At 68.2% G+C, this 57031-nt stretch carries 56 protein-coding genes and 1 pseudogene (2 of these 57 only partly in view); 17 read left to right on the top strand and 40 right to left on the bottom strand.

Going from position 1 to position 57031, the window contains the following annotated elements; genetic code table 11:
* The 3 genes in view from GH2_RS03205 to GH2_RS03195 are tightly spaced (each overlapping or abutting the next) and all read left to right on the top strand, a layout consistent with a single transcriptional unit that may run on beyond the window.
* Positions 1–515, top strand: partial view of an ATP-binding protein gene (locus GH2_RS03205; RefSeq protein ID WP_066163010.1) — the 3' end only. It extends 604 nt beyond the left edge of the window; 515 of the gene's 1119 nt are visible here — the last part of the coding sequence; its start codon lies beyond the left edge, outside the window; its stop codon occupies positions 513–515.
* Positions 512–2872 carry a DUF5682 family protein gene (locus GH2_RS03200; protein ID WP_066163008.1) on the top strand — a complete coding sequence of 787 codons (2361 nt, stop codon included), beginning with the start codon at positions 512–514 and terminating at the stop codon, positions 2870–2872. Before GH2_RS03205 ends, GH2_RS03200 begins: the two co-directional genes overlap by 4 nt.
* Positions 2869–4017 (top strand): VWA domain-containing protein, encoded by a 1149-nt coding sequence (locus GH2_RS03195; RefSeq protein ID WP_066163005.1) that lies wholly within the window; start codon positions 2869–2871, stop codon positions 4015–4017. The genes GH2_RS03200 and GH2_RS03195 overlap by 4 nt, the downstream gene beginning before the upstream one ends.
* Here GH2_RS03195 and GH2_RS03190 read toward each other — a convergent pair whose 3' ends face one another.
* The 12 genes from GH2_RS03190 to hisD all read right to left on the bottom strand — a co-directional run bounded on the left by GH2_RS03190 (position 4018) and on the right by hisD (position 13624).
* A complete protein-coding gene (locus tag GH2_RS03190) occupies positions 4018–4716 on the bottom strand; it encodes a TIGR02234 family membrane protein (RefSeq protein WP_066163002.1) in 699 nt (232 codons plus the stop codon).
* Positions 4713–6305, bottom strand: coding sequence for an anthranilate synthase component I (locus GH2_RS03185; protein ID WP_066162998.1), 1593 nt, complete (start codon positions 6303–6305; stop codon positions 4713–4715). The genes GH2_RS03190 and GH2_RS03185 overlap by 4 nt, the downstream gene beginning before the upstream one ends.
* Complete coding sequence (locus GH2_RS03180) at positions 6302–6481, bottom strand: tautomerase family protein (protein WP_066162994.1); 180 nt, start codon at positions 6479–6481, stop codon at positions 6302–6304. The genes GH2_RS03185 and GH2_RS03180 overlap by 4 nt, the downstream gene beginning before the upstream one ends.
* Positions 6482–6485: 4 nt before the next feature.
* On the bottom strand, positions 6486–6872 hold the full coding sequence (hisI, locus tag GH2_RS03175) for a phosphoribosyl-AMP cyclohydrolase (RefSeq protein WP_066162992.1): 387 nt from the start codon (positions 6870–6872) through the stop codon (positions 6486–6488).
* Positions 6873–6905: 33 nt separating this feature from the next.
* The gene (gene hisF / locus GH2_RS03170) at positions 6906–7697 is read right to left on the bottom strand and encodes an imidazole glycerol phosphate synthase subunit HisF (RefSeq protein ID WP_066162987.1); all 792 of its coding nucleotides are present in this window, start codon (positions 7695–7697) and stop codon (positions 6906–6908) included.
* Positions 7698–7758: 61 nt separating this feature from the next.
* Positions 7759–8601: an inositol monophosphatase family protein gene (locus tag GH2_RS03165; RefSeq protein ID WP_066162985.1), complete on the bottom strand. Its 843-nt coding sequence runs from the start codon at positions 8599–8601 to the stop codon at positions 7759–7761.
* A 7-nt stretch (positions 8602–8608) separates the two neighbouring features.
* Complete coding sequence (gene priA / locus GH2_RS03160; protein WP_066162982.1) at positions 8609–9358, bottom strand: bifunctional 1-(5-phosphoribosyl)-5-((5-phosphoribosylamino)methylideneamino)imidazole-4-carboxamide isomerase/phosphoribosylanthranilate isomerase PriA; 750 nt, start codon at positions 9356–9358, stop codon at positions 8609–8611.
* Positions 9359–9437: 79 nt separating this feature from the next.
* Positions 9438–9725, bottom strand: coding sequence for a hypothetical protein (locus GH2_RS03155; RefSeq protein WP_066162980.1), 288 nt, complete (start codon positions 9723–9725; stop codon positions 9438–9440).
* 1 nt (position 9726) lies between these two features.
* Positions 9727–10359 carry an imidazole glycerol phosphate synthase subunit HisH gene (gene hisH, locus GH2_RS03150; protein WP_066162977.1) on the bottom strand — a complete coding sequence of 211 codons (633 nt, stop codon included), beginning with the start codon at positions 10357–10359 and terminating at the stop codon, positions 9727–9729.
* Between the two features lie 21 nt (positions 10360–10380).
* Positions 10381–11031, bottom strand: coding sequence for an imidazoleglycerol-phosphate dehydratase HisB (gene hisB, locus GH2_RS03145; protein WP_066162975.1), 651 nt, complete (start codon positions 11029–11031; stop codon positions 10381–10383).
* Between the two features lie 5 nt (positions 11032–11036).
* Positions 11037–12290, bottom strand: coding sequence for a histidinol-phosphate transaminase (locus tag GH2_RS03140; protein WP_084247257.1), 1254 nt, complete (start codon positions 12288–12290; stop codon positions 11037–11039).
* On the bottom strand, positions 12287–13624 hold the full coding sequence (gene hisD, locus GH2_RS03135) for a histidinol dehydrogenase (RefSeq protein ID WP_066162973.1): 1338 nt from the start codon (positions 13622–13624) through the stop codon (positions 12287–12289). Before hisD ends, GH2_RS03140 begins: the two co-directional genes overlap by 4 nt.
* 679 nt (positions 13625–14303) lie before the next feature.
* Between hisD and GH2_RS03130 the strand changes: the two are divergent.
* The 3 genes and pseudogenes from GH2_RS03130 to GH2_RS03120 all read left to right on the top strand — a co-directional run.
* A pseudogene (locus GH2_RS03130) lies at positions 14304–14678 on the top strand (MTB12 C-terminal domain-containing protein); the annotation flags it as partial.
* A complete protein-coding gene (locus GH2_RS03125; RefSeq protein WP_066162971.1) occupies positions 14675–15412 on the top strand; it encodes an ATP-binding cassette domain-containing protein in 738 nt (245 codons plus the stop codon). The pseudogene GH2_RS03130 and the gene GH2_RS03125, both read left to right, overlap by 4 nt.
* On the top strand, positions 15409–16209 hold the full coding sequence (locus GH2_RS03120) for an ABC transporter permease (protein WP_066162968.1): 801 nt from the start codon (positions 15409–15411) through the stop codon (positions 16207–16209). Before GH2_RS03125 ends, GH2_RS03120 begins: the two co-directional genes overlap by 4 nt.
* Before the next feature lie 60 nt (positions 16210–16269).
* Here GH2_RS03120 and GH2_RS03115 read toward each other — a convergent pair whose 3' ends face one another.
* On the bottom strand, positions 16270–16722 hold the full coding sequence (locus GH2_RS03115; RefSeq protein ID WP_066162965.1) for a GNAT family N-acetyltransferase: 453 nt from the start codon (positions 16720–16722) through the stop codon (positions 16270–16272).
* 83 nt (positions 16723–16805) lie between these two features.
* On the opposite strand from GH2_RS03115, the gene GH2_RS03110 reads away from it, so the two are divergent.
* The gene (locus GH2_RS03110; RefSeq protein ID WP_066162963.1) at positions 16806–17207 is read left to right on the top strand and encodes a DUF1801 domain-containing protein; all 402 of its coding nucleotides are present in this window, start codon (positions 16806–16808) and stop codon (positions 17205–17207) included.
* Here GH2_RS03110 and GH2_RS03105 read toward each other — a convergent pair.
* Complete coding sequence (locus GH2_RS03105; RefSeq protein WP_084247256.1) at positions 17195–18070, bottom strand: class I SAM-dependent methyltransferase; 876 nt, start codon at positions 18068–18070, stop codon at positions 17195–17197. The genes GH2_RS03110 and GH2_RS03105 overlap by 13 nt on opposite strands.
* Positions 18071–18200: 130 nt before the next feature.
* Between GH2_RS03105 and GH2_RS03100 the strand changes: the two genes are divergently transcribed.
* Positions 18201–18614 carry an ArsR/SmtB family transcription factor gene (locus GH2_RS03100; RefSeq protein ID WP_066162956.1) on the top strand — a complete coding sequence of 138 codons (414 nt, stop codon included), beginning with the start codon at positions 18201–18203 and terminating at the stop codon, positions 18612–18614.
* On the top strand, positions 18611–19141 hold the full coding sequence (locus GH2_RS03095) for an SRPBCC family protein (protein ID WP_066162953.1): 531 nt from the start codon (positions 18611–18613) through the stop codon (positions 19139–19141). The genes GH2_RS03100 and GH2_RS03095 overlap by 4 nt, the downstream gene beginning before the upstream one ends.
* Before the next feature lie 17 nt (positions 19142–19158).
* Here the strand turns inward: GH2_RS03095 and nadC are convergent, their stop codons facing one another.
* Positions 19159–20046 carry a carboxylating nicotinate-nucleotide diphosphorylase gene (gene nadC, locus GH2_RS03090; protein WP_066162950.1) on the bottom strand — a complete coding sequence of 296 codons (888 nt, stop codon included), beginning with the start codon at positions 20044–20046 and terminating at the stop codon, positions 19159–19161.
* A 6-nt stretch (positions 20047–20052) separates the two neighbouring features.
* The gene (gene nadA / locus GH2_RS03085; RefSeq protein ID WP_066163318.1) at positions 20053–21063 is read right to left on the bottom strand and encodes a quinolinate synthase NadA; all 1011 of its coding nucleotides are present in this window, start codon (positions 21061–21063) and stop codon (positions 20053–20055) included.
* A 227-nt stretch (positions 21064–21290) separates the two neighbouring features.
* Between nadA and GH2_RS03080 the strand changes: the two genes are divergently transcribed.
* The gene (locus GH2_RS03080) at positions 21291–21971 is read left to right on the top strand and encodes an NUDIX hydrolase (RefSeq protein WP_066163316.1); all 681 of its coding nucleotides are present in this window, start codon (positions 21291–21293) and stop codon (positions 21969–21971) included.
* Here the strand turns inward: GH2_RS03080 and GH2_RS03075 are convergent.
* The 6 genes from GH2_RS03075 to GH2_RS03050 form a co-directional block, all read right to left on the bottom strand.
* On the bottom strand, positions 21934–22587 hold the full coding sequence (locus tag GH2_RS03075; RefSeq protein WP_066162946.1) for a DUF2567 domain-containing protein: 654 nt from the start codon (positions 22585–22587) through the stop codon (positions 21934–21936). The two genes, GH2_RS03080 and GH2_RS03075, sit on opposite strands and share 38 nt — an antisense overlap.
* Positions 22584–22823, bottom strand: a complete 240-nt coding sequence (bsaP, locus tag GH2_RS03070; protein ID WP_066163314.1) for a biotin synthase auxiliary protein BsaP — start codon at positions 22821–22823, stop codon at positions 22584–22586. The genes GH2_RS03075 and bsaP overlap by 4 nt, the downstream gene beginning before the upstream one ends.
* A gap of 68 nt (positions 22824–22891) precedes the next feature.
* Positions 22892–23929, bottom strand: coding sequence for a biotin synthase BioB (gene bioB, locus GH2_RS03065; protein WP_066162944.1), 1038 nt, complete (start codon positions 23927–23929; stop codon positions 22892–22894).
* Between the two features lie 79 nt (positions 23930–24008).
* Positions 24009–24701: a dethiobiotin synthase gene (gene bioD / locus GH2_RS03060; RefSeq protein WP_066162936.1), complete on the bottom strand. Its 693-nt coding sequence runs from the start codon at positions 24699–24701 to the stop codon at positions 24009–24011.
* Positions 24698–25828 (bottom strand): 8-amino-7-oxononanoate synthase, encoded by a 1131-nt coding sequence (locus tag GH2_RS03055; RefSeq protein WP_066162933.1) that lies wholly within the window; start codon positions 25826–25828, stop codon positions 24698–24700. Before GH2_RS03055 ends, bioD begins: the two co-directional genes overlap by 4 nt.
* Positions 25825–27168: an adenosylmethionine--8-amino-7-oxononanoate transaminase gene (locus tag GH2_RS03050; protein ID WP_066162931.1), complete on the bottom strand. Its 1344-nt coding sequence runs from the start codon at positions 27166–27168 to the stop codon at positions 25825–25827. Before GH2_RS03050 ends, GH2_RS03055 begins: the two co-directional genes overlap by 4 nt.
* Before the next feature lie 150 nt (positions 27169–27318).
* Between GH2_RS03050 and GH2_RS03045 the strand changes: the two genes are divergently transcribed.
* The 4 genes from GH2_RS03045 (at position 27319) to GH2_RS03030 (ending at position 34574) form a co-directional block, all read left to right on the top strand.
* Entirely contained in the window at positions 27319–27885 is a 567-nt protein-coding gene (locus GH2_RS03045; protein WP_066162929.1) for a TetR/AcrR family transcriptional regulator, read from the top strand.
* Between the two features lie 58 nt (positions 27886–27943).
* Positions 27944–30103: an acyltransferase family protein gene (locus tag GH2_RS03040; protein ID WP_066162927.1), complete on the top strand. Its 2160-nt coding sequence runs from the start codon at positions 27944–27946 to the stop codon at positions 30101–30103.
* A gap of 28 nt (positions 30104–30131) precedes the next feature.
* Positions 30132–32462, top strand: a complete 2331-nt coding sequence (gene treY / locus GH2_RS03035; RefSeq protein ID WP_066162924.1) for a malto-oligosyltrehalose synthase — start codon at positions 30132–30134, stop codon at positions 32460–32462.
* Positions 32463–33221: 759 nt separating this feature from the next.
* The gene (locus tag GH2_RS03030) at positions 33222–34574 is read left to right on the top strand and encodes an HNH endonuclease signature motif containing protein (protein WP_066162922.1); all 1353 of its coding nucleotides are present in this window, start codon (positions 33222–33224) and stop codon (positions 34572–34574) included.
* A gap of 242 nt (positions 34575–34816) precedes the next feature.
* Here GH2_RS03030 and GH2_RS03025 read toward each other — a convergent pair whose 3' ends face one another.
* The 14 genes from GH2_RS03025 to lspA all read right to left on the bottom strand — a co-directional run bounded on the left by GH2_RS03025 (position 34817) and on the right by lspA (position 51179).
* Entirely contained in the window at positions 34817–35602 is a 786-nt protein-coding gene (locus tag GH2_RS03025) for a hypothetical protein (protein ID WP_066162919.1), read from the bottom strand.
* A 10-nt stretch (positions 35603–35612) separates the two neighbouring features.
* Positions 35613–36773 (bottom strand): MlaD family protein, encoded by a 1161-nt coding sequence (locus tag GH2_RS03020; RefSeq protein ID WP_066163312.1) that lies wholly within the window; start codon positions 36771–36773, stop codon positions 35613–35615.
* Positions 36770–37870, bottom strand: a complete 1101-nt coding sequence (locus tag GH2_RS03015; protein WP_066162916.1) for an MCE family protein — start codon at positions 37868–37870, stop codon at positions 36770–36772. The genes GH2_RS03020 and GH2_RS03015 overlap by 4 nt, the downstream gene beginning before the upstream one ends.
* Positions 37867–39006 (bottom strand): MCE family protein, encoded by a 1140-nt coding sequence (locus tag GH2_RS03010; RefSeq protein WP_084247255.1) that lies wholly within the window; start codon positions 39004–39006, stop codon positions 37867–37869. Before GH2_RS03010 ends, GH2_RS03015 begins: the two co-directional genes overlap by 4 nt.
* The gene (locus GH2_RS03005; RefSeq protein WP_066163306.1) at positions 39000–39992 is read right to left on the bottom strand and encodes an MCE family protein; all 993 of its coding nucleotides are present in this window, start codon (positions 39990–39992) and stop codon (positions 39000–39002) included. The genes GH2_RS03010 and GH2_RS03005 overlap by 7 nt, the downstream gene beginning before the upstream one ends.
* Positions 39989–41026 carry an MCE family protein gene (locus GH2_RS03000; protein WP_066162906.1) on the bottom strand — a complete coding sequence of 346 codons (1038 nt, stop codon included), beginning with the start codon at positions 41024–41026 and terminating at the stop codon, positions 39989–39991. Before GH2_RS03000 ends, GH2_RS03005 begins: the two co-directional genes overlap by 4 nt.
* Entirely contained in the window at positions 41023–42318 is a 1296-nt protein-coding gene (locus GH2_RS02995) for an MCE family protein (RefSeq protein WP_066162903.1), read from the bottom strand. The genes GH2_RS03000 and GH2_RS02995 overlap by 4 nt, the downstream gene beginning before the upstream one ends.
* Positions 42319–42322: 4 nt before the next feature.
* The gene (locus tag GH2_RS02990; RefSeq protein WP_066162900.1) at positions 42323–43189 is read right to left on the bottom strand and encodes an ABC transporter permease; all 867 of its coding nucleotides are present in this window, start codon (positions 43187–43189) and stop codon (positions 42323–42325) included.
* Between the two features lies 1 nt (position 43190).
* Positions 43191–44042 carry an MlaE family ABC transporter permease gene (locus GH2_RS02985; RefSeq protein ID WP_066162897.1) on the bottom strand — a complete coding sequence of 284 codons (852 nt, stop codon included), beginning with the start codon at positions 44040–44042 and terminating at the stop codon, positions 43191–43193.
* Between the two features lie 248 nt (positions 44043–44290).
* Positions 44291–45673 (bottom strand): threonine ammonia-lyase IlvA, encoded by a 1383-nt coding sequence (gene ilvA, locus GH2_RS02980; protein ID WP_066162892.1) that lies wholly within the window; start codon positions 45671–45673, stop codon positions 44291–44293.
* Positions 45630–45911: a hypothetical protein gene (locus GH2_RS02975; protein WP_066163305.1), complete on the bottom strand. Its 282-nt coding sequence runs from the start codon at positions 45909–45911 to the stop codon at positions 45630–45632. The genes ilvA and GH2_RS02975 overlap by 44 nt, the downstream gene beginning before the upstream one ends.
* An 80-nt stretch (positions 45912–45991) precedes the next feature.
* Positions 45992–49525 carry a DNA polymerase III subunit alpha gene (gene dnaE / locus GH2_RS02970; RefSeq protein WP_066162889.1) on the bottom strand — a complete coding sequence of 1178 codons (3534 nt, stop codon included), beginning with the start codon at positions 49523–49525 and terminating at the stop codon, positions 45992–45994.
* A gap of 144 nt (positions 49526–49669) precedes the next feature.
* Positions 49670–50596 carry an RluA family pseudouridine synthase gene (locus tag GH2_RS02965; RefSeq protein WP_066162886.1) on the bottom strand — a complete coding sequence of 309 codons (927 nt, stop codon included), beginning with the start codon at positions 50594–50596 and terminating at the stop codon, positions 49670–49672.
* Positions 50589–51179 (bottom strand): signal peptidase II, encoded by a 591-nt coding sequence (gene lspA / locus GH2_RS02960; protein ID WP_066162884.1) that lies wholly within the window; start codon positions 51177–51179, stop codon positions 50589–50591. Before lspA ends, GH2_RS02965 begins: the two co-directional genes overlap by 8 nt.
* 118 nt (positions 51180–51297) lie before the next feature.
* Between lspA and GH2_RS02955 the strand changes: the two genes are divergently transcribed.
* Positions 51298–52281 carry a hypothetical protein gene (locus tag GH2_RS02955; protein ID WP_066162881.1) on the top strand — a complete coding sequence of 328 codons (984 nt, stop codon included), beginning with the start codon at positions 51298–51300 and terminating at the stop codon, positions 52279–52281.
* A 53-nt stretch (positions 52282–52334) separates the two neighbouring features.
* On the opposite strand, the gene GH2_RS02950 is transcribed toward GH2_RS02955, so the two are convergent.
* Positions 52335–52910: a WKL family lipoprotein gene (locus tag GH2_RS02950; protein ID WP_066162879.1), complete on the bottom strand. Its 576-nt coding sequence runs from the start codon at positions 52908–52910 to the stop codon at positions 52335–52337.
* 191 nt (positions 52911–53101) lie between these two features.
* Between GH2_RS02950 and GH2_RS02945 the strand changes: the two genes are divergently transcribed.
* Positions 53102–54043, top strand: coding sequence for an asparaginase domain-containing protein (locus GH2_RS02945; RefSeq protein ID WP_066162875.1), 942 nt, complete (start codon positions 53102–53104; stop codon positions 54041–54043).
* 12 nt (positions 54044–54055) lie between these two features.
* On the opposite strand, the gene GH2_RS02940 is transcribed toward GH2_RS02945, so the two are convergent.
* Both GH2_RS02940 and GH2_RS02935 read right to left on the bottom strand, forming a co-directional pair.
* On the bottom strand, positions 54056–55402 hold the full coding sequence (locus tag GH2_RS02940; RefSeq protein ID WP_239588719.1) for a DNA polymerase IV: 1347 nt from the start codon (positions 55400–55402) through the stop codon (positions 54056–54058).
* Between the two features lie 43 nt (positions 55403–55445).
* Entirely contained in the window at positions 55446–55631 is a 186-nt protein-coding gene (locus GH2_RS02935) for a hypothetical protein (protein ID WP_066162866.1), read from the bottom strand.
* Between the two features lie 69 nt (positions 55632–55700).
* On the opposite strand from GH2_RS02935, the gene GH2_RS02930 reads away from it, so the two are divergent.
* Positions 55701–56465: an SGNH/GDSL hydrolase family protein gene (locus GH2_RS02930; RefSeq protein ID WP_066162864.1), complete on the top strand. Its 765-nt coding sequence runs from the start codon at positions 55701–55703 to the stop codon at positions 56463–56465.
* A gap of 12 nt (positions 56466–56477) precedes the next feature.
* Here GH2_RS02930 and ileS read toward each other — a convergent pair whose 3' ends face one another.
* Positions 56478–57031: the final stretch of an isoleucine--tRNA ligase gene (gene ileS / locus GH2_RS02925; protein ID WP_066162860.1), read on the bottom strand. The gene runs 2734 nt beyond the window's last position; only the last 554 of its 3288 coding nucleotides appear in the window; the start codon falls outside the window, past its right edge; its stop codon occupies positions 56478–56480.

Genomic DNA, 57031 nt, shown 5'->3' with positions numbered 1-57031 from the left:
TGATCGCCACCGCCAACGACCGGGACAAAGGCGTCAACGATCTCTCGTCCGCCTTGCGGCGCCGGTTCACGACCGTGGTGCTTCCGCTCCCCGATTCGCTCGACGACGAGGTCGCGATCGTCACCCAGCGGGTGACGAGCCTGGGTGCGTCGCTCGAACTGCCGTCGGACATGGAGTCGCTCAGCGAGATTCGCCGCGTCGTCACCGTGATGCGCGAACTGCGCGGCGGCGTGACCGCCGACGGTCGCACCACGCTCAAGTCGCCCTCATCGACGCTCTCGACCGCCGAGGCGATCTCCGTGGTCACCAGCGGACTCAGCCTGGCCGCGCACTTCGGGGACGGCGTCATCGGCGCCCACGACGTGGCGGCCGGTCTGCTCGGCGCCGTGGTGAAGGATCCCGTCCAGGATCCGGTGATCTGGGACGAGTATCTCGAGACCGTGGTGCGCGGCCGGCCGGACTGGGACGATCTGTACCGCGCCTGCCGCGATCTGGGCAGCGGCGCACCGCGATGACCGAGCCCGCGACCGTCTCGATCCTCGGCATCCGCCATCACGGACCGGGGTCGGCGCAGTCCGTCGCCGAGGCGCTCGACGAGATCGGCCCCGACTGCATCCTGGTCGAAGGTCCCGGCGAATTGACGCCGATCCTGCCGCTGCTCGCCGACCCCGACACCGTGCCGCCGATCGCCGGACTGGTCTACGACGCCGCGGTTCCGCGCCGGGCGTCGTTCTATCCCTTGGCCTCCTTCTCGCCCGAATGGGTGGCCACCCGCTGGGGGCTGGCGCACGACGTCCCCGTGGAATGGACCGATCTGCCTGCCGCCGCGTCGCTCGCGATCCGCGCTGCCGTCGACGAAGCCGGTGATCGGCGGCACAGCGCGGCGACGGCCGAGTCCGGCCACGATGAGCCCGGCCGCGATGAGCACGTCGTCGACCCCATCGGGGCACTGGCCGCGGCCGCGGGCTACGACGAACCCGAACGGTGGTGGGAGGACGCGGTGGAGCATCGCGGCGGCGACGCGACCGAGCGCCTCGACGGGGTGGGGCGGCCCGGCGTCGTGGACCGGTTCGACGCCGTGCGGGAGGCGATCGCCGAACTCCGTGCCGACGAACCTGTGCCCGTGCCCCTGGTCGACGACGAGAAGGTGCTCGACCTCGAGACCGCGTCGAATCAGTTGGGGTCGGCGATGACGGCCGTCCGCGAGGCCGCGATGCGCAAGTCCCTGCGTGCGGCGCTCAAGGCGGGTCGCCTGCGGATCGCGGTGGTGTGCGGCGCGTGGCATGCGCCCGCACTGGATCCTGCGCGGATGCCGTCGGCCGCCGCCGACAATCGGTTGCTGCGCGGTCTGCCGAAGACCAAGGTCGCCGCCGCATGGGTGCCGTGGACGGCGACGCGGCTGAGCCAGTGGTCCGGCTACGGCGCGGGCGTGGCCTCGCCCGGGTGGTACCGCCACCTCTTCGACGCCCGGCGCGACGGACAGGACACCGGGCAGGCTGCCGCCTCGTGGATGGTCCGGGTGGCGCGGGAGCTCCGCACACAGGGGCGGCCGGCGTCGCCCGCCGCCGTCGTCGACGCCGTTCGGCTCGCGGACTCGCTCGCGACGCTGCGCGGCCGACCGCATCCGGGGCTGGCCGAACTCGACGACGCCGCGTTGTCCGTCCTCGCGGACGGCGACCGACTGCCGCTCTCCCTCGTGAACGACGCGCTGGTGGTCGGCGCCGATGTCGGGGCCGTTCCCGAATCGGCGCCGCTGGTCCCCCTCGCCGCCGACCTGCAGCGACTCCAGCGCAGCTGCCGGCTCCGCCCGGCCGCCCAAGCCAAGAGCGTGATGCTGGACCTGCGGACCGACTCCGGTCGAGCCAAATCCGTCCTCCTGCATCGACTCCGCGCGCTCGGGATCACCTGGGGCCTGCCCGGTGAGACCGGCCCCACCACCGGAACCTTCAAAGAGGCGTGGGAACTCGAGTGGGATCCGACGATGGCCGTCGCCGTCGTCGAGGCCTCGGTGTACGGAACGACCGTGGAGTCGGCGGCCGCCGCGAAGATCGCCGCCGACGCCGCCGAGGCGACCGATCTCGCCGCGCTGTCGGAGCTGATCGACGGGTGTCTGCTGGCCGAGCTCCCGACCGGTCCGGTGGTCGCGGCGCTCGCCGATCGCGCCGCCGCGCACACCGATGTCCCCGACCTGCTCGCCGCGATCGAGCCGCTCGCCCGGGTGTGCCGCTACGGGAACGTGCGCCAGGTGACGACCGCAGATGTTCGCGAGGTGCTCGATCAGACCGCCGTCCGCGCATGTCTGGGCCTGCCGCCCGCGGTCGCCGGGCTCGGCAACGACGCCGCCGTCGTCCTGCGGACCGCGATCGAGTCGGCCCATCGAGGACTGATGCTGCTCGGCGCAGACGAGCTGACCGAATACTGGTTCGGAGCCCTGAACCGGGTCGCCGATCACGATCGGGCTCCGGGCACGCTCGTCGGGCGAGCGACCCGCATGCTGCTCGACGCCGACCGCGTGGACCGCGACGAGGTGGAGCGTCGGATGGGGCTGGCGCTCGCTCCCGCCGCGGACCCGATCGACGCCGCCGGATGGCTCGACGGGTTCCTGGCGGGTGATGCCCTGGTGTTGATGCACGACGCGGCACTCCTCGCCGTCGTCGACCGGTGGATGTCGGAGGCCCCGACGACCGTCTTCGACGATCTCCTGCCGCTGCTTCGCCGCACGTTCTCGGAGTTCACCCCGTCGGAACGTCGCATCATCGGCGCATCGCTCGCCCGCACCGAGCAGTCCGTCGACCACCATCGGTTCGACCTCGCCCAAGCCGCTCCGGCGATCGCGACGGTCGCCGCACTCATCGGAGGACAGTCGGCATGAATGACGATCGATTGACGCGGTGGCGGCTGGTGCTCGGCGGCGGTGAGGCCGATGGGATCGGCGGAGCGGCCGGCGACCTGCAGGGCGCGGACGCGGCCCGCGACCAGGTGCTGTCCCAGCTGTACGACGGTCCGCGGCGCGGCGGACTCGGCCGATCCCAGCCGCGCGTCGCGCGCTGGCTCGGCGACATCCGCACCTACTTCCCCTCATCGGTGGTTCAGGTGATGCAGGCCGACGCGATGGACCGGCTGGGCTTGAAGCAACTGCTGCTGGAGCCGGAGATGATGGCCGCCGTCCAACCCGACGTCGCGTTGGTGAGCACGTTGATCGGCCTCAATCAGGTGATGGACGAACACTCACGCGAGACCGCGCGGCACGTCGTCCGCCAGGTGACCGACCAGTTGGAGCAACGGCTGCGCAGCGCGACGGTCCAGGCGGTGACCGGGGCGCTCGACCGCTCGGCACGCACCAGCCGACCGCGCCCGGCCGACATCGATTGGAACCGCACCATCGCCGCGAACCTGAAGCACTACCAACCCGACTACACGACGGTGATTCCGGAGCGCCTCGTCGGCTATGCGCGGCGACAGTCGCAGGTGGAGCGCGACATCGTGCTGTGCATCGACCAGTCCGGGTCGATGGCCGAATCGGTGGTGTTCGCCAGTGTCTTCGGCGCAGTCCTCGCGTCGCTCCGCTCGGTGCGGACCCGTCTCGTCGTGTTCGACACCGAGGTGGTGGATCTGACCGAGGAGATGCACGACCCGGTCGATATCCTGTTCGGCGTGCAACTCGGCGGCGGCACCGACATCAACCGCGCCGTCGGGTACTGCCAGTCGCAGATCGAGCGTCCCGCGGAGACCGTGTTCGTGCTGATCAGTGATCTGTACGAGGGCGGGGTGGCCGACGAACTGCTGGAGCGGGCGCGATCGATCGTCGACTCGGGTGCCACCATGATCGCGCTGCTGGCGCTCGCCGACTCCGGCACGCCTGCGTTCGACGCCGACCTCGCCGGTCGGCTGACGGGACTCGGCGTCCCGTCGTTCGCGTGCACGCCGGACCAGTTCCCCGATCTGATGGCGGCGGCGATCGAACGCCAGGACGTGGGCGACTGGGCGGCGAACCGCGACATCACCGTGGTCGAGTGACTACTTCTCGTCGTCGGTGGGGTCGATGCCCTCGTCGAGGGAGTCCCAGAGGAGCCGTTCGTTGGTCTCCGTCGCCGCCGGTTCCCCGGCCGCCGCCGCGCGCTCACGCTCGGCGAACACCTTGCGCTCCAGTTCCTCGCGGCGCGCTGCGGGCGAATCGTACTTGGACGACATGCCGCCCTGGTTGGCCGTCCGCATCATGAAGACGGCGCCGAGCACGGCACAGATCGCCGATACGATCACCAGATAGCCCGGCATCGACTCGACCGGGATCCCGACCACCGGCGAGCGGTCCGACACGCCCGCCATCTTCACCACGTACAGATTGCCCTCGCCTTCGGTGAGCAACGAGATCGCCGGGATCACCGACACCGCGCCGCCGAGCGCGACCAGGATCGCCACCCCGCGCAGCAGCAGTCCGCGCACGGCGAACTGCGCGACGACCGCCGCGACCATCGCGAGCGCGACCGCCACCAGCCACGGACTCCAGTCGCTGCCGGTCACCGTGACCTCGCGCGACGGGTACGGCGGATCCTCACCGACGAGCACCGTCGCCCACTTCATGCGCGACGCACCCCAGAGGCCGAGCGCGGCCAGCAGGATCAGCACCGATGCGATGGCTTGGAAGCGCCGGTTGACGGGGCGCCGCGTCGCTGCGGCGTCGCCCTGCTCCGGTACGGGTTCCTCGGATCGGTTCACCGGTTCTCCTCCCCGACCTCATGCGCTCGAGACACCGGCGCCATGGTCGCGGCCGCGGCGACCGCGGCGAGAACCGCGGACGCCTTGTTACGGGCTTCGTTGTACTCGTACTCGGCGTCGCTGTCGGCGACCACGCCGCCGCCGGCCTGGACGTAGGCGGTGTCGCCCGACATCAGCGCGGTGCGGATCGCGATCGCGGTGTCGGCGTTGCCCGCGAAGTCGAGATAGCCGACGACACCGCCGTAGAGTCCGCGACGAGTGATCTCGTTGGCCTCGATCAACTCCATCGCCCGCACCTTGGGCGCACCGGTCAGGGTGCCCGCCGGGAAACACGCGGTGACGGCGTCGAGCGCTTGCTTCCCGTCCTGCAGCGTTCCGGACACGGTCGAGACCAGGTGCATCACATGGCTGTACCGCTCCACCCGCCGGTAGTCCGTGACGCGGACGGTGCCGGGTTCGCAGACCCGCCCGAGGTCGTTGCGGCCCAGGTCGACGAGCATCAGGTGCTCGGAGTTCTCCTTCTCGTCCGCCAACAGCCCCTTGGCGAGGAGTTGATCCTCCTCTTCGGTGGCGCCGCGCCAGCGGGTGCCTGCGATCGGATGCGTGGTGGCGACGCCGTCGGCGACCGTCACCAGCGCCTCCGGCGACGAGCCGACGATGCTGAAGGGCTCCCGGTCGATGCCGGGCATCCGCAGGAAGTACATGTACGGACTGGGGTTCGACGCCCGGAGCACGCGGTACACGTCGAGCGGATCGGCGTCGGTGTCGATCTCGAAGCGCATCGACGGCACCACCTGAAACGCCTCGCCCGCCTCGATCTCGCCGACCAGCCCGGTCACGATCTCGCGGTAGGCGTCGAGATCGCGCTGCGACCGGTAGTCGGGTGACGGCCTGCCGAACGTCGAGACGGTCGACGGCGCGGGCGCGGCGAGCGCCGCGGACATCGCATCGAGTCGTGCGACGGCGTCGTCGTACGCCTCGTCGACGCGTTCGTCGCTCCCGTCCCAGTTCACCGCGTTCGCGATCAACGTGATGGTGCCCTCGTGATGATCGAAGGCCGCGAGGTCGGCGACCAGCAGCCAGAACATGTCCGGCAGGTGCAGGTCGTCGACCGTGGTCTCGGGAAGTCGTTCCAGCCGTCGGACGAAGTCGTAGGCCATGAAGCCGACGAAGCCTCCGGTGAGCGGCGGCATGCCTGCGAGCGGGTCGGTCTTCAGCAGCCGCAGCGATTCGGCGAGCGCCTCGACCGGGTCGCCGCCGGCCGGTGCGCCTGCGGGGACGTCGCCCCACCAGTGCGCGTGGCCGTCGGCGACGGTCAGCGCCGATCGCGTTCCCGCTCCGATGAACGACCATCGCGACCACGACGCGCCGTTGGGCGCCGACTCCAGCAGGAAGGTGCCTTCTTTGAGGGCCGACGGATCAGCGCTGCCCGGGTCCCGAGCGAGCTTCCGATAGGCCGACAGCGGGGTCTCGGAATCAGCCAGCACCTTGCGCGTCACCGGGACCACGCGGTGATCGGCTGCGAGGTCGCGAAAGGCCTGCAGGGAGGTGGTCGCCATCGCGTCGGAGGCGGTGCGTGCGGCGCTCATCCGAGCGGTTCCCCGCCGACGCCCCACTGCTGGCGGGGCACCTCGGTGATGGTGACCCAGACCGAGTCCGGGTTCTTACCGGTGGCCTTGGCGTAGGCCTCGGTCACCGCGGCGATCGTCTCGCGCTTCACGCGATCGGACAGCCCCGGAGTCTGAGAGATCTGAATCAGCGGCATGATGTCACCGTCCTTCGTCTGTGGTGTCGTCGTTCGGCAGGTCCAGCGCCACCGAGAACTCGAGCGGTTCGGTGTCGAAGCAGCTGTGACTGCCGGTGTGGCAGGCCGCACCGGTCTGGTCGACGGTCAGCAGGAGCGTGTCGCCGTCGCAGTCGACGCGAATGTCGTGCACGTACTGCGTGTGACCGCTGGTCTCCCCCTTCACCCAGTACTGGCGGCGGGAGCGCGAATAGTACGTGGCCCGGCGGGTGGCCAGGGTGCGTTCGAGTGCCTCGTCGTCCATCCAGGCCATCATCAAGACGATGCCGGTGGATCGCTCCTGGGCGATCGCCGCGAACAGTCCGTCGCTGTTGCGCTTGAGCGAGGCCGCGAGTTCTGCGGGCAGCGCCATTGGTTGTTCCTCTTTCTACGGTGGACGGTGCGCTCAGCGGACGGTGATGCCCTCGGCGCGCATCGCGTCCTTGACCTCACCGATCGTCATGTCGCCGAAATGGAAGACCGAGGCGGCGAGCACGGCGTCAGCGCCCGCTTTGACCGCGGGCGCGAAGTCGGCGACCCGGCCTGCTCCGCCGCTCGCGATGACCGGGATCGAGACCGCTGCGCGCACCGCGGTGAGCATCGGGAGGTCGAACCCGGCTTTGGTGCCGTCGGCGTCCATCGAGTTCAGCAGGATCTCGCCCACACCGAGCTCCTCGCCGCGTCGCGCCCATTCCACAGCGTCGATCCCGGTGCTGCGACGACCGCCGTGCGTGGTGACCTCCCAGCCCGACGGCGTCGGCGCGTTCGGGGTTCCGTCCGGTCCGAGTTCCGGCACGGTGCGGGCGTCCACCGACAGCACGATGCACTGCGAACCGAACCGCTGGCTCATCTCGCTGAGCACCTCGGGGCGCGCGATCGCTGCGGTGTTGACGCTCACCTTGTCGGCACCGGCGCGGAGCATCATGTCGACGTCGTCGACGGTTCGGATGCCGCCGCCCACGGTCAGCGGGATGAACACGGCGTCCGCCGTGCGACGGACGACGTCGATCATGGTGCCGCGGCCCGAACTCGACGCGGTGACGTCGAGGAAGGTCAGTTCGTCGGCACCCTCGTCGTTGTAGCGGGCGGCGAGTTCGACGGGGTCGCCCGCGTCGCGCAGGTTCTCGAAGTTGACGCCCTTGACCACGCGGCCGTCGTCGACGTCCAGACAGGGGATGACGCGCACTGCGACGCTCACGGGTACTTCTCCTCGGTGTTGAGAGTTGGCTGATGGGAAGGTGAATTCAGGTGCCTGCGGTCTAGAGTCGCCCGTCGCGCAGTGCGGCCACCTGCTCGGGCATCGCCTCGCCGATCACCTCGAGCAGTTCGCCGTGCAGTCGACGGTTGCCGGTGACGAGCGAACTGGACGACACCGTCCACGGATTGCCTGCGACGTCGGTGGCCCGGCCGCCCGCAGCGCGGACCAGTGCGGCGCCCGCCGCGTTGTCCCACGCCTTGGCGCTGAACGAGACGGCACCGCCGAAGACGCCGGCCGCGACGTACGCGACGTCGATCCCGTTGGATCCGGTCATCCGCAGTCGGCCCGCGCGGTAGCTCAGTCGGCGTTGCAGTTCGGCGCGGGCGGCGCCGGGATAGCGGCCGCGGGACTTCACGTTGAAGGCGCCGAGGCCGATCACCGCGGTCTGCAGCGGACTGTCCGGGACGATCGGCATGGTCTCGCCGTTGACGATCAGACCGCCGCCGACGTGTCCTGCGAAGCTCTGTCCGATCAGCGGCATCCGGGTCAGTCCGATGACGGGTTCGCCGTCGACCGCCAACGCCAGCAGCATCGCCGCCATCGGCATGCCGACCGAGTAGTTGAAGGTGCCGTCGATGGGATCCAGGATCCACATCACGCCGGACTCGGCGGCCGGCCCACCGAACTCCTCGCCGTGCACTTCGATCCCGGTGCGTGCGCCGAGTGTTTCGCTGATCCGGCGTTCCAGTGCGAGATCGACCTCGGTGGCGAAGTCACCCGCACCCTTGATGTGGACGCCGGGCGATCCGAGGCCGTCGACGAACTGGTCGGAGACCTCGTCGAGCACCGACTCCGCAGCAGCCAGCAGCTGCGGCAGGTCGATGCGGTCCACGAGGTCGGTCATGCCAGGATCACCGACGCTGGGCTGCGGCGACCGCGTCGAGGGCTGCGGGCAGGGTGAAGCGGCCCGCGTACAGCGCCTTGCCGATGATGGCGCCTTCGACGCCGATTCCGGTCAGCTCGGCGATGGCCCGGAGGTCGTCGAGCTCGGAGATCCCGCCGGAGGCGACGACCGGCGAGTCGGTGGCGCGAGCGACCTGCTCCAGCAGTTCCAGGTTCGGTCCGGTGAGGGTGCCGTCCTTGCTGACGTCGGTGACCACATAGCGGGCACAGCCGTCGTTGTTGAGGCGCTCCAGCGTCTCCCACAGGTCGCCGCCCTCGGTGACCCAGCCACGCCCGCGGACGGTGTACGAGTCGCCGTTGCGGGTCACGTCCAGTCCGACGGCGATCTTGTCGCCGTGCTCGGCGATCGCCCGCGCGCACCATTCCGGGTTCTCGATGGCCGCGGTCCCCAGGTTGACGCGGGTGCATCCGGTGGCGAGCGCCGCGGTGAGCGTCGCGTCGTCACGAATGCCGCCGGAGAGTTCCACCTTGACGTCCACCTCGGCGGCCACCTGCGCGAGGAGTTCCCGGTTGTCACCGCGCCCGAACGCGGCGTCGAGATCGACCAGGTGCAGCCACTGCGCGCCGTCGCGCTGCCAGGCGAGTGCGGCGTCGCGCGGCGAGCCGTAGGAGGTCTCGGACCCGGCCTCACCCTTGACCAGGCGGACCGCCTGTCCGTCGACCACGTCGACGGCGGGGAGGAGTTCGAGGATGCCCATCAGTTCAGTTTCTCTTCTGTAGTGGTCGGTCGGAAGTGTCGGGTCGGAAGTGCTGTTTCGGGGGCGCCGATGCGCGCCGTCAGTTCTGGGCGTCGCCGTCGGCTCGTTGTCTGGCGGCGATCTCGGCGCGCCGGCGGTCGATCTCCTGCTGCACGCCGGACATCATCCTTCGCGACACCAGCGCGATGACGACGACCATCAGCAGGATTCCACCGATGGCCACGCACAACGCCGCAGTCGGGTACGGCCGAGCCAGGGCGATGACGATCGGCAGCGTCACCACCAGGACCAGTACGCCCGCACCGAGCGCGTAGAACACCAGTTTGGCGAATGAGAAATGCTGCGCACCACTGTCTTTCGCATTCACGTCAGGAAAGCCCCCCGATCCAGTTGGCCAGCAGTTGCGCCCCGACGTCACCGGACTTCTCCGGGTGGAACTGCGTGGCGGACAGCGGCCCGTTCTCCACCGCTGCCAGGAATCGGCCGCCGTGGTCGGACCAGGTCAGTTTCGGTGCCACGAGCGGACCGTCGGACGCCATGTCCCACGTCTGCACCCCGTAGGAGTGCACGAAGTAGAAGCGAGCGTCCTCGTCGATCCCCGCGAACAGCGTGGAGTCGGCGGGTGCCGTGACGGTGTTCCAGCCCATGTGCGGGAGCACCGGCGCCGCCAGGCGGGTCACCGAACCGGGCCACTCGCCGCAGCCGTCGGTGTCGATGCCGTGCTCCACCCCGTGCTCGAACAGGATCTGCATGCCGACGCAGATACCGAGGACCGGGCGGCCCCCGGCGAGGCGACGACCGATGATCCGATCGCCGCGTACGGCTTTCAGGCCCTGCATGCACGCCGCGAAAGCGCCGACGCCGGGCACCACCAGACCGTCCGCATTGATCGCGGTCTCGAAGTCTGCGGTGATCTCCACGTCGGCGCCTGCGCGTTCCAGCGCCCGCTGCGCCGAGCGCAGATTGCCGGAACCGTAATCGAGAAGCGCTAGTCGCTGCATCCTCTACTGTGCTCGCATTCTCTAGAGGGCGCCCTTGGTGGACGGGATCCCGCTGGTGCGGGGGTCGGGCTCGACCGCCGCTCGCAGGGCGCGTGCGACGGCTTTGAACTCGGCTTCGGTGATGTGGTGCTGGTCGCGACCGTAGAGAACCCGCACGTGCAGCGCGATCCGGGCATTGAGTGCGATCGACTCGAAGCAGTGCCGGTTGAGCACCGTGGCGTAGGAGACGACCGGCTTCTCGCCGCCGGAATATCCGCCGATGACGGCGGTCAGCATGTGGTCGGGTTCGCCGGTGTGGACGCAGTAGGGGCGGCCCGAGACGTCGACGACGGCCTGGGCCAGCGTCTCGTCCATCGGGATCCACGCGTCACCGAAGCGGCGGATGCCCTTCTTGTCTCCGAGGGCCTGGCCCAGCGCCTGCCCGAGGACGATGCACGTGTCTTCGACGGTGTGATGCGCTTCGATCTCGATGTCGCCCTTCGCGTGCACGGTGAGGTCGAAGCTGCCGTGGGCGCCGAACGCGGTAAGCATGTGGTCGAAGAACGGCACCGAGGTGTCGATGTCGGTCTGGCCGGTGCCGTCGAGGTTGATCTCGACGGTGATCGACGACTCGCGCGTGGTTCGTTCAACGCGTGCGATGCGCGGTGCGTGGGTGGGCTGGGCTGTGGTCACTGCGGTTACTGCTGCTTTCGGTCGGTTGGTCGGGCGAGCGCTGTCGCTGCCAGCTCTGCACTGACGGTCAGGAAGGCGTCGTTCTCGTCCGGTAATCCTATGGTCGCACGCAGGTAGCGGGGAATGCCGACATCCCTGATCAGCACGCCGCGGTCGAGGTACTGCCGCCAGGTCGCGGGCGCGTCGGCGAGCCCGCCGAACAGGACGAAGTTCGAGTCCGACGGGATCACCGTGTACCCGAGGCGCGCGAGTGCGGCGGCGACGCGGTCACGTTCGGCGGCGATCGCGGCGACGTTGCCGAGTGTCTCGGTCGCGTGTTGCAGCGCGGCGCGCGCGGCGGCCTGGGTGAGCACGGACAGGTGATACGGCAGCCGCACCAGCAGTAGCGCCTCGATCATCGCGGGCGCGGCCGCCAGATATCCGAGGCGACCGCCTGCGAAGGCGAACGCCTTGCTCATGGTTCGCGAGACGATCAGCTTGGCTCCGTACTCGTCGAGCAGGGCCACGGCGCTGGGCTGCGACGAGAACTCGCCGTACGCCTCGTCGACGATCACGATGCCGGGTGCGGCGTCGAGGATTGCGCGGAGGTCGTCGATCGGGATGCTGCCGCCGGTCGGGTTGTTCGGCGAGGTCACGAAGATCACGTCGGGGCGGTGTTCGTCGATGGTGGCGACGGCGCGGGCCACGTCGAGGGAGAAGTCGTCTGTACGGTGGGCGGGCACCCACTGCGTCTGGGTGCCGTCGGCGATGATCGGGTGCATCGAGTACGACGGGACGAAGCCCATCGCGCTCCGCCCCGGCCCGCCGAAGGCCTGCAGGATCTGCTGCAGGATCTCGTTGGAGCCGTTGGCGGCCCAGATGTTCTCGACCGACAGCGGCGTTCCGGTCGCGCCGCTGAGGTAGGCGGCGAGGTCGGAGCGCAGTGCGACGGCGTCGCGGTCGGGATATCGGTGCAGTTCCTCGGAGGCTGCGGCGACGGCTTTGGTGACGTCGTCGATCAGCGCGCGGCTCGGCGGGTGCGGGTTCTCGTTGGTGTTGAGGATGACCGGAACCTGCAGTTGCGGCGCACCGTAGGGCGACTTGCCGCGGAGGCCGTCGCGGATCGGGAGGTCCCCCAGCGTGATCCCGGCGCCGGGAACGGAGTGAGCGGGCCGAATCGGATCGGCGCCGGGAACGGAGTGAGCGGGCCGAATCGGATCGGCGCCGGGAACGGAGTGAGCGGGCCGAATTGCGTCGCCACCGGGAACGGCGGCGGTCATTGCGCTCCCCCGAACCGCGCCTGCACGGCTTCGCCGTGCGCCGGGAGGTCTTCGGCGTTGGCCAGGGTCACGACGCGGTCGGCGATCTCGGCGAGTGCGTCCCGGTTGTAGTCGACGACGTGGACGCCGCGCAGGAAGGTCTGCACGGACAGTCCGGAGGCGTATTTGGCCGATCCGGAGGTGGGGAGGACGTGGTTCGAGCCCGCGCTGTAGTCACCGAGGCTCACCGGCGAGTAGGTGCCGACGAAGATCGCACCCGCGCTGGTCACCCGGTCGGCGACGCTCTGCGCGTCGCGGGTCTGGATCTCGAGGTGCTCGGCGCCGTAGGCGTCGACGACCAGGAGACCGGCGTCGACGTCGTCGACCAGCACGATGCCCGACTGCGCGCCGGACAGCGCGGTGGTGACGCGCTCGGAGTGCTTGGTCTTCGCGACCGCCTCCTGCAGCGCCTCGTCGACGGCGTCGGCGAGTGCGGCGCTGTCGGTGACGAGGACCGATGCGGCGAGCACATCGTGCTCGGCTTGGCTGACGAGGTCGGCGGCGACGACGGCCGCGTCGGCGGAGTCGTCGGCCAGGATGGCGATCTCGGTGGGTCCGGCCTCGGCGTCGATGCCGACCACGCCGCGCACCAGGCGCTTGGCTGCGGTGACGTAGATGTTGCCGGGACCGGTGATCAGGTCGACCGGATCGAGGTCGGCGCCCGCGTGATCGGCCTCAGCGGTGTCAGTGCCGCCGTACGCCAGCAGCGCGATGCCTTGCGCGCCGCCGACGGCCCACACCTCGTCGACGCCGAGCAGCGAGCACGCGGCGAGGATGGTGGGGTGCGGCCAGCCGCCGAAATCGGCCTGCGGCGGCGAGGCGACCACCAGCGAGCCGACGCCCGCCTCCTGCGCGGGCACCACGTTCATGATGACGCTGGACGGGTACACGGCATTGCCGCCCGGGACGTAGAGTCCGACTCGTCGTACTGGAATCCATTTCTCGGCGACGCTGCCGCCGGGAACCACCTGGGTCACGGTGTTCTCGCGACGTTGTGCGGCGTGGACCAGGCGGGCGCGTCGGATGGACTCGGCGAGCGCATCGGCGACTGCGGGATCGAGGCTCTCCCGTGCCCTCGCGATCACGTCTGCGGGGACCCGCACCGACGTGGGGCGGACGCGGTCGAACTGCTCGGTGTAGTCGAGGGCCGCGGCGGCCCCATGCTCGGCGATCGCTTCGACGACGGGCGTGACCGTGCCCAGCACGGCGTTGACGTCGGTTCCGCCACGAGGCAGCGCGCGACGCAACTGGCTGAGCGTCGGGACGGCACCTCGTAGATCGGTTCTGGTGAGCATGTTCGACGAGTCTCCGGATCCGTTTTCAGTGAGAGTGTGGACTCCGTCCAGGATATGCGTTCACCGCAAGTCGATTCTGCACCGGTCCCCGGACCCCGTCGCTGACATCGCACGATCTCGTTTTACTTAGCCAAGCCTATGCTATTTACTGACATTGACTGCTTTTAACTGCCGCCCCACGCCTCAGGAGACGCCGATGGACCCCGACTCGCCGGAACTCGATACGCCCGTGGCCGAGCCCTACGACTACCCGACGGAACCGATCGCCGCCGACCGGTCCGGGACCACGCCGACCGCCGCGGGTGAACCGACGACGGCGTCGGGCGTCTCCTGGTCCACCGTCATGGCCGCGGGTGGTGCCGCCGCCGTCGTCGCGGCGCTGATTCTGGCGATCGGGACCACCGGCCTGTACCTGCTCAGCGACCGGACGCCCGCTCGCGCCGCTCCCGCGACCGTCGTCCAACTCGGGGACACCGCGCCTGTCGCCGCCCCGACGACCGGCGCCCAGACCACCGCAGCGTCGACTCAGACTGGTGCCGACACCGCGCCGAACAGCAGCACCGGGCCGACCGCCGCCGCGACCGATCCCGTCGCTCCCGCAGATGTCCCGGCCGCCCAGGCTCCTGCGGCGACGTCGACCACCACGAGCGCGCCCCCCGACCAGTCCACGCCGGGCAATCCGAACTTCCGCGTCACCGCCGACCGCCCGACGCTCACCGACCTGACCAACATCGTCGACTTCCTCGTCGCCTCCCGTGCGTCAGACCAGGCGAAGGCGGCGAATGTGGAGGGCGGCATGTCGGCGGTCGTCGTTCCGAAGACCGTGTACACGTTGGGTCTGTTCCGACCGCCGCTCGGCTGGAACAAGGTGACCGGTCCGCTGGTGCAGAACGGCACCACGGTGTCGGCGACGTTGAACAGCGGCTCCGCGGGACGGCCGACGATCCGCATGACCATCCAGTTCAAGAAGATCAGCGGCAACTGGCGTCTGGCGGCGAGTTCGATGTGCGAGGGCGTCAAGACCGTCGGTCTCAACATCTACTGCAACGCATGATCGACCTCAGCGAAGTCACCGTCCGCTATAACGGGACAGCCGTCCTGGACCGGGTGTCGATGCACGCGCGGGACGGTCGGCTGACCTATCTGCTGGGTCGGAATGGTGCGGGCAAGTCGACGCTCCTGCGCACCGCGTGCGGAATCGTTCGGCCCGGCGCCGGTTCGGTGAGGATCGACGGCGAGGCCCCGCGACGAATCGCGCGACCGGCGGCCGCGATCGGCGTGCACCTCGGCGCCGATGCGGCGGGCTCGGCTGCCGGCCCGCATCCGTCGCACACCGGCCGCAGACACCTCCGGTGGCTCGCCGTCGCAGGCGGACTCGACGACACGCGCGTGACGACCGTGCTGCGGAGGGTCGGACTCGCCGACGCCGCCGACCGACGCGTCGCCGAGTACTCGCTCGGCATGCGCCAGCGGCTCGGGATCGCCGCAGCCCTGCTCCCCGATCCCCCGAACCTGATCTTCGACGAGCCGGTCAACGGGCTCGACATCGACGGCATCCGCTGGTTGCGGACCCTCTTGCGCGGATTGGCGGACGACGGTCGTGCGGTGGTGATCGCCTCGCATCTGTTCGACGAAGTGACCCGAACGGGCGACGACGTGGTGGTCGTGGAACGGGGCCGCGTCGTCGCCGACCTGCCGCTCGCCGACTTCGTCGCCGGCCACGACGACCTCGAGACGGCGTACGTGTCGCTGATCCGCCCCACCACGTCGGGCGGTGAGGGCCGATGATCGCGCTCGCCCACTTGTTCCGTGCCGTCCGCGCCGAGTTCTATCGGGTCGGCGGGCGCCGCGGGCCGCTGGTCTTCGCGGCGTTGCCGGGCGCGGTCGTCGTGCCGCTGGTCGTGACGATCGCGATCGCAACCGTCGCCGAGCGCTTCGCGACGATGTCGGCCTCCGGCATTCAGGTCACCTCGGTGCAGACCACGAACTCGGTGTACTGGGTGCTGACGTTCACCGTGATCGTGTGGGCGATCCTCGCCGCGACTGCGCAGGCGTCCGCGGCGCGCGGGCCGGCGAGCGATCTGGAGCGGATTCTGTTCCCTCGTGCCTGGACTGCACCGGTGGCCCGCTGGCTGCTCTACGGGGCGTTGTCGGCGACCGTCGCCCTGGTGCTGACGGCCGCGGTGATGCTGGTGCTGCCCGCCGCGTTCCCCACGGTGTACGGCGGCGTCGACATCACTTCGTCCGCAGGTCTCCGCTTCGTGATCACGGTCCCGATCTACGCCTTCCTCGCCTGCGGGATCGGGGTCGGGATCGGCGGCATCGTCGGACACCCGGTAGTGACCGCCGCGGTTCTGCTCGGGTGGGCGTTCGTCATCGAGAACTCGATCTCCTTAGCGCCCAAGGGCTACACCCTCCAGGGTTACATGCCGTTTCTCAACGGTCAGTTCGGGACCGGGCAGGAGTTGGCCTTCACGCCGCCGTGGGGCCCGAACGGCGCCCTCGTCTACGCTGCGGTCGTCGGCGCGGTGCTCGTCGCCCTGGCCTGCGGCGCCGCCGCCCGGAGACGGCGTCCTCGTCGGTGACTCCCCGGTCTCACCGGTTCCGGCCGATGTCGCCGGGTGCTCGGCGCCGACGGGATTCAGTCACGAGTTCGGACGACGCAACGGGACGTGCGGAATGCCGTCCTCGACGAACTCGGGACCGTCCGGGAGGTAGCCCCATCTCGCGTACATGTCGACCAGGTGCGCCTGCGCGTCCATCACGCTGACGTCGCGACCGATGTACGCGACGGCGCGTTCCATCAGCGCCCCGGTGAGCCCTGCCCCTCGGAACTCGCGACGGACGCAGACTCGCCCGATCCGGTACTGGCGACTGTCGCCGACAGCATCGACCAGCACCCGCAACGTCGCAATCGGCACACCGTCGGAATCCGCGCACCAGAAGTGCAGGGCCGTCGACTCCGCATCGCGGCCGTCGATCTCCGGATAGGCGCAGTCCTGTTCCACCACGAACACGTCCGTCCGCAGTCGCAGCAGACCGTGCAGGGTGCGCGGATCGAGGTCGGACAGGGTGGCGGCGTGGACTGTGTGGATCATCGATCGCTATGATGCATCATCACTGCCGGGCTGCGCCCGAGGCACTGGCGTTCATCTGCCACCTCGACCCGTAGGCTCTCGGCATGGTCACCACAGTCCCGGCCGACGACTCCGTCGACGAGTTCCTGGCATCGATCGTCGATCAACGGCGACGGACCGACGCACAAGCGGCCGTCCAGCTCATGCGTGAGGTCACCGGAGCCGAACCGGCGATGTGGGGCACGATGATCGGTTTCGGCCGTCAGCCGTACACGAATGCGGACGGCAAGTCCCACGAGACGTTCGCCGTCGGCGTCGCCGCCCGCAAGCAGGCGCTGACCCTGTACGGACTCACGTACTACGGCTCGAATCAAGATCTGCTCGACCGGCTCGGCGCGCACACCGTCGGCAAGGGCTGCCTGTATATCAAGCGCCTGGACGCGGTCGACGTGGACGTCTTGCGTGAACTCGTCGCGCGCGGCTGGGCGACGAATCACACGCCGTGATCGTCCTGGCTGATCGCATCCCTCACGCCGGCTGACCCCGCCCTCGCGACGACCAGATCCTCGCCGCCGATCGGGCTCAGCCCATCGGTGCGGTCGGCGAAGTAGCGCTCGTGCAGGTCGGTCGACGTGACGACCTCGACGTCGTCGAACCCGGCAGCGCGCGCGAGACCGGCGGCCTCGTCCGGAGTGAGCAGGCTGAGCCACGGATGTCCGGAGGCCCGCGCGCCCTCGGCCGCCACCCGCAGGATCGATTGAATCTCCGGCGGCGCCATCTCGATCGGACGCGAGTAGCTGAAGACGACGGCCGAGCCGGGTGCGAGCGACGCAGCCGCGGAGAGGGTCGCCGCGATCGCCTCCCGCGTCAAGTACATGGTGACGCCGAGCATCGAGACGACGGTCGGCACCTCGGGATCCAGGCCTGCCGCGACCACTTCGTGGAGCCACGACTGTCCCGCTTCGAAATCGACCGGGACCAGGCACAGCCGCTCAGGCGCGTCGAGACCGAGCGTCGCCAGCCGTGCGTGCTTCCACGCCCCGGTCTCCGGTGCATCGACCTCGAAGACTCGCACCGCTCCCGCCTGCCGTTGCGCGAAGGTGTCCAGGCCCGCACCGAGCACGACGTACTGCGCCGCAGTCGACTCGACGACGATGTCCTCGGCGGCGCGGGCCCGCGCGACGATCGATGCGCGATTGGTTCTCGTCCGCTCCGGATCCATGTCCGGGCGTGCACGCCAGTCGTCGTCGACGGCAGCGATCTGCAGGCCGATCGTGTCGTCGAGGACAGGCGGCGCATCGTCGACCAGCACGTGGAGTGCTCGCCACAGCGCCGTTCGGACCGCCGTCGTATCGGGACCGCTTCCCATCACCGCACCTCTCGTCGAACCCGTCGACTCCATGGTGCACCCATCGACTCCGCTCGGGACGGCGCCCGGCCCGCCCGGTGCCTCGACCAATAGCCTTGACTATTGGTAACCAAACAGATACCAATTAGGTGTGGACGCGTTCGAGGCACTCGCCGATCCGATCCGTCGCAGTCTGCTCCGCCGGCTGCGCCGCGGACCCGCGCGCGTCGTCGACCTGTCCGCTGAACACTCGATCAGCCGCCCGGCCATCAGCAAACATCTGCGCCTCCTCGCCGAGGCGGGACTCGTGCAGGCCGTGCCGTCGGGTCGAGAACGCCACTACCACCTCGTCATCGCAGGTTTCGAACCTCTCCGGACCTACCTCGACGAGCTGACCCCCGCCGCGCCCCCGATCCCCGAGCACGTGCTCGACGGTCTCGACCTCGAAGTCCGTCGCACGACTCGCGATCGCCGCACCCGCAACGCCCCAGACTCAGACACCGCCACCTCTGACACCGCCACCACTGACACCGCACCCTCGGCCCCCAAGGAGAACTCCGCATGAGCACACCGACCCCCACCGGCCGTCGCCGCGACACCGCCGACGGCGGCACCTATTGCGAATGGCAACGCACCTTCCGCGCGCCCGTCGCCGACGTCTGGGCCGCCGTCACTGAACCGGAACGCCTGGCCCGCTGGCTCGGGACCTGGACCGGCGACCCGTCGTCGGGGTCCGTGAACTTTCGCATGCTCTACGAAGGCGACGACATGCCTGCCGAGGGTTTCGCCATCGACGAATGCGACCCGCCGACACGGCTGCGGATCACCACGTCGTTCCCGTACGACAGCGACGATCCGACACACTGGCACCTGCGGCTCGACCTCACCGAGGCCGACGGTGTCACGACGCTGACGTTTGCGCAGAGCGTGCCCGACCCGACGATGGCCGAAGGAGTCGGACCCGGCTGGGACTACTACCTCGATCGCCTCGTCGCCGCCGAGACGGGGACCGACCCCGCGACCGTCGACTTCGCCGACTATCACCCGAACGACGAGTTCACCGCGCACTACCGCGCCGAGTTCGGGATCTGAGGCTCAGGCGCCCGCGGTCACATGTCCAGGCCGAAGTCCAAGACGCTGACCGAGTGCGTGAGCGCTCCGACGGCGAGGAAGTCGACGCCGGTGCGCGCGTAGTCCAGGGCGACGTCGATCGACAGCCCGCCGGACGATTCGAGCAGCGTCTCCGGCGCGGCCGCATCGCGACGCTGAACAGCCATCTGCGTCGCCCAGGGCTCGAAGTTGTCGAGCAGCACCAGCTGCGGTTTCAGGGCGAGCACCTCGTCGAGCTGATCGAGGGAGTCGACCTCGACCTCCACCGGCACGTCGGGCGCCGCGGCACGCACGGCTTCGAGTGCCTTGCCGACACCTCCGGCCGCGACGACGTGGTTGTCCTTGATGAGCGCGGCGTCGCCGAGACCCATTCGGTGGTTGACGCCGCCGCCCGCGCGCACGGCGTACTTCTGCAGGGCACGGAGCCCGGGAAGGGTCTTGCGAGAGTCCCGAATCCGGGCCTTGGTGCCGTCGACGGCGCTCACCCATGCGGCGGTCGCGGTCGCGATTCCGGACAGGTGGCACAGCAGATTGAGAGCCGTCCGTTCGGCGGTCAGCAACGAGGTGGCCGGCGCCCGCAGGGCGAGGGCGACCGATCCCGGCTGCACCTGAGCCCCGTCGTCGAGTTGCTCGGTCACCACGTAGTTGTCACGGCCGACCACCTGGTCGAGCACCGCGCGCACCACCGGCAGACCGGCCACCACACCGGCCTGCCGCGCCACGATCTTCGCGTCGGCGACCGTGTCGGCAGGCACGGTGGCCAGCGTGGTGATGTCGGGTCCGTACCGCAGGTCCTCGAGAAGCGCGGTGCGGATGAGGGCGTCGACCTCTTCGTCGACGATGGTCCCGAGGTCGCCGGTGGTCTGCTGTCCGATGAAGGCGTTCACAGGCGGCTATTCTCCACTGCCCGGGTTACCGATCGCGATCATCCTCTCCACCGACTTGCGAGCGCGCTCGGCGACGTCGGGTGCGACGAACACCTCGTCGCGCCCCTCGGTGAGGCAACGCAGCAGCGCAGCGGGGGTGATCATCTTCATGTACGGGCACGCGGCCTTCTCGTTGACTGCGCGGAAATCGATCTCGGGAGCCGCTTGACGCAGCTGGTGCAGCATCCCGATCTCGGTCGCGACCAGCACCTGGCCCGACTTCGACTGACGGGCGGCGTCGATCATGCCGCCGGTCGAGAGGATCTTGACGCGCTCTTCGGGCACGATGCCCTCGCCGGAGAGGTACAGCGCCGAGGTGGCGCAGCCGCACTCCGGGTGGATGAAGAGCTCGGCGTCCGGGTGCGCCTCGGTCTGCTCGGTCAGCTCGGTGCCGTTGATGCCCGCATGGACGTGGCACTCGCCCGCCCAGATGTGGATGTTGTCGCGGCCGGTCTCGCGCTTGACGTGTGCACCGAGGAACTGGTCCGGCAGGAACAGCACGTCGCGGTCGGGATCGATCGAGGCGACGACGTCGACGGCGTTCGACGACGTGCAGCAGATGTCGGTCAGTCCCTTCACCTCGGCCGTGGTGTTGACGTACGAGACGACGACGGCGTCGGGGTAGTCGGCCTTCCACGCACGGAGGTCGTCGGCGGTGATCGAGTCCGCCAGCGAGCACCCGGCCCGCTCGTCCGGGATCAGCACCCGCTTGGACGGGCTGAGGATCTTCGCGGTCTCCGCCATGAAGTGGACACCGCAGAAGATGATCTCGTCGGCGTCGGTCTCGGCAGCGATCCGCGAGAGCGCCAACGAGTCGCCGGTGTAGTCGGCGATGTCCTGAATCGCCGGGACCTGATAGTTGTGGGCCAGGATCGCGGCGTTGCGCGCCTTGGCCAGCCGCTTGATCTCGTCGGCCCACTCCGCGGTCGGCTCCACGCCGCCGTAGGCGGGCGGAATTCCGTGCCGCGGGTCGGGCATGCCGAGATCGGTCTCGGTCCGGGTGATCACGGTTCCAGTAGTCATCGCGACTGCTCTCCCATCGCTTGTTCTCCAGAGGCTGGGCTTTGCCTCGGAGGTTTTCGACCATAGGTCGAAAACACGTTTCGATGGTAACACCTGTGATCGAGAACGCAGTATCGGCCGGGTTCAGCGGCGCCCGACACGCCGGTGTCCGGACCGGGACGTCTCCGCATAATCTGGAGACCATGTCCGACACCACCGTCCGCGTCGAGGTTCTCACTGCGGTCTTCCAGGTCCGCGAATCAGAGACCGCTGAGCCCCTCCTCCAGGTACTTCTCCGACGGTGTGAGAAGGCCGGGTGGTCCCTTCCCGGAGGACCGATCGTCGAGCGCGAGACACTGGGCGCCGCCGCCGTCCGCTGGCTCGGCACCCGCGCAGGACTGACCCGGGTGGCGCATCTGGAGCAGTTGGCGGTCTTCTCCGACCCCGACCGGGTCCCGGACGAGCGGACGGTCGCTTCGACGTTCATCGGGCTGGTCCCCAGCGACATCCCCGCCGAGACCGTGGCGGACGCCGAATGGTTCGACGTCGACGGACTCCCTCCGCTCGCGTACGACCACCGCGACATCGTCGATCGTGCCCGTGTTCGACTCGCGGGCAAGTTGTCGTACACCAACATCGCCTTCGCGCTGGCTCCGAGCCAGTTCCCGATGTCGGAACTCGCCGAGATCTACGGCGCCGCCCTCGGCTACCCGGTCGATTCGACCAATCTCCTCCGCGTTCTGTCCCGGCGCGGTGTCGTGGTCGCGACCGGCACCGTCGGACGGACCGGCGGCAAGGGCGGTCGCCCGCCTGCGCTCTACGCCTTCGCGGACACGCAGTTGCGGGTCACGGACGAGTTCGCGGCTCTTCGTCCGCCGATGTGATCGGCGGGGTGGCACCCGTCTCCGGTGCGGCCGGGTCCATCGCGACGAAGCCGTCGGCGGTGGCCTGAGCTGCGCCGACGGGGATCGGCGATTCCGCGACGTCGTCGCCCACCCCGAGGTCGGCGTGACTGCTCGAGATCACGCACACCAGATACACCAGGACCGCGGCGGCCGGAGCACACACCAGCAGCAGCCACGGCGGCCCGACCTGGCCTTCGAGCCAGAGTTTCACGGTGCCCCGGTACACCCCGGGCACCGTGTGATCCGCCAGTTCTCCATGCACCGCCTGCGCCCAGGTCTCGGCGATCTTCAGCGAGACGACGGACGTCGCGAGCGACATGAGCGTCACGAACGACAGCCCTGCCGGACCGCGCGTGGAGCGCAGACCGAACCAGGAGCCGAGGCCGATCGCCGCGCCGAGGCCGAACGACAGGAGCGCGAAGACGGCGATGCCGCCGAAGAGTTTCGCCGGATCGGACTCGGTGGCCCATCGCTTGGCCCCGCCGTGTTCGACGACGAGGTTCGGGGTGGGCGCCAGCCACACCCACAGACCACCGACGACGACCGCCGCAGCCAGCAGCGAGAGGGCCACCACGACCGCCCGGCGCATGTTCATCGCTCGCCCAGCTCCGTCGAATCGAGGGCGCCGTGGCGTGAGCAGCGGGCGTCCCAGCCGTCCGGCCGCACCTGCACCACCATGCGTCGACCGCATTGACCGCAGTACCGCGGGGGCTCCAGACCGAGCTGGGCGGCCGCGGGGACGGCGTCGGGCGCCTGCAGTTCCAGTTCGACGCCGGTGTACACGCCGTACTTCACCGGTTCGTGCAACGGCCCCGGAACAACACTCGTCACGCGCGCCGCCTCTCCGAACCTGATGGCCGCCGCAGACGGCCCTGTGGTTCCGAGGCTACCGTCGACGCTCACAGCGTGTCGTTGAGGGCTTTGATCGGCATGCTCAGATCAGCGAGCAGGTCGAGGTCGTTCTCGGCGGGACGGCCGAGCGTCGTCAGGTAGTTGCCGACGATGACGGCGTTGATGCCGCCGAGAATGCCCTGCTTGGCTCCGAGATCGCCGAGGGTGATCTCGCGACCGCCCGCGAATCGCAGGATGGTGCGCGGCAGAGCCAGGCGGAAGGCCGCGACCGACTTCAGCGCCTCGGAGGCGGGCAGCACGTCGAGATCACCGAACGGGGTTCCGGGCCGGGGATTGAGGAAGTTGAGCGGCACCTCGTCGGGTTCGAGTGCAGCGAGGTCGGCGGCGAACTCGGCGCGCTGCTCCAGGGTCTCGCCCATGCCGAGGATGCCACCGCAGCACACCTCCATGCCCGCATCGCGGACCATGCGCAGGGTGCCCCACCGTTCCTCCCAGGTGTGGGTGGTGACCACGTTCGGGAAGTGACTGCGCGCGGTCTCGAGGTTGTGGTTGTAGCGATGCACACCCATCGCGGCCAGCTCGTCCACCTGCTCCTGCGTCAGCATGCCGAGACTGCAGGCGATCTGGATGTCGACCTCGTTGCGGATGGCCTCGATTCCCGCGGCGACCTGGCTCATCAGCCGCTTGTCGGGTCCGCGCACAGCGGCAACGATGCAGAATTCGGTGGCGCCGGTCTTGGCGGTCTGCTTGGCGGCCTCGACCAGCGACGGGATGTCGATCCATGCGCTGCGGACGGGCGAGGCGAACAGTCCGGACTGGCTGCAGAAGTGGCAGTCCTCCGGGCAGCCGCCGGTCTTCAGCGAGATGATGCCCTCGACCTCGACTTCGGGGCCGCACCAGCGCATGCGGACGTCGTGCGCCAGTTGCATCAGTTCGGTGAGGCGCTCGTCGTCGAGTTGCAGGACCTGGAGGACCTGCTCCTGCGTGAGTCCTTCACCGCGTTCGAGGACCTGCTCGCGCGCGAGCGCGAGGATGTCGGAGGTGTCGGCGCCGGCCGGGGCTGTCGTGTCGGCGGTCGTGGTCATGGAGTGCTCCTTAGACGGGGTGAGACGGTTCGGGTACCGCAGCGGACGTGATGCGCCGCCGCGGCGGTTCAACGGGGGTTCAGTGGACGGCGAGTGCGAACAGTGCGGGCTCCACCCAGTCGGGGGCGGCCGCACGGAATCGTTCGCCGGAGAGGCGGCCTGCGCCCGCGGGCACCGTGGCGACCACCCTCGCTCCGGTCAGTCGTGGCAGATCGGTGCGATTGCAGCGTTCGGCGAGGCCGGGTTCGGCGGGCCACGCGCCGATCACCAGGCCACGCACCGCGACGCCTGCGACCTCCGCGGCGCGCGTGGTGAGCTCGGTGTGGTTCAGGGTGCCGAGTCCCGGATCGGTGACCACCAGCAGTTCGGCGGACAGCCGACGCGCGACGTCGAGGATCGTCAGCTCGGGCGCGAGCCGGACCAGCACACCCCCGGCGCCCTCGACGAGTACCAGATCGGCGTCGACGGCGAGGGCTGCCACGGCGTCGACGATCGCGTCGAGTGTCACCGGAGGCATCCCCGCTCGTGCGGCGGCGGTCTCGGGCGCCAGCGGCTCCGGGAATCGTGCGGGCTCCCGCATCGGCAGGGGCCCGGCGAGCCGTTCGACGTCGGCGAGGTCGCCCGGCTGGTCGGGTGCGACGCCGGTCTGCGCCGCCTTGCAGACGGCCACCCGCAGCCCCGCGGCCGTCGCGGCCGCCGCCACCGCGGCGGTGGCGACGGTCTTGCCGACGCCGGTGGACGTTCCGGTGACGACCAGGATCCGGGCGTTCATCGGACGCTCACCGCCGACAGCGCCCGACGGACCACCGTCGCGACGTGGTCGAGGTCGTCGTCGCTGAGGTCCGCGCGCACGGTCAGTCGCAGCCGCGAGGTCCCCTCCGGGACCGACGGCGGACGGAAGCAGCCGACGAAGACGCCGTGCTCACGACACCGCGCCGCAGCCTGGACTGCAGCCGTCGGATCGCCGATGATCAGCGAGACCACCGCAGCGTCGGGCACCTGCGCCCCGCACGCTTCGGCGAGCCGCCGGACACTCGCGCGGAGCCGCTCGGGCATGGCCGGATCGGCCCGCAGGATGCGCAGCGCCGCGTGCGCCGCGCCGACGGCGGCGGGGTTGAGCCCGGTGTCGAAGATGAAGGTGCGCGCGTGGTCGATCAGGTGCTCGCGCAGCAGCGAGGTACCGAGGACCAGTCCGCCTTGGGCGCCGAGCGACTTGGACGCGACCGTCGTGACGACGAGTCCAGGCGCTCCCGACAAGCCGAACTCCGCGGCCACTCCCCGTCCGCCGGGTCCGCGGACACCGAGGGCGTGCGCCTCGTCCGCGAGCAGGATCGCGCCGTGGTCGACGGCGGCCCGGTACAGCTCGTCCAGCGGCGCCCGGATGCCGTCGATGCTGTAGATCGAGTCGGTGACGACCAGTGCCCGTTCCTCGGTGCGGTCGGCGAGCGCGCGGCGAACGGCGTCGACGTCACCGCGCGGCACCACGACCACGCGGGCACGGGACAGGCGGCAGCCGTCGATCAGCGAGGCGTGGGCACCGGTGTCGCTGACGATCAGGTCGCCCCGACCGACGAGCGCGGTGATGGCGCCGATGTTGGCGAGGTAACCGGAGGAGAAGGCCAGGGCCGCCTCGAAACCGAGGAAGTCGGCGACGTCGTTCTCGAACTCGATGTGCGCCGCGGTGGTTCCGGCGACGAGCCTGGACGCGGTGGAGCCGCCGCCCCACAGGTCCAGACCGGCGTGCGCGCCCGCGATCACATCCGGATGCGTCGACAGACCGAGGTAGTCGTTGGACGCCAGGTTGAACTCGGCGTCGCCCGGTCGCCGAACGACCGGGTCGCGGTGCAGGCCCGCCTCACGCGTCCGCGCGGCGATCTCCGCCAACCACGGCGCGCTCACGACGCGGGCTCCGGCTCGACGAGGTCGGCGACCGAGTAGTCCGCCGCGGTGGCCGCCAACGATGCGTGGGTGGCCGCACTCATGCCCGCGATCAGGGCGTCGAGCTGACCGTCGTCGATGATGAACGGCGGCATCGCGTAGATCAGGTTCCGGAACGGTCGTATCCAGACGCCGGCGGCGACGGCGGCATCGGTCGCGGCGACCATGTCGACGTCGCGGTCGAGTTCGATCACTGCGATGGCGCCGAGCGTGCGGACGTCGACGACCCCCGACACGCCGGTCAAGGGCGCGAGGCCCTCGGCCAGCCTGCGGCCGATCTCCGGAACGCGGGTGGCCCACCTCGCGTCGGCCAGCAGCTCCAGAGACGACGCCGCCACCGCACACGCCAACGGATTCGCCATGAACGTGGGGCCGTGCGCGAGTCCGCCCGCCTCACCGCGGCTGATCACCTCGGCGATCTCATCGGTGGTGAGGGTCGCAGCAAGAGTGAGATAACCGCCGGTCAACGCCTTGCCGACGCACATGATGTCGGGACTGATGCCCGCGGCGTCGACGGCGAAGAGCGTGCCGGTCCGGCCGAAGCCGGTGGCGATCTCATCGCAGATGAGCAGGACCTCGTGCTCGTCGCACAGTCGCCGCAACCCCGCGACGAGGGCGGGCGAATGGAATCGCATTCCACCGGCACCCTGAACCACCGGCTCGATGATGACGGCGGCGAGCTCGTCGCGCCGACGGCGCAGCTGCGCGTCGAGCATGTCCAGATAGGCCCGGTCGACGTCGTCACCCGCACGCGCATCCGGCGGGGCGGGGACGAAGACCTGGTCGGCGATGACGCCGCGCCACATCGCGTGCATGCCGCCGTCCGGGTCGCAGACGCTCATCGGCGCGAAGGTGTCGCCGTGATAGCCGCCGCGCCAGGTGAGCAGCGTGCGCTTGTCGGGGCGGCCCCGACTGCGCCAGTACTGGACGGCCATCTTCACCGCCACCTCCACCGACACCGAACCGGAGTCGGCGAAGAACACTTTTCGCAGCGGATCGGGGGTCAGTTCCACCAGCGATGCCGCCAGTCGTGCGGCCGGCTCGTGGGTCAGTCCACCGAACATGACGTGCGACATCCGTCCCGCTTGGTCGGCGAGCGCGGCGTCCAACCGTGGATGCCGGTAGCCGTGAACGGCCGCCCACCACGAGCTCATCCCGTCGACCAGCTCGGTGCCGTCGGCCAGCACGATGGTCGCGCCCACGCATTCGCGGACCACCCGCGGCCTGGTGCTCGAGGGAAATCCTCCGTACGGATGCCAGACGTGCTCGGCATCGATCTCGGTGACGACGACTGCGTCCACACCGGTCTCCTGTTCTGTCTCAGCCCCGCCCGCATCACGACCCTCTCCTAGACACTGTCCAGGAGATTCTTGAACACCGTACAGGATGACCCTGTACGTCGTACAGGGCTGCGACGTCGCCGGCTTTTCGGACTCGGATAGGGTGACGCCGTGAGCAATACGAGGGCCGACATCCTGGCCGCGGCGCGCGACATCCTGGCCGACCACAGCCTCGCCGACCTCACGATGCGGCGACTGGCGACCGAACTGGGCGTCCGTCCCAACGCCCTGTACTGGCACTTTCCCAACAAGCAGACGATGCTGGCCGCGCTGGCCGACGACATCCTGACGACCATCCCGGGGCCGATACCGGACATCGACTGGCTCACCGATGTGCACCGTCTGGCGACCGACCTGCGCGCGGCGCTGCTGTCCGTGCCCGACAGCGCCGAAGTGGTGTCGTCGGCGTGGGCGTCCGGCCTGGCCGAGCGCGGCATGGAGTCGTCGATCGCCGCCGTCGCCGTCGGTGGCGGACTCCCGCAGCGAGTGGCCGACGGCCTCGCCACGGCGATCTGCCAGCTGACGATCGGTCTGACGATCGAGGAGCAGACCCGCACGCAGATGGAGCGACTCGGCGTCACCGGTCCGTCCGGCCGCCTGTTCGACGACGAGTTCGAGGCCGCGCTTGCCGTGATTCTGGACGGTGCGAGATTTCGCGCGGAAGCGCAGTCCACGTAGATTACGAGGGCGGTCACCCGCCCCGGGTGCCCCCACAGCCCCGACCCGAAGTGAGAACGTGTCCGCTCCGACCACAGGTGATGCCACGCCGTCCACGGCTGCGGCCCCCGCGTACCGCACCGACCTGGACGGTCTCCGCGGCATCGCCATCGCACTCGTCGCGTGCTTCCACGTGTGGTTCGGCCGCGTCTCCGGCGGCGTCGACGTCTTCTTGACCCTGTCCGGATACTTCTTCGTCGGCTCCCTGGTCCGGCACACCATCCACGCACAGTCCGCCCGCATCGGGTTCGGCGAGACGGTGTCGCCGTGGCCGAGGTTGCAGCGACTGTTCCGGCGGCTGCTCCCCGCGCTCTACACCCTGCTGATCGTCGTCGGCGTCCTGACGATCGCGATCGTCACACAGACGCGCTGGCAGAACATCGGTCGCGAGATCGTCGCCAGCGCCCTGTACTACCAGAACTACTACCTCGCCAAGAACTCGCAGGACTACCTCGCCGCGAGCTCCGCGAACAGCCCGCTGCAGCACCTGTGGTCGATGTCGATGCAGGGACAGTTCTTCGTCGGCGCCCTGATCGTGCTGCTCACCGTGGCCGGTCTCATCAAGCTCCTAGGCCGCCGGTACGAGGGGCTGACTCAACCCCGTGTCATTCGCGCGATCTTCGCCGTGGTGGTCGGCGGCACCGCCCTCGCCTCGTTCGCGTGGGCACAGCATCGCCTGCACATCGACCAGCCGTACAACTACTACGACACCCTCTCGCGACTCTGGGAGCCGCTGGTCGGCGGCCTCCTCGCGATCTGGATGCCCACCTGGCGCGTCGGCGTCCGCATCCGGGGGGCGATGACCGTGATCGCACTGATCCTGATCGCGACCTGCGGCTGGTGGATCGACGGTGTGGCCAGCTATCCGGCCGCCCTCGCGTGGGTGCCGGTCGGCGCCACTCTGCTGGTGATCTGGTCCGGCAACACCGCCCCCGATCAGTCACTGCCCCGGGTCAACCAGATCCTGGCGAGTAAACGGTCGGTGTGGCTCGGCAGCCTGTCCTACTCCCTGTACTTGATTCACTGGCCGCTGCTGATCTTCTACCTCACGTGGCGGGGAATCGACCACGCGAACGTTCTCGAGGGCACCGGTATTCTCCTGGTCTCGATCGGGCTGGCGTGGCTCACGAAGCGCTACATCGAGGACCCGCTGCGTGGCGGCGGGCGCTCGTCCATGGCACACCTGCGGTGGCCTGCACACCCCCGCGTCACATATACCGCTGCCCTGACCGTGGTCCTCGTCCTCGCGTCCGGTGCTACGGCCGGCGGCATCAAGGCGTGGGACCGGCACATGCTCGACGTCGCCGTCGACACCACCGATCTGGATCCGGCCCTGTACCCCGGTGCGCGTGCACTCCTCGACGGCGCTCCGGTGCCGGCGCTGGATCCGCAGCCGACGCCGCTCGCGATGGCACAGGATCTGCCGCAGACCGGGCGGGACGGGTTCATGAGCGATTTCGCCGCAACCACACCCACCGTCGGCGTGTACGGAGACCCGAACGGCGGCAAGACCATCGCGGTCGCCGGCGGGTCGCACGCCGAGATGTGGATCGGCGCGCTCGACGCGATCGGCCGACGCAACGGATTCAGGATCGTCACCTATCTGAAGATGGGTTGCCCGCTGACCGGCGAGGAGATGCCGACCCGACTGGAGGGGACGCCCTATCCGGAGTGCCGCACCTGGGTCCGCGCGGTGATGGACGACATCCTCCGGACGCGCCCCGATGCGGTCTTCACCAATTCGACGCGTCCGGACCCCGACGGGCCTGCCGATCATGTGCCCGCGGGTTACCTGGCGATCTTCGACGAGCTGACCGGCGCGGGCATCCCCGTCGTCGGCATCCGCGACACGCCGTGGCCGCACAAGGACAAGCGTCCGATCAACACCCCCGAATGCCTCGCCGGCGGCGGCAGTGCGACCACCTGCGGAACCGTACGCGCCAGCGCCTTAAACCCGGTGGATCCGGCGCAGGCCGTCGCCGCGACGAATCCACTGTTCCATCCGTTGGACCTCTCCAACGGCGTCTGCACAGCCGACTTCTGCCCGGCCGTCGTCGGTAACATCATCGTGTACAAGGACTTCCACCACCTGAGTACGCCCTACGTGCGGACATTGACGCACGAGCTGTCCCGCCAGTTGGCCGCCGCCCTCGGGTGGACCGGCCCGGAAGTCCCCTGACGCCAACGCGCTGAACCGAAGGAGGGCCATGTCCGGGATACCCGTCGACCCGGTCGCCACCTATCGCGTTCAACTGACACCTGCGTTCACCTTCGCGGAGGTCACCGGAATTCTGCAGCACCTGTGCGAATTGGGCATCAGCCACCTGTACCTGTCCCCCATCCTGGCCGCGATGCCCGGTTCCCAGCACGGGTACGACTGGTGTCCTCCGGCGCGCATCTCGGACGTGCTCGGCGGAGCCGACGGCTACCGACTGCTCCGCGAACACGCTCGAGCGGTGGGCATCGGCATCATCGTCGACATCGTGCCGAATCACGTCGGGGTCGCCGATCCTGAGCACAATCCCTGGTGGACCGACGTCCTCACTCGCGGTCCGGCGTCGCCGTACGCAACGTTCTTCGACCTCGACGCGCAGCACTCCGACGGTCTCATCAATCTGCCGTATCTGGGCAGCGAAGACGATCTGGAACGGCTCGCACTCGACGACCAGGGCCATCTGGTCCTGGGCGACATCGTGCTGCCGACGGCGCCGGGAACGTGGTCGCCGGGCGACACCGCGCTCGCCGTGCACCGGCTGCAGCATTATCGCCTGGTCCCCCACGACAGTCGGCGTGTCGGCTACCGGCGCTTTCTGGCCGTGAACGGGCTCGCAGCACTGCGCCAGGACGTTCCCGAAGTCTACGATGCGACGCACGCCTGGTTGCGCGAGCTGATCGCCGACGATCTGGTCGACGGTGTCCGCGTCGATCACGTCGACGGCCTGGCCGATCCCATCAGCTACCTGCGTCGACTGCGCGCCGATCTGGGACCGGACCGACTCCTCTACATCGAGAAGGGGCTCTCGAGCGGCGAGGAGCTCGATCCACTGCTTCCCGTCGACGGCACCACCGGATACGACCAGCTGCAGTTGATCGAGGCGCGCTTCACTGCACCGACCGGAGCCATCGAGCTGGAGGAGACGTTCCGCGCCATCACCGGAATCGAGGGCGATGGGGACGCAGTCCTGCGTCGCGCGCGCGACGTGAAGCAAGCCGTCCTCGTCGATCAACTCCCTGACCGGATCCAGCGAGTCGCCGACCTCCTGACCGCGACCGCACCCGAGGTGGCGCCGCACGCGATTCAGAAGGCTGCCTCCCTGTTCATCTGCGCGTGCCCGGTAGGCCGTCCCGACTATCCCGCTCTGCGGGACGCCGTCCTCGTGGGCATCGATGCGCTGGCGCACGAATACCCGTCGCTCACCCCTGGTTTCGCCGTCCTCGGGGCGGCTTTCCGCGACCCCGACAGCGCACGCGAAGCACTCGGCCGGATCGGCGAAGCCGTCGCCGCCGTCTACGGCAAAGGTGTCGAGGACGTCGGTTTCCACCGCACGGCGCGGCTCATCTCGAGCCAGGAGCTCGGATGCCTTCCGCTGGAACCCGCGATCAACCGCACCGATTTCGTCGAGCGTGCTCGCCGTCGTGCCGCCACCTGGCCGCGCTCGATGGTCGCGCTCTCGACCCACGACACCAAGCGCAGCGAGGATGTCCGCGCACGGATCGCGGTGATCGCGCAGACTCCGCAGCGCTGGCGGATCGTCGTCGACCGCCTGTGGCGCCTGCACCCGCCGCCGCACCCGCTGGTCTGTTATCTGCTGCTGCAGAATCTGGTCGGCGTCTGGCCGGATGACGGTCGACCGACGCCCGAGTTGTCCGCGCGGCTCACCGAGTATGCCCGTAAGGCGATGCGCGAAGGCGGTCTCGTCTCGTCATGGACCGCCGTCGACGTCTCCGCCGAGGAGTCCGTCCAGCGGTGGCTCGCCGATCTGCAGTCCGGTGAGGCGGCCGACGTCATCACGTCGTTCGTCGAGCTCATCGCGGACGCCGGTCAGGCGGAGGCACTCTCCCGCAAGGCGTTGTCGTTGCTGCTGCCGGGCGTCGGCGACATCTATCAGGGCACCCAGTGGTGGAATTACTCGCTGACCGACCCGGACAATCGACGCCCGGTCGACTACACCCGCTCACTGGACCATCCGAAGGCACGCGTGGTCCAGACGTGCCTCGAGGTCCGTCGTCGACATCCGGCAGCCTTCGTCGCCGGCAGCAGCTACCTCAACATCACGCTCAAGGGCGCTGCCACCGACCACGTCTGCGCGTTCGCACGCGGTCGCGGCGACGATCCCGCCGTCGTCGTGGTCACGGTGCGCCTGGCCCTGATGTTCACCGATCCGGCGATCCGCACCAAAGCGCAGATCGTGCTCCCGCGCGGCGATTGGCTCGACGCCTTCACTGGGAATGCGTTCAGCGGCACCGTGACCGCCGAAGACCTGCTGTCCGACCGTCCACTCGCATTGCTTGAGCGAATGACCAGCGACGGACTCTGACGCTCGCTGGCGATGACCACCTGTCCCTGGGCGGTCCGCGACCACCGTCGGGCTGTGCCCGAACACGCCGACCACCGCTCGTAGGACCGACGATATACGACGACTACGACGGGACTGTTCGCATCGCTGTTTCGAACACTTGTTTTCTGCATATGTGTTCTATATCATAGTTTGTACAGCTTGATCGGGATGACTGGAAGGTCGTTTCGTGTTGTTTGAGAACTTCATAGCCGTCGCGCACAGGCGACACGGACTGCTTCCGTAGCAAGGGGCTTTAAGGGGTGGTCGGTGGGTGCGCACGGAAGCAGGACCGCCGTCGGTTCGAGGGTTCGGCCGGCAGGGGTTTATGCGGATCGACGCCGAATCGCCGTGAGTCGGCTCCTTGGGTTGGAGTCACTCCTCGGGTCGGGCTCCTTGGGTTGGAGTCGCTTCTCGAGTCGGCCCCTTGGGTTGGGGCCCGGCGATGCGGACGATCTAGTGCTGGGCCTTCGGGTCGGCGGCCTGTCCTGCGACGTCGCCAGACCACCCTGTCTCCTCGGGGTCGGGTGGGTCTGGCGACGGGGGTGACTGCTTGCGTCGGGTTCGGTGTCGTGCGTGTTGTCCACCGTCAGCGGCGCACCCGCCCTCTCGTGCTCGGTGATCCCGGGCCGGAGGCGATGCCCGCTACACATTTCGGGTGCGTTCCCCATCGGAGCGGGCCCAGCCAGAATCGCGACCCGCATCGGGTCGCGTTCGCCACCAAGGGCAAGGGGGATTGCCATGGCCATTGTCGACGTCATCACTGAATTCGCTGACGCGCTCATCGAAGCGCTCAGCCCACCCACCCTCGCTGCGCCCGGAGGAGAACTCGCATCCTTGTGCGCGAGTCCTTCGCCGGTCGGGTTCGATGACGCTGTCATCGGACAGACCATGGTGCAATTGACCCGGGTGGTCAATCTCGCTGGGACGGCGATGTCGGGGTTGACCGACGCCGCCGGCCGGGCCGGACTGCCGGCTCGGAAACGGGTCAAAACCAGCACCGACCTCCTCAAGCAACTCGGCATCACGCCGGCAGCCGCCCATCGATACGCGCGGACCGGGCACGCCGCGCACACAATGCCGGGCGTGATGGTGCACGCACGAACCGGCGGCGTCCCGATCGAACAACTCGACGCCATCGGCAAAGGCATCACCTTCGTGGGCAAGCGGGTTCCACTGGATGAGGATCGACGCGCGGATCTGGCTCGGCGACTGTCCTGCCAGGTCACCCCGGCCGATGTGTCCCAGCGGGCTCGGGAACTCGCCCTGGAATGGCAGCCGGAGATCGACGAGACCGACCCTGACGCGGTACCGGTCGCCGAAAACCCCGATCTCAACGAGATGACGCTGGTGACCGGGGACGACGGCCGCACCACCGGCACCCTCGATCTGGACGCACTGACCGGCGAAGAACTGAACCAGGCGCTCGACCCGCTCTGCAAACCGATCCCGCAGCCCGACGGCTCACGCGATCCACGCACCGCTCAGCAACGTCGCGCTGATGCTCTCGCGCAGGTCATTCGCACCTACCTCAGCGGGAAGGAGCGGCCGACCGTCTCGGGAGGGGTTCTTCCGCACGTCACGATGATCGTTCCGACCCAGTGTGGTGACAGCAGTGCAGCTGGAAGCTCGTCGCAGGTCGCCTCGCTCGGTTTCACCGGCCCGGTCTCCCCCGCGACCGTCGGACTGGTCCTCTGCGAAGCCGCGATGCGCCGAGTGATCCTCGACCAGAACTCCGCACCGCTGGACGTCGGCCGGGAGCACCGCTTGGTGACTGCCGGCCTGCGGCGGGCGCTGGAAGCCCGCGACCGAGGCTGCGCCTTCCCAGGCTGCGGACGCCCGATCTCCTGGACCGACGCCCACCACTGCACACCCTGGTCCGAAGGCGGCGACACCGCGATCGACAACTGCGTCCTCCTCTGCCGCATGCACCACACCCTGATCCACCAAACCGGCTGGGAAGTGTTCATCGGCCACGACCGCCACCCCTGGTTCCGCCCACCCCTCGACCAAGCGAACCCGGACCGCCAGCGCGAACCGATTCGCTCCAACGCGAGACGGACTATGACCGCAGCACCAACAGCGGCAGCGTAACCACAGCGTAAACCGTACGACGCAGGAAGCAGCGCGGGGACGGCGGAGTGGTCACGACCGCCGAGCTCTCCGCAGGGACGAGGCGCTAGCCGAGGAGCGAGGACTGCCGAGGCGGCGTGACCACTCCGCCGTCCCCGCGCGGGCGTAACCCTTCACGCCGCTCCCCACGCGGGCGTGACCACTCCGCCCTCCCTACGCGGGCGCAACCCCTTCACGAGCAGACGAGGGAAACACCCATACTCCTAAGGCGTGGCCGGAGCCGGAGCCGGAGCAGTCGTCGTGTCTGGTGGTGCAGGCTGCCCCTGTTGTGCGCCGACGGTGATGCCGGGGCCGGCACCGATGCTGCTGACCAGCCACTCGCCGTCCACCTTCGCCATCTCCACCTGGAGCAGGACGGCTTGGCTGGCCGGGGTCGCGCTCGCCGCGCTGGTTCCGGTGATGTCGACGCCCAGGACGACGGTGGAACGATCGGCGTCGAAGGATTCGACCATCGACGACGTGACCGTCGTCTTCATGTTCTCGACTTTGTTCTGCTTCATGAAGTCGGTGCTGACGACGGCGTCCGAGCCGAGTCGTTCTTTGAACTCGCCGGTGCTCAGCGGACCGACTGCGTTGCGGAGCGATTCCGGCGTCGCATTGGCTCCCCCCATGGCGTTGAAGTAGGTCTCGATGAAGTGCGCCGCTGCCGATTTGCTGTCGGTGAAGGCGTCGAGCTGCTTGTTCTTCTCCACCACTTGGAAGATGCTCAAGGCGATGGCGACTACTGCTGCGATGGCCACGATCGCCAGCCCGAACTGCTTCAGCGCGCGCACCGGGATGGTGACCTGGGCGTCTTTCGACGACTCCTTCTTCGCCTGGCGTGCGGCGCGCTTCTCCGCATTCTTGGAATCGGCGGCCGACGCGTCGGACCGGTCGTCGACGGCGTCGTCCACTGTCTCGCCCGAACCTGTGTTCTCCAGATCCACTACTGTCTCGTCGACGCTCTCGGACCCCGTGTCCGATGTGTCCTTGTCGTCAGCTGAACTCATTCGTCCTTCATCACTTGTCGAGTGGAACCGTTCTCGCGTTCGGATCGTAGTTCGGCGGCGGTCCCGCTGTGTCGTCGCCCTTCGGCCGCGGAGCGTTGGCGGATCCGCGCGTCTGGAGGGTCGGATCCTCGGTCACACAGTACAGATTCTTCGGAACCGCGAGTTCCAGGATCTTCGTCGGTCGGACGGGCGAGAGACTGTAGTTGCACGACGGCCGCGGGTAGAGGGACGCCAACGCCCACCAGGCGCCGTCATGGAACATCTTCTGCCCCTGAATCGATCCGTCACGGATCGAGGGGAACAGCGTCGCCAGTGCCGGCGCGCGCAGGGCGCCCTGCCTCGCGACGTCCAGGAACTGCGTCAGGACGTCGGAGAGCGGATCGGTGATCGTCGCCAACGAACCGGTCAGACTCGTCATCTGTCCCGGCCCGTTGCCGAGCAGACTGCGCAATTCCTTGTCGGCGGCGACGGCTTGGTTGAACACCGCGTCGACACCGGTGACCAGTGCATCGAGATCAGGCTGAATGTCGGCGGTCGTCTTCAGGATGGTGCCCGAGTTCTGAATCAGCTTGGTGGTCTGCGGCAGCACCTTGGCGAGGTCGGAGAAGATCACGCCGCCCGAGTGGAAGATGGACTTGAGTTGATTGGGGCCTCGGTCGTTGAGACCGACTTCCAGCTCCTTGAGCGTAGCCGTCAACTTGGGTGCGTCGATCTGACCGATGACGTCCAGCGCCGACTGCAGCATGCCGGGGAATGGCGCCGTCACGTGAGTCTGTCCGACCTCGATCACATCGCCGTGGCCCAGATACGGCCCTTGATCCGTGGTGGGAGTGACATTGACGTACTGCTCCCCCGCCGCGGACAGGCCCAACGCAGAGAACGTGGACTTCTTATTGATGGGAAAGTCCTTGCGCAGCCGCAGCACCACGTCGACGCTCTTCGGCGTCACCTGAATGGTCTCGACATCGCCGATCTGCGAGCCGCGGAGCATCACCTTGCTGGTGTCCTGCAGTCCACCGGACACCGGGAAGTGCACGGTGACGTCGTACGTCGTCTGCCAGGGTCGCCAGCTGAGGCTGTTGAACGCCAGGAACGCCAGACCGACCAGCATCACCACGACCAGCCCGAGGTTGCCGATCATGATCTTGTGTTTGCGGAGCCACGCCATCATGAGCAGCACCCCTTGGTCCCGGTCAGGCGGGCGATGATTCGCGCGAGGGTCTGTTCCATGCTGTGCATGCCGTTGGTGATGTCGCCGACCTCCGGGAGCCGTGACGCGCTGTCGAAGCCGAGACCCGGCGTCAGCCAGTACACCTTCGCCGACACCGCTGCCGCGCTCCCCGACGTGCTCTTGATCCACTTCGGATTCAGCTGCGCCAAGCGGTCGGCCAACGGACCGAAGGTGCCCGCAGAATTGTTCAGGGCGACCAGCGTCGTGTTGAGGTGGCCGAGCATCTCCGCGAAGTCGTCCTGCTCGGAGTTCAGGAAGTCGTTGGTGGCCGCAGTGACCTTGTTCGACTTGTCGAGGGTGGTCAGGATCATGCCGAGCTGGTCGTTGATCGTGTCAATGGCCGCAGGCAGTTTGTTGACCGCCGCGGCGATCTGGGTGCGACCGTCAGCGAGCTGCTTGGTCCACTTCGCGGTGTTCGCCATCGCGGTGTCGACGGCCGCGGCATTCTGGTTGAACTTGCTGATGGCCGTCGTGAAGCCCTCGATCGCACCCTTGAGCTCCGGCGCATTGCCTCCGATCGCCGTGCTCAGTTCGGTGAAGATCCGCTGCAGCGACGACACCGAGCCGGAGTCGACGAGACCGGTCATGCTCACCAGCAGGTCCTCGACGGTAGCGGCCGCCGACGTGGGACCGGTCAACGTGCCCCCGTCCTTCACGACACCGTTCGACGCGTCGGCGGGCGGCTGCAGCGCCACGAAGACGTCGCCGAGCGGTGTGGCCTGCCGCAGCTCCGCCCCGGTGCCGACGGGGAGGTCGGTGTCGCTGGAGACGCGCATCGTGACGACCGCGCGATAGTTCTCGGCGACGATCGACTCCACTTCGCCCACGTCCACGCCGCCGAGACGTACCTTCGCCTTGTTGGGCAGGTTGAGGGCGTTCTCGAACGAGGTGTGCACGGTGATCGCGTCGCTGATTCCGCCCGGGGCAGGCAGCGGCATCTGCTCCACAGTCAGCCCGGGGATCACACCGCACGCGGACAGGCTGAGCGACGTCGCCAGCGCGACGGCGGCCATGCCGACCTTCTTCTTCAGAATCATTTCTTGCTCAACTCCAACAATCCGGAGTAGATGCCGAGATCAGGACCGAAGTCCTTCAATTGGCCGGTCTCGCAACCCTTCTTGTCGATTCCGATGGCCTGACAGAACTTCGACAGCGTCTGATTGTCGAGCAACGACTTGTCGAGAAGGACCTGAGCTCGCCACGCGCCCTGCTCGGCAGAGATCGAGTTCGACAGGTTCTGGAACAGCAGCGGCGCCACGTCGATCGTCTCGACGACCTCACGAGAGAAGTCCGAGAGGTTGGCCGCCAGCGAGGCCAACCGACCGGTGGATGAACTGATCGCGCCGGAATTGTTCGCGAGGAACTCCGAGGTGTTCTGCAGGGTCCTGTTCAGATCGCCCAGGGTCGCGACCAGACCGACCGACTGATCACCCAGCATGTCGGAGACCTTGGTCATCGACGCTGAGAACTGCTTCATCTTGGGGTAGTTGTCGGTCAGCGCCGTCGTGAGCTTGCTCAGCGAGGAGATGATCGAGGTCAACGCGTCCCCGTTGTCCGCTCCCAGCTTTCCTGCCTTCGAGAGCGCGTCGAGCGCCTCGCGGAGCCTCTCACCGTTGCCCGACGCGATGCCCGAGGTCACGTCGACGAAGTCGGCGATCGGGCCTTCGCCCGGGCGATCACCGGACATCGACTTCACGATCTCGTCGATCGCGTCGAAGAGGGTGCCGATCTCGACGGGAGCCTTGGTGTGCTCGATCGTGTCCCCGTCCCCGAGCTTGGGGCCCTCGGAGTAGGTGGGCGACAACTCGATGTGACGCGTGGTGACGATAGAGGTGTTGACGATCGCCGCCGTGACATCAGCGGGGACGTCGATGCTGTTGTCGATCGTCATCCTCACCTTGACGCGCATCCCCTGCGGCTCCACCTCAGTGATCCGGCCGACCGGCATCCCGAGCACGGCGACGTCGTTGCCCACGAAGATGCCCGAGGTGTCCTCGAAGTAGGCGGTGACGGTCTTGGCCTGTCCCACCGCCGCGACCCAGTTGGCGGGCACCAGCGAGCAGCCGGTGATCGCCAGCATGCCCGCGGTGACCAGCGCCGCCGCCGCGAGCACACGCCGCACGCGAGTCCGGACTCTGGTCGTCGCCGTTCCCGAGATCGTCACGGTCAGCATCCGTCCACCACCCGCGCCAGGCAGAGCCAGTTGTCTGGGAACAGCCCCCAGGGCAGGTAGCCGTTGGCGTACGGACCGTCGCCGATCAGGTTGTTCGTCAAGCGTGCTGTCACCGGGAGGACTTCCAACAGCTTGCGAAGGTTGTCGCGGTTCTTCTCCAGACCGCTCGCGATCGTGTTCAGGTTCGCCATCACCGGGGCGAACTGGCCTTGGTTCTCAGCGGCGACGGCGCGAGCCTGATCGGTGAGGGCGGCGACGCCGTCCAGCATTCGCGTCACCAGTTGTTCACGCGCGACGATCTTGTTGGCCAACTGTGCGCCCTGGCCGACGATGATCGAGAGTTGGAATTGACTGTCCAACACCTGGTCGGTCACCGCATTCGTGTCTTTGAGCAGTTGGGTGATCTGGTCCTGGCGGTTGTTGAGCACATCCGACATCCGGGTCAGCGACTCCAGCGCAGGCCCCATCACGGCAGGCGCTCCCTGCAGTTGGCGATTGAGGCTGCGGATGCTGTTGGTCAGTTCGTCCGGCTCGATCCCCGCGAGGATCGGCGTTCCCTTCGCGAGGGTCTGCTGGAGGTCGTAGGGCACGCGGGTCTGCTGGATCTTGTTGTCCGGCGCGTCCTTGGGGCTGGTTCCGAGGACGATGTCGACGTACCGCTGTCCCAGCAGCGTCGACATCTTGATCTCGGCAGAACCGTCGTCCTTGACCTGGACGTCGTTGTTGACCTTCATATCGACCTTCACGTGGTCACCGGCCAGTTCAGTCTTAGAGACCTCGCCGACGTCGATGCCCGCGACGCGTACCTTGTCGCCGGGACGGATGCCGCCCGCTTGCACGAAGTCCGCCGTGTACGTGCGTTGACCGAGGCCCGCGGTGCTCAGCCCCACCACCGCGACGATGATGACGACGAGGCCGATCGACCCGAAGATGCCGTACCAGAGGCGCCGGTTGCCGTTGAACGCCCGCCCGAAACGCTTCTTCATCGGCACACCACCGAATGCTGGGTTCCGCCGATCTTGTTGATCAGACCCGGCGGGAACAGGACGTCGCCGATGGCGATGTCGAGGTCACAGGCATAGATGTTCAAGTACGCACCCTGCATCATGACGTTGGGGAAATGGCCGAGGAAGATCGGAAGGTCGCGCGCCAGTTGATCGAGCTTGGCACCACTGCCGATGAGCGTCGACGTGGCTTCGCGGGCTGCGGTGCCCGCCGACTTCAGGCTCGCGCGGTTGCGGGCGAAGACGTCGGCGAAACCCTGGGCGGTGCGCCCGATCTGATCGAGCGACTTGCCGAACGCCGCCGAGTTTCCGTTCAGCCCTTCGACGAGCCTGCTCGAACTGTCGATCAGGGTCTGGACCTGCTTGCCCTGCGAGGCCAGTTCGCGCATCACGATGCCGACGTTGGTGATGATCGCGCCGAGAACCTGATCGCGGTTCGCCATGTCGTTCGCGACGTCGCCGATCTCAGCGATCGTGCGGCTCAACGAGACCGTGTTGCCCTGGAACGTCTGGATCAGACTCTCCGACAGGGAGTTCACCTGCTCGGGGGTCAGGGTGTCGAAGACCGGTTGGAAACCGGCGAGCAGCTTGGTGACGTCGAACGAGTCCTCGCCCGGAAGTTGCAGCGGTGCGCCCTCGTCAAGCCGCTTCCCCGGAGTGTCGCCGTCGATCGACAGCGCGAGGTAACGCTGTCCGATGAGGTTCTGATACCGGATGGCCGCGCGGGTGTTGGCGTAGACGGGCTGGGTGTTCTGCACCTTGAAGCTCACCCGAGCATGCCCGTCGTCGAGCTCGATCTTCTCGACGCGACCGACCCGCACACCGGCCATGCGAACGTCGTCGCCCTCCGCGAGGCCGGAGACGTCGTTGAAGGTGGTGGAGAAGTCGTCGGTGGAGCCGCTGACCGACCGTTCGAGCGTCGACCAGATCAGGTAGGTCATGAACAGCGCGACGATCGCGAACAGGCTGAAACCGATGAGCGGTTTGCGGATGGACGACTTCGCGTTGCGGGTCACTTGTCTCCTCCCTTCGGCGTCACGGCCGAGACCAGCGGACCCAGCATCAGCGTGTCTGCGGCCGTCGGCTTCTTACCGAGCGCCGCGCTCAGCGTCTTGTCGTCCTGACCGGTCGTGACTCCGCTGACCTGCTTGCGTACCGTCCGCCGCTGCATCGACGGCGGGTAGATCGTCAGCGGACCCGACATCGTCGGACCGGTTCCCGTCCCGGGACCCACGCAGCCGGGGCCGCGCAGCTGACCGTAGGGGCCGCCGTCGTACACCGGACAGTTCTGCCGCGAATACTGCTGATACGCACTGAAATTGATGCCGAGGTTCAATTGGACGCGCCCGTTGACTCCGGTGAACACCCCGAGCACGCGGCCCGCGAGGACATAGATCTCGTGGAGTGCCTGCGGCATCGCATCGGGATCGAGCATCGTCGCACCCAGCATGGTGTTCAAATCGCGAACGATGCGCTTGCCTGCGTCGCCGTTCTTGGCGAACAGGGTCTGCGTCTGATCCAGCAGTCCCTGCCCGGCCGACAGGAGTGCGGTCAGTTGGTCGGAGTGCTGCGCAACGGTCATGGCGGGCACCACCGACTTGCCGAGTGCGTCGAGCAGGTCGGGGGTCGACGCGGCCAGGCCGGCGACCGCACGGTTGAAGTTGTCAAAGCCCGACGGCGCTCCCGGCGGGAACTGCGCGTTGATGGTCTTCCAGTACGTGTCGAGCACCCCGACGAAGGTCGAGAAGGTGGCACCTCCCCCTTGGAGTGCGTCGGCGATGGTGCCGAGCACCATGCCGAGGTCCTCGGGCGGAACGCTCCGCAGCAGCGTGCGCAGCTCGTTCTGCGCATCCTGCAGCCGAATCGTCGGCTCGGAGGTGTCGGCCGGGACCGTCGCCCCGGACGCTAGCCGGTCCGACGACGGGTCGGCGGGGGCGATCAGTTCAACCGAGTTGACGCCGAAGAGGTTCGACGGGACCGTGCGCGCCGTCGTGTTGGCGGGAATGCCCTCGGCCTGCTTCTCGTCGAGGATCAGCGCCACCGATTTGGTGGGGTTAGTGCCCGAACCGGTCATCTCGATGGAGTCGACGCTGCCCACGATGAATCCGTTGTAGCGGACGTCGGCGCCGGACACGAGTCCGTCACCGATGTCGGTGAGGTCTGCGGTCACCTCGGTGCGGCTGTCGAATGTGCCCTCGTAGCGGGCGATGAGCAGACCGAACACCACAATGGCCACGGCCAGGAAGATCAGCCCTCGGACGAAGTAGGTGGTGAGTGACGGATCGCGTCCTCCAGTATCGATTCTCATCTGCTCACCCCGATATCTTGATGCCGGCGGAGGTGCCCCAGAAGACCAGGGTCAGGATCAGGTTCGCGAAGACGATGGTGATGATCGACAGTCGGATCGCGTGTCCGGCCGCGACACCGACGCCCTCCGGGCCACCCGAGGCGAAGTATCCGTAGTAGCACTGGATGAACGTCGTCAGCAGGACGAACACGATCACCTTCAGGAACGAGAAGACCACATCGCGCGACAGCATGAACTGGTCGAAGTAGTGCAGGTACGTTCCGGCGCCCTCACCCGACTGCACCTGGAACATCAACTGGCAGGCGATGTAGTTCGCGGCCAGCGAGACCGCGTACAGCGGGATGATCGACAGCACGGCGGCCGCCATGCGCGTGGTGACCAGGTACGGCAGCGGCCGGATGGCGATCGACTCCAGTGCGTCGATCTCCTCACTGATGCGCATCGACCCCAATTGCGCGGTGAAGCGGCATCCGGACTGCGCGGTGAAGGCGGTCGCCGCCAGGAGCGGCGCGATCTCCCGGGTCGTCGCGAACGCCGACAGGCCGCCGGTCAGCGGCGACATGCCGAGAAGGTTCAGCGCCGTGTAGCCCTCGATGCCGACGGTCGCACCGCCCATCACGCCGAGAATGATCATGACGCCGACGGTGCCGCCGCCGACGACGATCGCGCCGTTGCCCCACGCCACGTCGGACAGCAGCCGCCACACTTCTTTGCGGTAGTGCGTGAACGTGATCGGGGCGAGCCCGATGGACTTCACCAGGAAGGTGATCAGGTGGCCCATCGCGACGATCGCATCGCGCGGTCCCTCCCACAACTTCTTGAGCCACTCGACCGGTTTGAGCGCCGGTGGCACATACCGTGATGCCGTCATCTCACACCACCTTCGCCGGCACGACCAGAGCGAACACCTGCGTCAGCACCACGTTGACGGTGAACAGCAGGATCACCGAGTTCACCACCGCCGCGTTGACCGAGTTCGCCACGCCTGCCGGGCCACCGCTGGTCGAGAGTCCGCGGTCGCAGGCGACGATCGCCACGATGGCACCGAAGATCACCGCCTTGACGAGGGCGAAGAGGAGGTCCGGCACACCCGCGAACGAGGCGAACGTGCCCGTGTAGCTGCCCGGTGTACCGCCTTGGAAGTAGACGTTGAACAGGTAGCCCGTGATGAAGCCGACGAAGCAGACGAAGCCGCAGAGGAAGAAGGCGACGACCATGGTCGCGAGCAGCCGCGGCGAGATCAGCCGCTGGATCGGGTTGACGCCCATGACGCGCATCGCGTCGATCTCTTCTCGGATGGTGCGCGAGCCGAGGTCGGCGGCGATGGCCGAGCCGACGGCACCCGCCAGCAGCAGCGAGGTGACCAGCGGCGCGCCCTGACGAATCACGCCGAGACCGGTAGCCGCACCTGAGAACGACGTCGCACCGATCTGACCCGCGATGTTCGAGACCTGAATCGACACGATGACACCGATGGGAATGGCGACCAGGAGCGTAGGAAACACCGACGTCGAGGTCATGAAAGCGCACTGCCGGATGAACTCACCGAACGGGAAGCGGCGTTTGACGATGTCCTCGACCAGGACTTTGAAGACCTCGACGAACATCGCGAGCTGGCGACCGAAGGTCTCGAAGGACTTCTTGACGTGTTCGTCGAACCATTTGCCGACACCGTGATCGGACCAGCGACGTCGCCGGGCACTCGGTGCCGTGTCTGTCGTCATCCCCTGCCTTCGCCTCGCGATCCGTCGCCGTCGGCGGTCATCGACCGCGAGCTCGGACCCCCGCATGCCCAACGAATCAAGTCGTTCGGTCGTAATATACACACGGATTTCTTACGAATGTGCGAAGGGCCACACATAACTTCACCTATGTAGCAAATCATGTGTGCGTAGATTGTGACGCTGCGAACGCGCGGCAAGTGGCCCCACCTTCCGGCGGGGCCACTCGTGGTGGGGCGGTGAGTCGGTCGCTACGTCAGATATCGGTACGCGGGGGTATCGGGCTCCAGCCGCTCCACGTCGAGCCGCGATCGAGCCATCCGGTCCTGAAGTCCGGCCAGAGCGGCCGGATCGCCCAGCTCGATGCCGACGAGCGCCGCTCCGGTCTCCCGGTTGTTGCGCTTCACGTACTCGAACAGCGTGATGTCGTCGTCCGGGCCGAGTACCTCGTCCAGGAATCGCCGCAGCGCACCCGGTTCCTGCGGGAAGTTGACCAGGAAATAGTGCTTGAGTCCGCGGTGGACCAGAGAGCGCTCGACGATCTCGCCGTACCGGGAGACGTCGTTGTTGCCGCCGGAGACCAGCGCGACGACGGTGGCGCCCGCAGGCAGTCGCAGTTCTTGCGCGGCGGTGACGGCCAGCGCCCCGGCGGGCTCAGCGATGATGCCTTCGTTCTGGTACAGCTCCAGCATGGTGGAGCAGACGGCGCCCTCGCTGACGTAGGTGATCGTGACGCTACCGGGCGCGAAGTCGATCTCCGACGCGTCGATCAGCGGCACCGCGGACTCGGCGGCGATGCCGTCGAGCGCCGGATGCTTCACCACGCGGGCGCCCGCCGCCGCCATGACATCGTGCCCGAGGCCGCCCACGCGCTTCACGGCGGCGCCGTCGACGAACGAGTCGACGGTCGGCAGCGTGTACGGCTCGCCTCGCACGAGTGCCGCAGCCAGTGACACCGCACCGCGCGGCTCCACGCCCACGATCGCCGCGTCGGGGCACACCTCGCGCAGGTAGGTGACGATGCCGGCCATGCAGCCGCCACCGCCGACGGGCAGGATCACCACGTCGGGGTTGGAACCGAGCTGGTCGACGATCTCCTTGCCGATGGTTCCCTGGCCCGACGCGGTGCGGGGGTCGTCGAAGGCATGAATCCACGTCGCGCCGGTGCGCAGGACGTCGGACTGCGCGGCCGAGGCCGCAGCGTCGTAGGTGTCGCCGACGGCGATGAGCTCGACGAAGCCCTTCCCGTGCCACAGGATTCGATCGCGCTTCTGCTTGGGCGTGGTGGTCGGGACGTAGATGCGACCGGTCACCTTCATGGTGGCGCATGCGAAGGCGACGCCCTGCGCGTGGTTGCCCGCGCTCGCGGCGACCACACCCGCGGCGAGTTCGGACTCGGTGAGCTGCGCCATCACGTTGTAGGCGCCGCGGATCTTGTATGACCGCACGCCCTGCAGGTCTTCCCGCTTGAGATGGATCTTCGCGCCGGTCTGGGCGCTCAGCCGCGGGCACTTCTCCAGCGGGGTGTGCCGCACGACGCCATCCAGACGCCGCGCCGCGTCGATAATGCTCGCCGGACTGAGGGCTAGGTCAGAGGCGGGCGCGGTTTTCGGCGTAGAAGTCACGTTCTCCATCGTCCCACCGCCGGCGGGCGAGCCGGTAGCCGCCCCACCAGATCGCGAGGAGAACACCGCCACTGGCCCACATCGCGGCCACGCCGGACGCGGTGAACGTGAAGACCATCGCCGCGACGACGACGGCAGCCACCACGGCCACGACCTTGTACAGCGGCCACGGGACGCCGAAGACCGAGACGTACGCCCCACCACTCATAGTTGTGGTGTCGGGAACGACAGCTGCCAGGGAAGTCATAGAAATAGTGTAGCGCACGCCGATAGTAGTTTTCGGCTCGCCGAAATTCAGCACCCGAGGCGGCCGTATCTACTGCAGCACTACGTCAGACAGCTCGGGCCGAGCAGCGCCTTCAGGTCGCCCATCAGCGCCGACGTCGGAGCGACGCGCAGCGCTTCGGTGAGCCGCAACTGAGTCTGCTTGTTGCGTTCGCTGACCAGGGTGACGGTCACGTCGGAAGTGCCGGGGTGACGCACCAGGATCTGCTTGAGCGCGCTGACGCGGTCGGGGGTGCAGACCCGCGCCGAGAGCGTGAGATTCAGCGGCTTGGTGGTTCCGACGGCGGCCAGATCCGGGACGGCCAGATCGTTGGCGCTGATCATCGTCGAGTCGTCGCGCTTGTTGACGCGGGCGCGCACCAGCACGATGTTGTCCGCGACCAGATCCATGCCGTACGCGACGTAGGCGCGGGGGAAGAAGTAGACCTCGACGCCACCGACCATGTCCTCGATGGTGACCGCGGCCCAGGGCTCGCCCTTCTTGTTCACCCGTCGGGTGACCGAGGAGATGATGCCGCCGATCGTGATCTGCGCACCGTCCTTCACCTCCCCCTCGAGCAGCGAGTGGATCGACGTGTCGGTCTGCGCCGCGATCGCGTGCTCGAGTCCGGCGAGCGGATGCCCGGACACGTACAGGCCGAGCATGTCGCGTTCCAAAGCGAGTTTGTGCTTGGTGTCCCACTCGTCCTCGGGGACCTTGACCGCGAAGACGTCGTCCACCGCGTCGTCACCGGCTCCGCCGAAGAGGTCGAACTGACCGATCGCCTCGGCCTTCTTCGTCGACAGCACCGCGTCGATCGCGTCGGCGTGCACCAGGAACAGCCCCTTGCGGTCGTGCCCCATCGAGTCGAAGCCACCGGCCTTGATCAGCGACTCGGTGACCTTCTTGCTGCACGCGTGAACGTCGATCTTCCCGAGATAGTCGGAGAAGTTGGCGAACGCGCCCTTCTCCTCGCGGGCGGCGATGATCGACGACACCACGCCCGTTCCGACATTGCGGATCGCGGCGAGACCGAAGCGGATGTCTTCGCCGACGGCGGCGAAGTCGGCACGCGAGGCGTTGACGTCGGGCGGCAGAACGGTGATGCCCATCTTGCGGCAGTCCGCGAGATAGATCGCCGCCTTGTCCTTGTCGTCACCGACCGAGGTCAACAGACCCGCCATGTACTCGGCCGGATAGTTGGCCTTGAGATAGGCGGTCCAGAAGGAGACCAGTCCGTACCCGGCAGCGTGCGACTTGTTGAATGCGTAGCCCGCGAAGGGAAGGACGGTCTCCCAGAGCGCGGTGATCGCCCCTTGTGAGAAGCCGTTGTTCCGCATGCCGTCGGCGAAGCCGTCGTAGGCCTCGTCGAGGATCTCCTTCTTCTTCTTACCCATGGCGCGACGGAGCAGGTCGGCCTGTCCGAGCGAGTAGCCCGCCACCTTCTGAGCGATCTGCATGATCTGCTCCTGGTAGACGATCAGACCGAACGTCTCGGCGAGGATCTCCTTCAGCGGTTCCTCGAGCTCCGGGTGAATCGGTTTGATGTCCTGCAGGCCGTTCTTGCGCTTGGCGTAGTCGGTGTGCGCGTTGACGCCCATCGGGCCCGGGCGATACAGCGCGAGCACGGCGACGATGTCTTCGAAGCCGGTGGGCTGCATCATCTTCAGCAGTTCGCGCATCGCGGCACCGTCGAGCTGGAAAACACCGAGGGTGTCGCCTCGGGCGAGCAGTTCGTAGGTCTTCTCGTCTTCCAGCGGCAGCGTGTCGAGGTCGAGTTCGACGCCGCGGTTGGTCTTGATGTTCTCGATCGCGTCGCCGATGACGGTCAGGTTGCGCAGGCCGAGGAAGTCCATCTTCAGCAGGCCGATGGCCTCACACGACGGGTAGTCCCATCCGGTGATGATCGCGCCGTCCTGAGCACGCTTCCACACCGGGATGGCATCGGTCAGCGGGTCGCACGACATGATGACCGCGCAGGCGTGGACGCCGGCGTTGCGGACCAGTCCCTCCAGACCCAGTGCCGTGTCGTAGATCGTCTTGACTTCGGGATCGGTCTCGATCAGCGTCCGGACCTCGCTGGCCTCGGAGTACCGCTCATGCTCCGGATCGGTGATGCCCCACACCGGGATGTCCTTGGCCATGATGGGCGGCGGCAGTGCCTTGGTGATGCGGTCGGCGATCGCGTAACCGGGCTGCCCGAACTGAACGCGCGCGGAGTCCTTGATCGCAGCCTTGGTCTTAATGGTGCCGAAGGTGATGACCTGCGCCACCTTGTCGTGACCCCACTTGTTGGACGCGTAGGTGATCATCTCGCTGCGCCGACGGTCGTCGAAGTCGATGTCGATATCGGGCATCGACACGCGCTCCGGGTTGAGAAACCGCTCGAAGAGCAGACCGTGCGGGATGGGGTCGATGTTGGTGATCCCCATCGCGTACGCGACCAGCGAACCGGCCGCCGAACCGCGGCCCGGCCCCACCCGGATGCCGACCTCCAGCGCGTGCGAGATCAGGTCGCCGACCACCAGGAAGTACGCCGGGAAGCCCATCTGGTTGATGACGCTCATCTCGTACTCTGCGCGCTCGATGTACTCGACGGGCGGATTGCCGTTGAACCGGCGGTCCAGACCGGCCATCACCTCGTGCGCCAGCCACGACTCCTGCGTGTGACCGTCCGGCACGGGGAAGATCGGCATCCGGTCGTGGTGCTCCCACACCTCGTCGTACGACTGGACGCGCTCACCGATCTCGAGGGTGGAGTCGCAGCCGCCGGGAACCACATCGTCCCAGAGGGCGCGCATCTCCTCCGCGGACTTGAGGTAGTAACCGTCGCCGTCGAACTTGAACCGAGTCGGATCCGACAGCGTCTTACCGGTCTGCAGACACAGGAGCGCCTCGTGCGCCGTCGCGTGCTCGCGTGTCACGTAGTGGCAGTCGTTGGTGACCAGCGGTTTGATGCCGAGCTTGCGGCCGATGTCGAGCAGCCCCGACCGCACCCGCTGCTCGATCTCGAGGCCGTGCTCCATCAACTCCAGGTAGAAGTTGTCCTTGCCGAAGATCTCCTGCCACTTGGCCGCGGCCTCCAACGCCTCCTGATCGTGACCGAGGCGCAGGCGCGTCTGCACCTCGCCCGACGGGCAGCCGGTGGTGGCGATGATTCCGTTCGCGTGCTCAGCGATGATCTCGGCGTCCATGCGCGCCCACTTGCCCAGCTGTCCCTCGAGCGACGCCAGCGACGACAGCTTGAACAGATTCCGCAGTCCGGTCGCGTTCTCGGCGACCATCGTCATGTGGGTGTAGGCACCCGAGCCCGACACATCGTCGGACTTCTGATCACGCGTGCCCCACAGGACGCGCTTGGTGTTGAAGCGAGACTCGGGGGCGATGTACGCCTCGATGCCGATGATCGGCTTGATGTCGTGCTTGCGGGCGGTGTTGTAGAACTCGCTCGCCCCGAACATGTTGCCGTGGTCGGTCATGCCGATCGCGGTCATCCCCAAGCGCTTCGCCTCGGTGAACAACGGAGACATCTTCGCAGCACCGTCGAGCATCGAGAACTCGGTGTGATTGTGAAGATGAACGAACGACCCCGACACGCGGCTGCTCCCTACGACGATCGAACTAGCTTGAGACCACTCCACTGTAGAGAAGTCGTCCGACAGCCCGGTCCCGGCGCGCTGGCCTGTGACAGATGAGGTCGGCGATGCGGAGTGTCGCCTCCGGCGTGTCGGAACTGGCGCCTACGGTTCGCGCAGAATGTCGATCGCCTTCTGCAGGTCGGCCGGATAGTCCGCGGTGAACTCCACCCGACGACCGTCCGCGGGGTGCGCGAAACCGAGCATCCGCGCGTGCAGCCACTGCCGCTCCAGCCCCAGTCGCGCGGCGAGCTTCGGGTCGGCGCCGTACGTCGGGTCGCCGCAGCACGGATGGTGCATGGCCGAGAAGTGGACTCGGATCTGATGGGTCCGGCCGGTCTCCAGGTGGACGTCGAGCAGTGACGCGGCCGCGAACATCTCGACGGTGTCGTAATGCGTGATGGACGCACGACCGTTCGCGGTGACCGCGAACCGCCACTCGCCGCCGGGGTGCCTGCCGATGGCGGCGTCGATGGTTCCGGACGGCGGATCGAGGTGCCCCTGCACCAGCGCGTGGTAGCGCTTGTCGACGGTCCGCTGTTTGAAGGCGCGCTTGAGCAGCGTGTACGCCCGCTCGGAAGCGGCGACCGCCATCACGCCCGACGTTCCCGCGTCGAGACGGTGGACGATGCCCTGCCGCTCCTGCGCTCCGGAGGTGGAGATCCGGAACCCCGCGGCGGCCAACGCGCCGACCACCGTCGGCCCGGTCCATCCCAGCGACGGGTGCGCCGCCACCCCGGCCGGTTTGTCGACCACGATGATGTCGGAGTCGTGGTAGATCACCTCGAGGTCTTCCACCGGCGTCGGCTCGATCGTCAGCGGTCGTTCCGGCTCGGGCAGGGTGACGTCCAGCCAGGTGCCTGCCACCAGTTTGTGCGACTTCCCGACGGCGACGCCGTCGACGGTGATGTCGCCCGCGTCAGCGAGCCCGGCGACGACGTTCCGCGAGAGGCCGAGCATGCGTGCGACGCCGGCGTCGATGCGCATGCCGTGCAGTCCGTCGGGCACCGGCATGGCGCGTGAGTCACGCATCGAGATCCTCCGATTCATCGTCCGCAGCGTCCTTGCGACGTCGGGCCGCCCACCCGGTGCGCGTGCCGTCGTAGTCGTAGCCGAGGAGGGTCAGCAGCACCAGGAGCACGGCACCGCAGACGACGGCCGAGTCGGCCAGATTGAACGTCGGCCACCAGTCGCCGACCTGGATGAAGTCGACGACGTGCCCGCGGAACGGGCCCGGCGAGCGGAACATCCGGTCGGTCAGGTTGCCGAGCGCCCCGCCCAGCACCAGTCCGAGGCCGATCACCCACCCCAGTGATCCGAGGCGATTCGCGTAGCGCACGATGCCGAGCACGACGACGAGAGCGACGAACGTCAGGATCCACGTGTAGCCGGTCGCCATCGAGAACGCGGCACCGCTGTTGCGGGTGAGCGCGAACGTCAGGAAATCGCCGATCACCGAGACCGGCCGACCATACTCCAGGTTCGCGACGACCAACGCTTTGCTCAGCACGTCGAGCAGGTAGGCCACCGCCGCGACAGCGATCAGAATCGGGATCAACGCGAGTCCGCGACGGCGCGACGGAGCTCCGGCGCTCTGCGCCGCGGAGTGGTTCATGCCGTCAATTGTCCACAACCGTCCCGATGTCCGCGCACCCCGCCTCGTCTCGTCGTGGGTTTCGCGACCGCATGAGGTCACCTCCGCGGCATTCCGCGCAGGCCCTAAGCTGGCGAGGGTGACTGTCTCGTCCCTGCCTTCGACTCCCTCTGGAATGTGTCGCCGCGCCGTCGTCGCGGCCGCAGCCGCCGCCGTGGTGGCCGCTGGGCTCACCGCGTGTTCCGCCGACGAGCCGGTCGACGACGGCCCCTGCGCCGCCACGGCCGCCAGCAAGGACGACGGTGCCCGCTCCATCAACCTCCCGAGCCCCGAGGTCACCGTGCTCTCGCCGGGCGACGGCGCCCCGCAGCCGCTGACCGTGGCACCGGACACCGACTCCTCCCAGTCCGTCACACTGGAGACCTCGTCGACGGAGTCGAGCATCGCGCCGTCGGCGCCGAACGCGGAGCAGAACCAGATTCAGAACACCGAGCAGCAGTTGGTCACGCCGATCACCGCGCGGACGGTGTGCGACGATCCGACCAGTCTGGAGTTCAGCATCGGCGCGCCGACCAGCAAGGACACCGATCTCGCTCCCCTGCTGACCGATCTCGACACCTCGACCGGCGGGCTCTCGTACGGGCCGGGCATGGCCCCGACCCGGCTGCGCCTGAAGCCGACCGATGCCGCCGGGTCGCCGGCCCGGAGTGCATTGGAGCAGTCGTTGATCGGCGCCCTCGACTACGCCATCCCCCTGCCGACAACGCCGGTCGCCACCGGCGCCACCTGGCGCGCGGTTCGGCGAGTGACCGGCTCCGCGACCGTCACCCAGACCATGACGGTCACGTTGGTCTCGCGCACGGCGGACGTGCTCGAACTCGACGTCGCAATCGACGAGGAACCGGTGAACTCGGTCTTCGCCATCCCCGGATCGGACGCCACCCTGCACATTGCACGGTTCTCGATGAGCGGCAAGGGCTCGTTCACCGTCGATCTGCGCCGGCTGCTCCCGACGTCGGGAACGCTCACCATGCAGGGCGGCCGAGAACTCCTCGGCGACGATCCCAACCGACCGATCCTGCAGAAGAACGGATTCACCCTCGCCTGGAAGAAGTCGGAGTGACTTCCACCCGGCGAGGGTGAGGGATCGATCAGCAGCTCAGGTGAGCGGCTCGGTCAGCCGGCCTTCTTGGTGCTGCTAGTCGCCTTCTTGGTCGTGCTGCTCGACGAGTCGGCGCACAGCGGCGAGCTGACCTCGGCCTGGCTCAGGAGCGGGCAGACGGTCTGCTTCGACAGCTTCCACCGGCCGTTGTCGTAGACGATCGACGCATCGATCTTGGTCGGCGGGTTGTCGGGGAGCTTCACCTCGACCTTGACCTTGGCCCGGTTCGGGCCGTTCTTCAGGATCGGCTTCTTGATCGCGTAGGTGACGTCCGGGTTGTCCTTCTTCGCCTTCACCAACTGCTTGAACAGGTCCGGATCGACCTCGGAGCCTTCCACCAGGTCGACCTTGTCGGCGGGCTTGATGTCGGGATCGAGCGCCTGCTGAAGCATCTCGTTCAGCGCGTCGACGCTCGGAACCTGGTTGGCGTTCGTCATCGCCGCGTCACCGGTCGTCGCGGCCGCCGAGGTCTCCGACGCGGTGGCGGTCGGAACCGCGGGCACGTTCGAATCGTCATTTCCCCCGCACGCGGCCGTCGCGGCCAGCGCGCCGGCGACCACAACACCGGTCACCAATTTACGAATGTTCACCGAAGTCGTCCTAACGTTGTCGGTCTCCAGGCCCGTCCGCGGGCCGAACTCAACCCACTATGCCAAACGTCACCGGATCCGTGCATGCACAGTCCCGCGGACGACGCAATCTCTCAGGAACGTCTCATCTGTCTCGTCCGCACCAGCCGACCTGCACACATCCGATGGCCCGGGATGCGAGAATCGACGCCATGAGTACTCGTCAGGTCGTGATGATCACCACTGGCGGCACCGCCGCATCCCGCAGCACCGAGCACGGAACCGTCCCCGTCCTGCATGCCGCCGATCTGGTCCCGGAAACCGCGGACGACATCAGCGTCCGCCCCGTCGAGCTGATGGCGAAGGACTCCTCGGCGCTGACCGTCCGCGATCAGTTCGCGATCGTCGCGGCGATCGCCGAGGCGTTCACCGACCCGACGGTCGTCGGCGTCGTCGTCACGCACGGCACCGACACGCTCGAGGAGACCGCCTATCTGGCCGACGTCTTCGCGGCCGATCCGCGCCCGGTGGTGTTCACCGGCGCGCAGTACGCCGCCGACCATGAACTGTCCGACGGCCCCGCCAACATCGCGGCCGCCGTCGCACTGGCCGCCGCTCCCGATTCCCGCGGCCGGGGCGTCCTCGTCTCGCTCGGCGGCCGAGTGCTCGGTGCGCGCGGCGCGTTCAAGATCTCCACCACCGACGTCGTCGCCTTCGACACCGTGCACCCCGCCATGCCGCGTCCGCTCGTCGCCGAGTCGCTGCCCGACGGGCGTCCCGCACGCGTCGATCTCCTCGCGCTCTACCCGGGCGTCTCGCCCGGCACCATCGCGTCCGGCGTCGCCCAGAATGCGGCTGGAATCGTGTTGTCCGCCACCGGTTCCGGCAATACGCACCCGGACATCACCGCCGAGGTGCACCAGGCCGTCCAGCGCAACGTCACCGTCGTCGTCTCGACCCGCGTGCCGTACGGCGCCGTGGAGGCGACGTACGGCGGCGGAGGCGGCGGCGTGGACCTGCTGCGGGCCGGCGCCGTCTTCTCACCGTGGCTGCGGGCGCCGCAGGCCCGCATGGCGCTCATCGCGCTGCTCTCGGTGGGCGCGGACAGCGAGGCCGTCGCAGAGTTCTTCCGCGCCTCGTCGCCCACCACCTGACGCCGTCGCACCTCAGCCGAGGTCGTCGAGGTCCCAGTCCAGACTGTCGAGCGGATCGGCGCGTTGCAGCGCCGGTTCCGGCAGCCGGAACGTCAGCGCCCGACCGGGACCCGTCGCGCGGGTCTCGAAGCGGACCGTCACAAAGCCGTGTCCGCCGCCCTGCACCCAGCCGTGGCCGTGTTCGGGATGGACCACGTCGACGCCGGTCGGCCACTCCCGCACCGCCGCTGCACCGGAGTCGGTCACCGCTGCGGGTACAGCGGTGGTCTCGCCCGCGTGCCCGGCCTCGTGGTCGACGACCTCCGCGCGCTCGACCTCGTCGCCGAGTCCGGGGAACAGCGACTCCTGCTGAGTGTCCGAGAGCCCGGAGTAGCTGACGCCCACCAGGCGGATCGGACCGATGTCATGAGGATCGAGCATCACCCGGTGCGCCGCCGAGGTGAGGGTGTCGATGTCGGTCGTCGCCGCGGGCAGGGTGATGGATCGGGTGAGGATCGACATGTCGGATCGCTTGAGCTTCACCACCACGGTCCGCGCGCCACGACCGTCACCTGCCAGTCTGCGGTGCGCATCCGCCGCCGCCCCGGAGACGGCCGTCCGCAGCGCCGCAGCGTCGACGATGTCGACGGCGAACGTCGATTCGGCGCTGATCTGCTTCGACTCGGCGCGCTCGGCGACCGGGCGCTCGTCGACGCCCTGCGCCAATCGGTGCAGCGACGGCCCCACCGTTCCGCCGAGCACCGAGATCACCTCGGGCTCCGACAGCGCCGCGAGATGACCGATGGTCTCCACGCCCAAGCGCGCCAGTCGATCGCCGGTCACCGGCCCGACTCCCCACAGCTTTCGAACCGGGAGACCGTGGAGAAAGGCGAGTTCCGTCGACGGCGGAATCACCTTCACCCCATCGGGTTTCGCCATTCCCGATGCGATCTTGGCGATCTGTTTGCCCGAGCCGAAGCCGACCGACGCCGCCAGTCCGGTCTCCTCGCGGATCGCCGCCCGAAGGCGCTGTGCGAACGCCAGCGCTTCGTCGACCGTCGCGCCGACCAGTCCCTCCGGCTCGCCGAACGCCTCGTCGAACGAGAGGGTCTCGATGACCGGCAGGAACGTCCGCATCACCGCGAACACCCGTCGGCTCACTACCGAGTACACCGAGCCGCGGGGCGGGACCACCACCGCGGCGCCGCCCACCAGACGTCGAGCCTGATGCATCGGCATCGCCGAATGAGCGCCGTAGACACGCGATTCGTAGCTCGCCCCCGCCACCACGCCCCGCCCGCCCAGTCCGCCGACGAGGACGGGCCGACCGGCCAGCGTCGGTCGCGTGAGCTGTTCGACGGACGCGAAGAAGGCGTCCATGTCGATGTGCAGCACCCAGCGCGCGCTGCGCTCGGCCCCATGGTCAGTCACGGCGCTCGCGACACCGCTGAAGCACCCGCGGATCCGATGTCGTGAACCGGTCGATCTCCTCTCCCGCGTCGCAGCGCAGGAGCGAGATGGTCGCCGAGTCCTTCCGCAGTGAGACGACCTCCCATTGCGCTCCGTTGTCTTCCCAACGCTGGAGTCGTTCGAGGTCGTCGCTGCTCATGGTGCCATTCTATCGCCGCCGTCCCGCCCGCAGACGCCCGCGGTCGACGTTCCTCGTAGGCTTCACGCCGTGACTTTCACTCGATACGTCGCCCTCGGCGACTCGTTCACCGAAGGCGTCGGCGACGACGCCCCGGACCTGCCCAACGGCGTCCGCGGCTGGGCCGACCGCGTGGCCGCCGCACTCGCGCACTCTCGCCCCGACCTGGAGTACGCGAACCTGGCGATCCGCGGGCGGAAGATGGGGCCGATCATCGACGAGCAGGTTGCTCCGGCCATCGCCATGCGCCCCGACCTGGTCACGATCTACGCCGGCGCCAACGACATCCTGCGCCCCAAAGTCGACATCGACGCCATCCTCGCCGCCTACGACGCCGCCGTCGAGCGGCTCGCCGCGTCCGGCGCCCACACCGTGCTGTTCACCGCTCACGACCCCGGTGGCTGGCCACTGTTCAGCGGACTCCGCGGACGGTTCGCGATCTACACGGAGGGCGTCCGAGAGATCGCCGACCGTCACGGCGCGACGATCGTCGACTTCTGGCGCATGCCCGACTACCGCGACGAGCGACTCTGGTCGTTCGACCGCCTGCACATGTCGCCCGCAGGCCACCAGCGGATGGCGATCGCGGTCTTGGACACACTCGGGCTGGAGCACTCGTTGGTACCGCTCACGCTCGCTCCCGCGCCGGACCTCACCGTCGCCCAGCAGCGCGCCGAGAACCGACGCTGGATCAAGGAGTTCGCGGCGCCGTGGATCGGCCGTCGCCTGCGCGGCACGTCGAGCGGCGACGGGATGACCGCGCGGTACCCGGAGATCGGTCGCTTCCCCGGGTGACCGCGTCCGACCTCACGCCTTGCTGATGTCCACGCTGACACCATGGCTCAGCTCGATCGCGGCCGGATCGCCGGTCACGACGTCGAACGAGGTGGCGAGGACCTCGCCCGAGATCAAGGCGGCATGCGTCTGCGCCGTCTCGAGGCAGTCGGCGGGAACCACCATGCGCACCGCGATGCGGTCGGAGATGTCCAGCCCGAGGTTGCGGCGCGCGTCCTGAAGCTCACGGACTCGGTCCTTGGCCCAGCCCTCGGCCTCCAGCTCGGGCGTGACCTCGGTGTCCAACACCACCAGACCGCCGCCGCTCGGCATCTCCGCAGTCGATTCGGGAGCGACGGCCACCAGCTTGCGCGTGAACTCCTCGCCCTTGAGCTCGATGCCGTCGGCGATCACCGTCTGCACGCCGGTCTCCGCGTCGGTACCGAACTCCCAGTCCCCAGCCTTGACCGCCTTGATGGCGCGCTGCACGTCCTTGCCGATCCGCGGACCCGCGGCGCGGGCGTTCACCGCAACCTCCACGCGACCCACCGAATCCACATCGGTGGAGAGGACGACGTTCTTCACGT

Origin of the sequence: Gordonia hydrophobica NBRC 16057 (genome assembly GCF_001592365.1) — a bacterium.
Classification (GTDB): domain Bacteria; phylum Actinomycetota; class Actinomycetes; order Mycobacteriales; family Mycobacteriaceae; genus Gordonia; species Gordonia hydrophobica.
This window is presented reverse-complemented; position numbering and strand designations above follow the sequence as displayed.

Coding starts and splice junctions, on each gene's coding strand:
- GH2_RS03015 (WP_066162916.1), bottom strand. CDS start 37,870: ATGATTCTGAAGAAGAAGGTCGGCATGGCCGCCGTCGCGCTGGCGACG.
- bioD (WP_066162936.1), bottom strand. CDS start 24,701: ATGAACGCCCGGATCCTGGTCGTCACCGGAACGTCCACCGGCGTCGGC.
- GH2_RS03095 (WP_066162953.1), top strand. CDS start 18,611: ATGAGCACACCGACCCCCACCGGCCGTCGCCGCGACACCGCCGACGGC.
- hisD (WP_066162973.1), bottom strand. CDS start 13,624: ATGCTCACCAGAACCGATCTACGAGGTGCCGTCCCGACGCTCAGCCAG.
- GH2_RS03030 (WP_066162922.1), top strand. CDS start 33,222: ATGGCCATTGTCGACGTCATCACTGAATTCGCTGACGCGCTCATCGAA.
- GH2_RS03005 (WP_066163306.1), bottom strand. CDS start 39,992: ATGAAGAAGCGTTTCGGGCGGGCGTTCAACGGCAACCGGCGCCTCTGG.
- GH2_RS02945 (WP_066162875.1), top strand. CDS start 53,102: ATGAGTACTCGTCAGGTCGTGATGATCACCACTGGCGGCACCGCCGCA.
- GH2_RS03020 (WP_066163312.1), bottom strand. CDS start 36,773: ATGATGGCGTGGCTCCGCAAACACAAGATCATGATCGGCAACCTCGGG.
- GH2_RS03120 (WP_066162968.1), top strand. CDS start 15,409: ATGATCGCGCTCGCCCACTTGTTCCGTGCCGTCCGCGCCGAGTTCTAT.
- GH2_RS03115 (WP_066162965.1), bottom strand. CDS start 16,722: ATGATCCACACAGTCCACGCCGCCACCCTGTCCGACCTCGATCCGCGC.
- GH2_RS03180 (WP_066162994.1), bottom strand. CDS start 6,481: ATGCCGCTGATTCAGATCTCTCAGACTCCGGGGCTGTCCGATCGCGTG.
- GH2_RS02975 (WP_066163305.1), bottom strand. CDS start 45,911: ATGACTTCCCTGGCAGCTGTCGTTCCCGACACCACAACTATGAGTGGT.
- GH2_RS03140 (WP_084247257.1), bottom strand. CDS start 12,290: ATGACCGCCGCCGTTCCCGGTGGCGACGCAATTCGGCCCGCTCACTCC.
- GH2_RS03010 (WP_084247255.1), bottom strand. CDS start 39,006: ATGCTGACCGTGACGATCTCGGGAACGGCGACGACCAGAGTCCGGACT.
- GH2_RS02965 (WP_066162886.1), bottom strand. CDS start 50,596: ATGCGTGACTCACGCGCCATGCCGGTGCCCGACGGACTGCACGGCATG.
- hisI (WP_066162992.1), bottom strand. CDS start 6,872: ATGGCGCTGCCCGCAGAACTCGCGGCCTCGCTCAAGCGCAACAGCGAC.
- priA (WP_066162982.1), bottom strand. CDS start 9,358: ATGGGCATCCTCGAACTCCTCCCCGCCGTCGACGTGGTCGACGGACAG.
- GH2_RS03075 (WP_066162946.1), bottom strand. CDS start 22,587: ATGAACATGCGCCGGGCGGTCGTGGTGGCCCTCTCGCTGCTGGCTGCG.
- GH2_RS03200 (WP_066163008.1), top strand. CDS start 512: ATGACCGAGCCCGCGACCGTCTCGATCCTCGGCATCCGCCATCACGGA.
- GH2_RS02995 (WP_066162903.1), bottom strand. CDS start 42,318: ATGAGAATCGATACTGGAGGACGCGATCCGTCACTCACCACCTACTTC.
- bioB (WP_066162944.1), bottom strand. CDS start 23,929: ATGACCACGACCGCCGACACGACAGCCCCGGCCGGCGCCGACACCTCC.
- ilvA (WP_066162892.1), bottom strand. CDS start 45,673: ATGGAGAACGTGACTTCTACGCCGAAAACCGCGCCCGCCTCTGACCTA.
- hisH (WP_066162977.1), bottom strand. CDS start 10,359: ATGCAGCGACTAGCGCTTCTCGATTACGGTTCCGGCAATCTGCGCTCG.
- GH2_RS02990 (WP_066162900.1), bottom strand. CDS start 43,189: ATGACGGCATCACGGTATGTGCCACCGGCGCTCAAACCGGTCGAGTGG.
- GH2_RS02985 (WP_066162897.1), bottom strand. CDS start 44,042: ATGACGACAGACACGGCACCGAGTGCCCGGCGACGTCGCTGGTCCGAT.
- GH2_RS03025 (WP_066162919.1), bottom strand. CDS start 35,602: ATGAGTTCAGCTGACGACAAGGACACATCGGACACGGGGTCCGAGAGC.
- GH2_RS03165 (WP_066162985.1), bottom strand. CDS start 8,601: ATGACCGACCTCGTGGACCGCATCGACCTGCCGCAGCTGCTGGCTGCT.
- GH2_RS03195 (WP_066163005.1), top strand. CDS start 2,869: ATGAATGACGATCGATTGACGCGGTGGCGGCTGGTGCTCGGCGGCGGT.
- GH2_RS03105 (WP_084247256.1), bottom strand. CDS start 18,070: ATGGGAAGCGGTCCCGATACGACGGCGGTCCGAACGGCGCTGTGGCGA.
- GH2_RS03125 (WP_066162971.1), top strand. CDS start 14,675: ATGATCGACCTCAGCGAAGTCACCGTCCGCTATAACGGGACAGCCGTC.
- GH2_RS03110 (WP_066162963.1), top strand. CDS start 16,806: ATGGTCACCACAGTCCCGGCCGACGACTCCGTCGACGAGTTCCTGGCA.
- treY (WP_066162924.1), top strand. CDS start 30,132: ATGTCCGGGATACCCGTCGACCCGGTCGCCACCTATCGCGTTCAACTG.
- GH2_RS02935 (WP_066162866.1), bottom strand. CDS start 55,631: ATGAGCAGCGACGACCTCGAACGACTCCAGCGTTGGGAAGACAACGGA.
- lspA (WP_066162884.1), bottom strand. CDS start 51,179: ATGAACCACTCCGCGGCGCAGAGCGCCGGAGCTCCGTCGCGCCGTCGC.
- nadA (WP_066163318.1), bottom strand. CDS start 21,063: ATGCCCGACCCGCGGCACGGAATTCCGCCCGCCTACGGCGGCGTGGAG.
- GH2_RS02940 (WP_239588719.1), bottom strand. CDS start 55,402: ATGGACGCCTTCTTCGCGTCCGTCGAACAGCTCACGCGACCGACGCTG.
- GH2_RS03185 (WP_066162998.1), bottom strand. CDS start 6,305: ATGAGCGCCGCACGCACCGCCTCCGACGCGATGGCGACCACCTCCCTG.
- GH2_RS03080 (WP_066163316.1), top strand. CDS start 21,291: ATGTCCGACACCACCGTCCGCGTCGAGGTTCTCACTGCGGTCTTCCAG.